The sequence below is a fragment of the Streptomyces sp. MH60 genome (assembly GCF_002939385.1).
Taxonomy (GTDB): Bacteria; Actinomycetota; Actinomycetes; order Streptomycetales; family Streptomycetaceae; genus Streptomyces.
The window spans coordinates 113,364-169,677 of record NZ_MULI01000002.1 but is presented as its reverse complement, the minus strand read 5'-3'; the positions used below and the strand labels follow the sequence as shown (position 1 = coordinate 169,677).

The following is a 56,314-nucleotide window of genomic DNA, read 5'->3' as shown; positions in this document are numbered from 1 at the left end:
CATTTTACCCGCGCGCGGTGCGGGCGACGGCGGAGCGGCGCCCCGCCGCGCCGCCGCAGGAACCCTCTGGTCCGGCGATAAGAAGGTGAGTTGAAACGTGACTGAGAGCACAGACGTAATCGTCGTCGGGGCCGGGGTCATCGGATCCTCCATCGCTCTCGAACTGGCGCGGAGCGGCCTGCGGGTGGTCGTCGTCGACAAATTCGGTGGTGCAGGCAACGGCTCCACCAGCGCCTCGAGCGCCGTGGTCCGCTTCACCTATCCAACGATCGCTGGCGTCAACGCTGCGTGGGAGTCCCTTCACTGCTGGGAAGCATGGCGCGACCATCTCCAAGCACCCGCCGGTGAACCCCTCGCAGCGTTCAACCGCTGCGGCGTCACCATGCTGGACGTGGACTTCGCACCCTGCAGCCTGTTCACACGCCATTTCGACGAGGTCGGTGTCCCGTACGAGAAATGGGATGCACAGGAGCTCTCCGAGCGATTGCCCGCTGTGGACACCGGCCGGTATTTCCCGCCCCGCCCCGTGGATGACGACGAGTTCTTCGCCGACTCGTCCGCTCGGCTCGGTGCTCTCCACACACCCGACGGAGGCTTTGTCGACGACCCGCAACTCGCCGCGCGCAACCTTGCCGCGGCCGCCCAGCGGCACGGAACCACCTTCCGCTGGAAGACCGAGGTCACCGCGGTGATGCGGCGCGAGGGACGCGTGCGCGGGGTGCGCCTTGAGGGGGGAACCGAACTGTCCGCCGGGGTGGTCGTCAACGCGGCCGGCCCATGGTCAGGACAGCTGAACCGGCTCGCCGAAGTGGGCGGCGACTTCACCATCGGTCTACGGCCGCTTCGCCAGGAGGTGCATCACGTAGCGGCCCCCGCCGACTACCACGACACCTGCGGCTACCGTCAGGCACCGGTGCTCGCCGATATGGACCTCGGCACATACATACGGCCCGAGGGCAGGGAGTTCCTGCTCGTCGGCGGCACGGAACCCGAGTGCGACCCGCTGGAATGGCTCGACGATCCGGACGACGCCAGCCCCCTTCCGACCGTGTCGCAGTTCAGAACGCAGGTGACGCGGGCGGCTCGCCGACTGCCCGGTCTGCGCGTTCCCAACAAGCCCAAAGGGGTGGCAGGCGTGTACGACGTGACCGACGACTGGACCCCCGTATACGACCGAACCGAACTTGCCGGCTTCTACGTGGCCATCGGCACCAGCGGTAATCAGTTCAAGAACGCCCCGCTGGTGGGCCGCCTCATGACCACCCTGATCCACGGTGTCGAAGGCGGGCACGACCACGACCACAGTGCGCTCACGCACACCTGCGAACACACCGGCCAGACCATCGACCTCGCTGCGTTCTCACGCCGCCGTCGACCGGCCGCATCCACAGGCACAGTCCTTGGCTGACGCCGGGCCACCGGGCCGGTCGTTCGCGGCCATGTCTGGCTGCAGGTGGCAGCAGTTGCCGTCGGCGTCGTTCGGGCCGTCGGGCGCCACGGCCCATCGACGCTTCGCCGAGGGGACGAAGAACCGGGTGTGGGACAAGCTCCATCGCCCGGCCCCGGACGAACGCGGTCACCGCGGCGAGCTCGACTGGTCCCGCTGTGCGATCGACTCGGTGAACATGCGGGCCCTCAAAAGGGGGACTTGACAGGCCCGAATCCTGTCGCCCGGGGCAAGTACGGCTCGAAGATCCACTTGATCACCGCGAGCGAGGCCCCAAGGCGGTGGATCGAGATGTCTGACGTCTCAATCACGTTGCTCCGGGGGCCTCGTTGGTCATCCATCCTGCCGCACTCGACCTACCGCACGCACTCGTGGAGTGGGTCACCATGCTGATCGTCACCCGTGAGGGCGACCGGCGCTGCAAGCTTCGTCCGTCCCAGTCCGCTCCCGCCACACCACCGCGCGGTCCGGCAGGACCCTGCCGGCCTGAAGGTCCCGGCCGCATCGAGCTCCAGCGGCCGAGCCACCAGCACCGGTCTGGACACCCTCTACCCGGCCGTGACCTCACTCCACGCGCCCGGCTCCCCCGCCCCCGGCCCCATGACAGCCAAGGCCGTCGCATGCACCGCCCTGTTGCAGTGATGCCGTCCCTACTCATCACCTAGCCAGCGAGAACACTCAGTCCTGACGTGCCGACACTGACCCCCACCAGCTGACACCAACCCGGAACATCGCATACGTGACCAGGCCGTACCCGGGCTCGCACATCATCGTTGAGCACGCGGAAAGCGGACGGCCGGGCCGTCATACCTGCCCTGCCCTTGAACGGAAGAGTTGTTCCCTTGAGCCTTTCGAGACTGCCCCGCGCAAAGACCGCCTCGGTCGAAACCCGACCGGGCGCAAGCCCGAAGTCGCGTCGGCTGGCCCGGGCTGCAGCAGCCTTGACCGTATTGGCCGGAAGTGCGATCGGCACGGCCGCGCTCGCTCCCGCCGCCCACGCCGACGACAGCGTGTTCACCGCGGCCGATCCTGGCAAGTACACGATTACGGTGCCCAAGGATGTCACCGAGGCGACCGTGGTGATCTGGGGAGCCGGAGGCCATGGCGGTAGCGGCGGTAGCGGCGGAGCCGGTGGTGACGGCACTACGAACGGCGGCGGGGGCGGCGGCGCCGGAGGCGGTGGCGGAGCCGCCGGGACTGCCGGGACCTACGTCGAATGCGAGCTGAGCGGCCTCCAGGAGGGCCAGACGTACGAGGTGGTGGTCGGCTCCTCTGCCGCATCGACGTTGGAGGGCCGGACCAGCCTGCTGCGTCCCCCGAACATGGACGGCAAGCCACAGTCCATGAGTCTGGCTGTGGCCGCGGGTGGCGCTGACGGCGGTAACGGCGGCAAGGGCGGCGCCGGTGGCAATGCCGGCAACTTCTTCGGCGGCGGTGACGGAGGCAAGGGCGGCGCCGGAGGCGAGGCCGGGACCGAGACGGGTCCCGCGGGGTGCGGACTCGCGGGCAGCAAGGTCAAGTCCGTACAGCGGGACCTGAAGCGGGGTGAGACTGCCAGCCCCGGAGCCGCCGGCGCTCTCGGTCAGGCGGGAACGGAGCGATGGGCCGGCCTGGCGGGCAAGGGGGGCGACGGCGGTGGCGGTCGGCCTGCCTTCAAGACCCCCGCCGCTGGTGTCGCCGGCGGCGGCGACGGCGGCAAGGGCGGCACCGGGGGCGACGGCGGCAGGAAGGCCGTGACGGAGACGGACGGTCACAGCCCTAAGACCAATGCGCAGACCGGCACGGCGGGCGGCAACGGCCAGGTCACCGTCACCTGGCACGCCTACGAGCTCGTGCCCATGCCCGAGCCCGTGCCCGAGAACCAGGATCAGGACCAGGAATCCTGAGAAACTACCACCCGCAATCCGGCTAACTGACCGTTTCACAATGAGGCGTCGTAGTCAGACGTTGTCTGCAGGCTCGGACGTGGTCTCCGTCGCTCTCGGTGGAAACGTGTCCGAGCCTGCCCTTTCTGAAGAGGCGGCCAGAAGCGCATCGTGGTGATGATGGCCAGAGCACCGCTGCGGTCCAACCCGCGCCCACCGTCATGCTGATGAGCTCACATGCCGATCGCCAACGCTGCCCCAATCAGGGCGATTCCCAGCCCTCCGTACAAAAGGGCTGCCACCTTGTGTGCGAACAGTGGCATGGTGTCCGGCAGATACATGCGGGCCGGCTCTCGCGGGTCGAGCTCCACCTTCACGGCCTGGCCGACTGAGATCCGCAACTTTTTCCCGTACAGCGAGCCCTTTATCACGCGTCCTTCGTGCACGACCGGCCCCAAACGGTAACGCGTCTCATCCGAGGAGAACCGGCCCTGCCCATACCCGGAACACGGGACCTCCAGAGAGATCCGCCGCTGCCGACTCCGCACGTCAGACACCAACAGCGCTACCGCCCACACGACAGCCCCGGCTGCCGGAACAAGAACCACGAGCACGTTCGCCCACCCCAGTCTCAGAAACGAGCAAGTAGAAAGAAGCCGGGCTTCAGATCACGGGTGCTGCAGAATCCCTGCTCTCCGCTCACACTCATCAAACGAGTTCGCTTTGAACAGACCCGCCGGTCGGACTTCTTCCGCCAGGATCTCGACGTGATCAGAGATCTCGTGCCCGACGACCTGTGGGCCCGCATCGCTCCAATTCTGCCACCCCTTCCGCAGCGGCGGAATCGGCCTCCGGGACGACGCCGGGCAGACGACCGCACCGCCCTGGCAGGCATCGTCTTCGTCCTGCGCACTGGTGCAGCCTGACGTGATGTGCCACGTCAGGAGACGGGTTGCTCGGGGGTCACAGCCTGGCGTCGTCTACGGGACTGGACCGAGGCCGGCGTCTGGCCACGCCTGCATGCTGCGATCCTCGCCGAGCTGAGGAAGGCCGGACTGCTGGAGATGGACGACTGTGCCATCGACGGCTCACACATCCGCAGTCTGAAAGGGGGAGCAGCTCACACCGGACCATCGCCGGTCGACAGGGGCCGCCCAGGAAGCAAACACCACATCGTCGCCGACCGGAAGGGCACACCTCTCGCCGTGTCACTCACCGGTGGCAACCGACACGATGTCACCCAGCTCATCCCGCTCATCGATGCCATCCCACGCATTCGTGGACTACGCGGACGGCCGCTTCGAAGCCGACCCTCTCAAACCCGACACATGACTTGCCCAATGAACGACCTGGCTCTCGTGGGCCGGGTCCACCGACTCGGCATGGACATCAACGTCTGGACCGTCGACGTGCCCGGCGCCAGGCGCACCATGGCCGGCCTCGGTGTCGACGGCATCATCGCCGACTCCCCCCAGTCCCTCACCCGGCGCTGAACCGCCCGACGGGTCAGAGGAACTGCCGCAGCACGAGCACCACGGCACCCGCGACCGCGAGGGCCGTGGCGGCCGTGCGGGTCCGCCGCACGTTCAGCCGGCGGGTCAGTGGCCGGGCGAGCAGTACGCCGACCACGGCGGCGGGGGCGAGCACCGCGGTGCCCCGCAGCGCGTGTGGGCCGACGGCGCCTGCCGCGGTCAGCGCGGCAAGGCTCATCAGGGAGCCGACGAGGAAGAACGCGCTCATCGTGGCGCGCAGTTCGGGACCGCTGAGCCGCTGCCAGACCATCGCCATGGGCGGGCCGCCGATGGAGGTGGCCGTGCCCATCAGACCCGAGGCCAACCCGGCCAGGACGACCGCGGAGCGCCGTTGCCGCGGTACGAAACCGGCCAGGCTCACCGTGACGCCGGTGAGGACCACCCCGGCGATGAGCAGCGCGAGGTAGCGCGCGGGGAGGGCCACCACGAGCAGCGTGCCGGCCAGTACGCCCGGCAGCCGGCCGGCCAGTGCCCAGCCGCAGCCGCGCAGGTCGGCCCGGCCGCGTTCACGCACGAGCACCGTCGCCGTCACACCGGTGGCGAGCAGCAGGACCACCGTGGGGGTGAGGGAGGGGTCCACGAGTGAGAAGACCGGCGCGGCGAGCATGCCGAGGCCGAAGCCGATGGAGACCTGGAGCAGCGCGCCGGCGCCCACCGTGACCGAGAGCAGGACGAACTCCGAGGCGGTCAGGCCCACGAGGACCCGGCCGCCAGGGGGAAGTGGCACAGCGCCGAGTGGGGTTCGGCTCCGTCCGCCGTCTCGCGCGCGACGACCGGTGGCTCCTCGCTCGCGCACCGCTCCTCGGCCCGCGGGCAGCGGGTGCGGAAGCGGCAGCCGGAGGGGATGTCGAACGGCGAGGGGATCTCGCCCTGGAGCTGGATCTCCTCGCGGCGGGAGTCGCTGCCGGGGCCGAGGACCGGGGCGGCCGACATCAGCGCGGCCGTATAGGGATGCTGGGGGTTTTCGAAGACGTCGTCCGTGTCCCCGTGTTCGACGACCTTGCCGAGGTACATGACCGTGACCCGGTCGCAGAGGTAGCGCACCACCGACAGGTCGTGGGAGATGAACACGTAGGTGACGCCGAGGCGGGCGCGCAGGTCGGAGAGGACGTTCAGGACCTGGGCCTGCACCGACAGGTCGAGGGCGGAGACGGGCTCGTCGCAGACGATGAGGTCGGGGTCCAGGGCCAGCGCGCGGGCTATGCCGATGCGCTGACGCTGTCCGCCGGAGAACTCGTTGGGGTAGCGGTCGGCGTCGCTCTCCCGCAGCCCGACCAGGTTCAGCAGTTCCCGGATCCGCTTCTCGCGGGCCCTCGCGCCCGGTACGACGTCCCGGTGGGTGCGCCAGGGTTCGCCGATCAGGTCGGCTGCCGACATGCGCGCGTTGAGCGAGGCGAAGGGGTCCTGGAAGACCATCTGTACCCGTCGGCGCCAGGCCAGCAGCTCCTTGCCGCGCAGTGCGAAGGGGTCGGTCCCGTCGAACCGTACGGTGCCCGCGTCCGGGCGCTCCAGCCCCAGCAACACCCGGGCCAGAGTGGACTTGCCGCAGCCGGACTCGCCGACGAGCCCGAGGACCCGGCCCCGGCCGATCTCCATGTCCACCCCGTCCAGGGCGGTCAGTCGGCGCCGGCCGCTGCCGAAGGTCTTGGTGACTCCCCGTACCTCCAGCAGCGGAGCGTTCTCCTGCGGACCGTCCGCCCGGGGCCCGGGGGTGGCGGTGGTGGCGGGGGACTCAGACACGGTCGAGCTCCTCGGAGAAGTGGCAGGCGGCCGAGCGGCCGTCGCCCGACGGACGCAGGGACGGCCGTTCGTTCACGCAGCGTTCGCGTACCAGCGGGCAGCGGTCCTGGAAGACGCAGCCGGAGGGCACCGCGCTCAGTTCGGGCGGGCTGCCCGGAACGGCGGTCAGCGGGCGTCCGCGCACACTGCCCTCCGGTACCGAGTCGAGCAGTCCCCTGGTGTAGGGGTGTCGGGGCGCGGCGAAGACGTCGTGCACCGGGCCGTTCTCCACGACCGTGCCGGCGTACATCACGACCACGTCGTCGGCGCGCTGGGCGACCACGGCCAGGTCGTGGGTGATCAGGACGACGGCCATGTCCCGCTCGTCCTGGAGGTCGCGCAGCAGCCGCATGATCTGCGCCTGCACGGTCACGTCGAGGGCGGTGGTGGGCTCGTCGGCGATGAGCACGTCGGGGGCGAGGGCGACGGCCATCGCGATGAGCAGCCGCTGCCGCATGCCGCCGGAGAACTGGTGGGGGTAGGACCGGGCCCGCTGCCTCGGTTCGGGAATGCCCACCCGGGTCATCAGCTCGATCGCCTTCTCCCGCGCCTGGCGCCGGGAGAGCTTGTGGTGGATGCGGAAGGGCTCGCCGATCTGCCTGCCCACCGGCTGCACCGGGTTGAGGGCGGTCAGGGCGTCCTGGAAGACGATCGAGAGCACCGGGCCGGCCAGCTTGCGGCGTTCGGCCGGGGTCATGCGCAGCGTGTCGTCGCCCCTGACCCGTACGGCGCCCCCGGTCACCGCCGCCGCGGGGTCCAGCAGTCCGACCACGGACAGCGCGGTCATCGACTTGCCGCAGCCGGATTCGCCCAGCAGGGCCAGGGTGCGGCCGCGGCGGACGCTGAAGCTGACGCCGTCGACGGCCCGTACGGTCCCCGACGGGGTGCTCAGGTCCACGCACAGGCCCTCGACGTCGAGGGCCGGGGTGTCCGTGCCGGTGGGGGCGGCACTGGTGGTGGTCGTCACGGGATCATCTCCGGAGGTACGGGGGCCGGGACGGGGCGGCGCTTCTTGGGCAGCGTCAGGCGCCAGCGCTGGGCAGGGTCGGTGGCGATGCGGGCCCAGGCGGCGAGCACCGTCGCGGAGACGGTCGTGAGCACGATGGCGAGACCGGGCAGCACGGTGATCCACCAGGCGGTCTGGAGGTACTGGCGTCCCTGGGCGACCATGAGGCCCCAACTGACGTCCGGGGGCTGGATTCCGATGCCCAGGAAGCTCAGCGACGACTCGGTGAGCATCACGAAGCAGAAGTCGAGGGTGGCGACGGTCAGCAGGGTCGGCAGGGCGATCGGCAGGATGTGCCGGTAGATGATCATGCGGCTGGGGGTGCCGAACGTCCGCGCCGCGTCGACGAACAGCCGGCTGCGCAGTTCGGCCGCCTCCGCCCGTGCGGTGCGCAGGTACACCGGGACACGGGTCACGGCCAGGATCAGTACGAGGTTCAGTGCGCTGGGTGAGAAGACGTACAGCACGACCACCGCGATCAGCAGCGAGGGGAAGCTGAGGATCACGTCGGCGACCCGCATGGCCACGCTCTCGCGGCGTCCGCCGTGGTAGCCGGCCCACAGTCCGAGGGCCGAGCCGATCGCCAGGGAGCACAGCACCGCCGGGACGGCCACGGACAGGGTCGTCGCCGCCGCCTCGATCAGCCGGGCCACCATGCTGCGTCCCAGCACGTCGGTGCCGAGCAGTCCGTACACCCCGTCGTCGAGGGATGGTGGGCGCAGGGAGGCGTCCAGGTCCTGGCGTTGGGCGCGGTCACCGATGAACAGCCGGCCGAAGAGGGCCACGAGGGCGACCACAGTGAGCACCACGGCCCCGGTGGCCGCGGCCCGGTCCCGGCCCAGCATCCGCCAGCGGCTCGGCTGCCGGTCGCGGGCGGTGGACGGCCCCTTGGCCGCCTCGGTCTCTGCTCGGGGCATGGTGTTTCCTTCGTTCACGCCGGCACCGCCTGACGTACTCGGGGGTCGGTCAGCGCGTGACAGACGTCGACGAGGATGTTCAGCGCGAAGATCGTCACGGCGGTCAGGAGGACGGCTGCCTGGAGGACCGCGAAGTCGCGCTGGAGGATGGAGTCGATCATGAGTTTGCCGATGCCTGGCCAGCCGAAGATCGTCTCGACGATCACCGCCCCGTTGACCAGACCGACCGTCAGGTCCCCGGCCACGGTCAGGACCGGTGTCACGGCGTTGCGCAGGGCGTGGCCGAAGACCACGCGCCGGGGGGTGGCGCCCTTGCCCCGGGCGATCTTGACGTAGGGCGCGGACAGGGCGGTGACCATGCTGCCGCGGACCACCTGCACCAGGACGCCGAAAGGGCGGATGAGCAGGGTCGCGATGGGCAGGACCCAGACCTCGGGGCCGCCGAGGGTGCCCGAGGTGGGCAGCAGTCCGAGGCTCACGCCGAAGACCAGGACGCCCATGATGGCGAACCAGAAGTCGGGGATGCTGGCGGCCGTCATCGACAGCAGGCTGGCGATCCGGTCGATCAGGGAGTTGGGGCGGTAGGCGGCGAGGCTGCCGACCAGCACCGCCCCGGTGATCGCCAGCAGCATGGTCACACCGGCGAGCTGAAGGGTGACCGGGAAGGCGTCGAGCACCATCGAGCCGGCCGGCTGTCCGGTCCGCAGCGAGGTGCCGAAGTCCAGGTGCGCTGCGTCGACGAGGTAGTTCCACAACTGCGCCGGGATCGAGAGGTCGAAGCCCTGCGCGGCGGAGAACTCCGCGCGTTGCTCGGGTGTGGCGCTCAGTGGAAGGTAGAGGTCGACGGGGTTGCCGGTCATCCGGGCCAGGAAGAACACGCCGAGGACGACGCAGACGAGGGGGACGGCGCTGGAGAGGATGCGCTTGCGCAGGAACGGGATCATGTCAGTGCTTCGCCCCCTTGGCCGGGTGAACCTCGGACAGCCGCAGTTCGTCGCCGGTGGCGGAGTCGGGTTGGTACCGGATCGACCGGGACAGGCCGAGCAGTCCCCTCATGTGGGCGAGATGGGCGTACTGGACGACGTTCCTGTTCTGGTCGGCGAGCAGGTCGGCGAAGGCCTGCTGCCGCTTCCTACCCGACAGCGCGCCGGCTTCGGCGACGCGCCCGTCGAGTTCCTTGGTGCCGAACGTGGACTGGGGGCCGTCGCTCAGCAGGTACTGGCTGGTGGTGAAGGCCGCGTCACCGGCCTGGTTGCCGTGCATGATCAGCAGGGCAATGGGGCCGACGTCCTCGGGCAGCGGGCGAAGCTGGTATTGGAGGTGGGTGGCGGTGTCGGCCATGCGGACCTTCACGTTCAACCCGATCTGCTGCATCTGGTACTGCAACGCCTCCGCCGTCTCCGACACGCCCGAGAACATGCCGTTGCGCGCGACCAGGGTGATCTGCCGGTCGGTGGGCACGCCGTCGGCCGCCGCCTCCTGCACCAGGGCGCGGGCCTCGTCGACGTTCTGCCGGGTCGGTCGGATCGCGTCGTTGTGTCCCACCACTCCGGGCGGGACCAGTTGGCCGGCCGGCTGGGCGAGACCGCCGAGCAGGGCGCCGACGATGCCCTCGCGGTCCACGGCCAGGTCGATGGCCCGGCGCACCCGGATGTCGTCGAGCGGGGCTTCCCGGCCGTCCAGCCGCAGGGCGGTCGTCTCGTTGTTGGGGTAGGCGGCCGTCGTGTCCTTACCGGCCTCCATCGGGTCGAGCGCCACGGCGATCTCCGCCTCAGCCTTGTCGATCATGGCTGCGCGCACGCTCGCGTCGCTGCGCCAGACGTAGCGGGCCCGGGCGAAGTCCGGGGCCTTCCCCCAGTAGTCGTCGAAGCGGCTGAGCGAGATCGCCGCCCCGGGCTGCCAGGAACGGACGGCATAGGGGCCGGTGCCGATCGGGATGCGGACCTTGGCCTCGGTGTCGGTGGTGCGGGGCACGACCTCCACGAAGCTCAGGCGCAGCGGCAGGATGGGGTCCGGTTTCTCGGTGGTGACGGTCAGCCGGGTGTCGCCGACCGCCTTGACCCGGAGGTCGTCGTTGCCGAAGACATAGCCCTCGACGTTGCAGGCGAGGTCGGAGTTGACCGCCCGGTCGATGGAGAAGGCGGCGTCCTCGGCGGTGAAGGGCGCGCCGTTCTGGAAGGTGACCCCGGTGCGGATGTCGAACGTCCAGGTGCGGGGTGCGGTCTGCTCCCAGCCGGTCGCCAGCAGGGGGTTGAGCCCGCCGGAGGTGGGATCCCGTTCGACCAGGGGTTCGGTGATGTTGGACCGGACCACGACGCCGGTGCCGGTCAGTGAGGCCTCGCAGGGTTCCAGGGTCGGTGGTTCCTGGGTGAGCACCACCCGCAGGGTGCGGCCGTCGGCGCGGCCGGTGTCGCCGCCCGCGCTGTTGGCCACGGCGCACCCGCTGGACATGAGCACGATGCCCGCCAGCAGCATCGCGCCCTTGGTGGGGGGCCGCCTCGGCGAGGCACGCCGGGTGGGTGAAACGGAGGACTTCATCGTCGCGTGTCTCCGGGGAAGTGCTGATGTGTCACGTTCCGAACTCGGGGCTGTGGGGTCACCTCCACGAGCTGTCTACACTTGCGTACTCAGTCTGCATCTGTGAACGCCGAAGCTAAACCGGCGCCGGGGCAGCGTCAAGACGTGCGGAGGATCGGACATTCCCGTGCGACGCGCGTCCCGGCACCTCCACCCGACGGGAGCGTCACCTTGCCGAACTTCTCCGCCCCTTCCAGTGCCCCGGACACCGTCCTCCAGGTGTCTCCCCTGCTCCCCGCCCTGGAGAGCGCGCTCGCCGCGCACTACCGCACCGTGCGCCTGACCGAAGTCCCGGACCCGGCCGCCTACTTGCGCGACCACGGAAGCGAGGTGGCAGCGGCCGTGACGAGCGCGCGGGTCGGGGTGAGCGACGCTCTGATGGACGCCCTGCCCCGGCTCGGGGCGATCGTGCACTTCGGCGTCGGTCACGAGACCACCGACGTGGTCCGGGCCCGCGCCCGGGGCATCGACGTCAGCAACACTCCGGACGTACTCACCGACTGCGTGGCCGATCTCGCCGTCGGCGCTCTGATCGACGTCATGCGCCGTCTGTCGGCCGCCGACCGGTATGTGCGCGACGGCGGCTGGGCGGCTGCGCCCTTCCCCCTCACCGACCGGGTGAGCGGGAAGCGGGTCGGCATCCTGGGGCTCGGCCGGATCGGTCGGGCCGTCGCACGCCGGCTCGAGGGATTCGGTGTGGACGTCGCCTACTGCACACGCAGGCCGGTGCCCGGCGTCCGCCACCGACACCTGCCCAGCGCCGAGGCCCTGGCCGAAGCGTGTGACGCGCTCGTCGTCACCGTGGCCGGAGGCCGGGGCACCCGGGGCCTGGTCTCGGGCGCGGTGCTGGACGCGCTCGGACCCCGGGGCCACCTGGTGAACGTCGCACGGGGCAGCGTCGTCGACGAAGCGGCGCTGGTGGCGGCGGTGACACAGGGCCGGATCGCCGGAGCGGCGCTCGACGTCTTCGCCGACGAACCGAACGTGCCGAAGGCCCTGTTGGAGTCGGACCGGGTCGTGCTGCTGCCGCACATCGCCAGCGCCACCCACGAGACCCGGGCGGCCATGGGCGATCTGGCCCTGCGCAACGTCCGGCGGTTCATGACCGAGGGCTCCCTGCTCACTCCGGTCCCGTAGCAGCCGGCCCATTGACACCGCCGGGCACTCCTGCCTACAACTGGTTGTCTACAAATGAGAACGCCGACTACATATGAGGACGGCATGCATGGCAGACGCCTCCGAACGCATCGTCGACGTCACCGTTACTCCTGTGGCGTTCCGGGACCCTCCCCTGCTCAACTCGGTGGGTGTGCACGAGCCCTACGCGCTGCGCACCATCGTGGAGATCACCACGGAGGGCGGGGTCGGCGGTGTCGGGGAGACCTACGGCGGCACCCTGCACCTGGAGCGGCTGCGCCGCACCGCCGCCGAACTGGTCGGCATGGACGTCTGGAGCCTCAACGACCTGATCGCCCGCACCACGCGTGCGCTGGGTGGTGACACCACGGGTGGCGACGGCATGGCCGGGATGGTCACCGGCAGCAGCACCGTGGACCGGGTGATGTCGCCCTTCGACGTCGCCTGCATGGACATCCAGGGCAAGCTCGTGGGCCGGCCGGTCTGCGACCTGCTGGGCGGAGCGGTGCGCCCCTCGGTCCCCTACAGCGCGTACCTCTTCTACAAGTGGGCCGGGCACCCCGGTCAGGAGGACGACGACTGGGGCGCCGCGCTCGATCCGGCGGGGCTGGTCGACCAGGCCCACCGCATGATCGACCGGTACGGCTTCTCCTCCATCAAGCTCAAGGGAGGCGTCCTGGCGCCGGACGAGGAGATCGCGGCGGTGCGGGCGCTGCGGGAGGCGTTTCCCGACCATCCCCTGCGGCTGGACCCCAACGCGGTCTGGAGCGTCGAGACGTCACTACGCGTCGCCCGCGAGCTGGGCGGTGTCCTGCAGTACCTGGAGGACCCGACGGAGGGCATCGAGGGCATGGCGTCCGTCGCCGCGCAGACCCCGACCCCGCTGGCCACCAACATGTGTGTGGTCTCCTTCGACGACCTTGCGCCCGCGGTGGCCCGGGGAGCGGTGGGCATCGTGCTGTCCGACCACCACTTCTGGGGCGGTCTGCGGCGCTGCGGTCAGCTCTCGGCGATCTGCGAGACCTTCCGGCTGGGGCTGTCGATGCACTCCAACTCGCACCTGGGCATCTCCCTCGCCGCGATGACCCACCTGGCGGCGGCGACGCCCCGGCTGACCTACGCCTGTGACACGCACTGGCCGTGGAAGCGCCCCGACGAGGACGTGGTCGACCCCACGCCCCTGCGGATCAGCGAGGGCTCCGTCGCCGTGCCCACGGCCCCCGGTCTGGGCGTGGAGCTCGACCGGGAGGCGCTCGCCCGACTCCACCGGCAGTACCTCGACTGCGGACTGCGCGACCGCGACGACACCGGTTACCTGCGCCGCGTCGACCCGTCCTTCTCGCTCGAAACCCACCGGTGGTGACCCGCACGTGCGCATCATGCTCAATCACCGCATCCTGAGCCGGTTCCACGAACCGCTCAGGGCGCGTACCGAGGGCAGCCACGACTGGCTGGACGCCTGCGACTGGGACGCCACCCGGATCGCCGAGGCCCTCCCCGACATCGAGGTCTACGTCGGCTCCAGGCTGAGCGCCGAGGACGCCCGGCGGGCCGCGCGGCTGCGGCTCGTCCACGTCGTCGGTGCCGGCTACGACGGCATCGCACTGGACGCACTGGCCCCCGGGGCCACCGTCGCCACCACCCACCACCACGGCCGCTCCATCGCCGAGCACGTCCTCATGTCCGTCCTGATGCTCTCCCGCGACGTGCTGGGCGCCGACCGCGCCCTGCGCGCCGGGCGGTGGCGCAACGTGGCCGTGGATCCCGGGCTCGCCTTCGGAAGGACGCTGCCGGGACGGCGCGTGGGCGTCATCGGGTTCGGCGAGACCGGCACCGAGGTCGCCCGGCTGTGTCAGGCGGTCGGCCTCAGCGTGCGCGCCGTGCGACGCGACCCGTCGGCCCCCTTCCCCGCCGCCCTGCGGCCCGACTGGGTGGGCGGGAACGACCGGCTGCCCGACCTCCTCGCCGAATCCGACATCGTGGTCGTCACGGTCCCGCTGAACCCCGCCACCCGCGGGCTGATCGGACCGGACGAACTCGCCGCCATGGGGCCGGGGACGCTGCTGGTCAACGTGGCGCGCGGGCCGGTGGTGCAGGAGGAGCCGCTCTACGAGGCCCTGCGCTCCGGCGCCATCGGCGGCGCCGCACTGGACGTGTGGTGGTCCGGGCCGCCCCAGGCACCGAGCCGGCTGCCCTTCCACGAGCTGCCCAACGTGCTCATGACCCCGCACCACTCGGGTCACACCTTCGACACCTTCGCCGCGCGTGCGGCGGAGATCGCCGACAACATCGGGCGCCTGGGACGCGGCGAGCCGCTCTCGGGCGTAGTGCACGCCGGTGACCGGGCGGCCGGGGACCACGGCCACCCGACAGGCCATTCCACCGTCTCCTCCCCCGCCGGCTCCCCGGCCTCTCCCAGAAGTTAGGAAACCAGTCGTGCTCGAAGGCGTTCTCTTCTTCCCCGTCACCCCTTTCACCGACACCGGTGAGATCGACCTCGATGCCCTGCATCAGCACGTCTCGGCAGGTGTGGACGCCGGGCCGGGCGCAGTGTTCGTCGCCTGCGGCACCGGCGAGTTCCATGCCCTGGACCGCGAGGAGTACGCCGCCGTCGTGGGTGCCGCCGTCGACGCGGCGGCGGAACGCGTCCCGGTGTACGCCGGAGTCGGGGGCGCGCTGGGCCTGGCCCGGCAGTTCGCCCGTAGCGCGGCCGAGGCCGGCGCGGACGGCCTGCTGCTGATGCCTCCCTACCTGGTCGAGTCGCCCGCCGCTGGGCTCGTCGCCTACGCCCGTGCGGTCGGGCAGGAGACGGACCTGCCACTGATCGTGTACAGCCGTGCGAACGCCCGCTTCGACGAGGCCTCGGCGGCGGAGGTGGCCCTGTTGCCGACCGTGACGGGGCTCAAGGACGGGACCGGCGACCTCGACCTCGTCGCACGGATCGTCCCCGCCGTACGCGAGGCACTGAGCGCATCCGGCAAGAACTTCCAGTTCTTCAACGGCATGCCGACGGCCGAGGCCAGCCATCCGGCCTACCGGGCTCTCGGCGTCGAGCTGTATTCCTCGGCCGCATTCGCCTTCGCGCCGGACATCTCCCTGGCCTTCCACCGGGCGGTCGAGGAGGGCGACCGGACACGGGTCGACGCACTGCAGCGGACCTTCTTCCACCCCCTGGTCCGGCTGCGCCGGCGGGTGCCGGGGTACGCGGTGTCGTTGGTGAAGGCGGGGGTGACCCTCGCCGGCATCAAGGCCGGGCCGGTCCGCCCGCCGCTGACACCGCTCACCGCGGCCGAGACCGAGGAACTGGCGGCCATCCTCGCCGAGGGCCGGGCCGTACTCGGCTAGGACGCGGCCCCGGCCCCGTCGTCCGCCCCGTCGTCGGCGCCGGAAGCCGAGGTTGCCTGACGAGGAGTCCGGGGTGTTGGAGGAGCGGGCGACGACCAGGCAGCGGTTGCAGCAGGAGGTTCTCTGACGCCGAAACTGGATCGTTTGCCATTGAGGGCAGCGCGGAAAGGGCCGGCACCTTCGCCGCCCGTGCGTGAGGCCCTCGACGAGGCCACGGTCGCCCAGTGGTCCGCCGACCCACTCGGCCGTCGCCGTGCTGCGGCGAAGTCGTCGACGACTTCGCCGCCCGGGTGATGCGCAGCAGGGGACTCAAGGCGTGTCCGGCGGATCATGGCTGCGGCTGAAACGGTGAAGCGGGTCATCTCACCACGATCGTGCGATCGTTGAGGACTCTTCGCAGTTGAGGCTGTAGCGCCGAGAATGTACGGCTTTGGGAAGGTTGGACGTGAGTCGTCAGGAGGCGCGAGAGTCGTAGTTCTCGCGGTTTGCGAGGACCTCGGCCATGTGCGTCTGCGCCCAGATTCTGAGCCCGCGCGTCATGTGGTGGAGCGAGCGGCCGAGGTCGGTCAGCTCGTAGGAGACGGTGACAGGGACGGTTGGCGTCACGGTACGGGTGAGCAGACCATCGTGCTCCAGCGACCGTAGGGTCTGGGTCAGCATCTTCTGGCTGACCCCGGCCAGAAGACGAGCGATCTCGGAGTAACGCATCGCCTTCGGAGCGTCTGCGTGTGCTGCACCGGGCTGGCCAGGGCTGTTGTCGCCGCCCAGCGCACACAGGATCAGGACGACCCACTTGTCCGAGATTCGGTCGAGCAGCTGCCGGCTGGGGCACCCTGCCAGGAACGCGTTGTACTCCACCTTGGCCTGAGCCCTCTTCTGGGCCGCCTTCATCGTCGTCACTGATCGCACCTCTCACCGCTGGGTGGGTTACGCACTTTCGAGTGCCTACTTCCCGACAGGAAGTTTCTCTCCAATGCTGATGCAGGGAGGCAGCAGGCGCCACCCCCAAGTGCATGAAGAAAGGCAACACGATGAGCACACCCGCCCTCTCTCTTCCCGGCGGCACCTGGACTCTGGGTGACCTGACCGTCACCAGGTTCGGTTACGGCGCCATGCAACTGGCCGGCCCGTGGGTCATGGGGCCGCCCGCCGATCGCGAGGGTGCCCTGGCCGTCCTGCGTGAAGCGGCCGACGCCGGAGTCACCCACATCGACACCAGCGACGCCTACGGGCCGCGCGTCACCAACGAGTTGATCCGCGAGGCGCTGCACCCTTATCCCGAGTCGCTGCACATCGTGACCAAGGTGGGCGCGAACCGCGACGAACAGGGCGGCTGGCCTACGGCCCGGCGACCCGAAGATCTGCGCCGCCAGGTCCACGACAACCTCAACTCCCTCCGGCTCGACGTACTCGACCTGGTCAACCTCCGACTCGGCAACGCCGAAGGCCCCCAGCCCGGCTCACTCGCCGAGGCGTTCGCCACGCTCGTCGAACTCCAGCAGCAGGGCCTGATCCGCCACCTCGGGGTCAGCAACGCCACCGAGGAGCAGGTCACCGAGGCACAGAGCATCGCGCCGATCGTGTGCGTGCAGAACATGTACAACCTCGCCCACCGCGACGACGACAAGCTCATCGACCGGCTCGCCACCGACGGCGTCGCGTACGTGCCCTTCTTCCCTCTGGGGGGCTTTACCCCGCTGCAGTCCTCGGCGCTCTCGGCGGTCGCCGCTCGACTGGAGGCGACACCGATGTCCGTCGCACTGGCCTGGCTGCTGCAGCGATCACCGAACATCCTGCTCATCCCCGGCACGTCATCGACGGCCCACCTGCGCGAGAACATCGCCGGCGCGGGACTCTCCCTCTCTCATGAGGACTTGACCGAGCTGGACGGCATCGGCCGCTGCATGCCCCAGAGCTGAACGGCTCACAAGCAGGAACGAAGCTACCGTTCAGCTTCCGGCCCCGGTCACCTTCGCCCGACCGGGGCCGAAGCAGGACGATTCGCCTTCACCTGGACGACTTCGGCTCATCAACCGTCAGGAACTTGTGTCACACCGGCGCTGGCAGCTCACCGACGGTGCCGGGTAGGCGTCGAGGTCTCCCGAGACGGGATTCTTACACCAAACCCGTCCGGACGACCTCGACGTCGCACGACGCCACCCCTGAGGCGGGCTTCGCCCGTGCTGACACGAATACGTTCTGCCGCCTTGACGAGCTCGGGCTCGAAGTCACCAGTCAGCAACTCGCTCCGGATCGTGCGGTTCTCGCATGCCGGGGCCGGGTCCAGCGAGGGCTTATGCCCAGGTCACGGCGGGTGTGGCCCCATGTGTTCTTGGTGCAGGCCGAGGCGTTGTCCGTCAGGACCCGTTCGATGGCAACTCCTTGTTCGGCGAGCCAACTGGTGGCGCAGGTGAGGAACGCGGCGCAGGTCGGGGCGGTCTCGTCGGGCAGGTTTCGGTGTAGGGCAGGCGGGAGTGATCGTCCAGTGCGGTGTGCAGGAAGGCGTAACCCGTGCCGGTCCGGTTGCGCCGTCTCCAACGTCCCTGGGTGCGGCGCCCGCCGCCGTCGGGGATGGGGCCGAGCTTCTCGACGTCGAGGTGCACCGGTTCACCGTGGCGTGAGCGTTCAAACCGGCGGACGGGTTCACCGGTGGCCTGGTCCAGCGCCAGCCGGAACGGTCCGATGCGGTGTTCGCGGCGCATCCGCACAACCTCGGCTTCGAGGTCTGCGGGTGTCTCCCGTCGTGAGCGGTGGGGGCGACTGGACGGTCGTGCATGCCTGCACTGCCGTGACGGCGGTAGTGGTCTGCCCAGCGGGCGGTGGTGTGGCTGACCTGGAAGCGTTCTGCGGCCCGGCGCACAGGCCAGCCGTCGTCGACGACACACCGGGCCAGGCGCAGCCTGCCTGTCGGAGTCAGTGGGGCATTACGGTGGGACAACGAGGGCCCTTGGCTGCCGGTTGTAGATGTCGCAATCCACCCCGAACCCAGAGGCCCTCACCCCTTTCAAGGACCGCTCAAGGCGTGTCGCCTGTCACCAACGTTCCGGGGCAGCACACTCAACCCATTTTGAGACGTTCAGTAACGCTGGTGCCCATGGGGCTTGCTCTTGTGTGCGGAGGTGTTGATGGTGTTGGTGATGTCGCCGACGTTGAAGTTGATCAGTCCGCCGCAGGCGAGGAGGCAGAGTCCGGGGGTCGGGTCGGGGGGTGTCGGGGCTGCGGATACCTGGACGGTTGTGGTGCTGTTTGAGGCGTCGCAGTCGGCGTTGCCGTTGTAGGCGGCGGTGATGGTGTGGGTGCCGGTGGTGGCGAAGGAGGCCGTGTAGGTGGCCTGACCGTTGGCGTTGACGGGCACGGTGTCGAGCAGGTCACTGCCGTCGAAGAATGTGACGCCGAGGCCGCCGGTGGGATCGGAAGGGCAGTCGACTGTGGCTGCCAGCTGTACAGGGGTGTTCACCTCCGTTGACTGTGGGCTGGCTGTCACCGTGGTGGTCGAGGGTACGGCCCAGGCGGGTGAGGCGAGCCCGAGTGTGGCGACCAGGGCTGCGGCGACGATCAGTCGTGCTCTGCGTGGCGTGATGTGCACCGGTTCGGTTCCTTGTTTCGGTTTCCGGTCCGCAGGGTGCGGGTGCCGTGGAGCCTCACGTTATGGCGGTCGCCTCTGCCTTCCTGGGACGCGGCGCTGATAGGTAGCCTGGTTGGATTAGCTGCCTGCGCTGCTCGCCGGACGCCGAGTGAGGGAAGGAATGGATGCTCGCGCAGGGTGTGAGGCGGCCTTCCCGCCTGTCGGTGCGTCAGATACCGGGCGTGGCGGTTCGTGTGTAGGGCAGCCCGGGGCTGGTACCGCCTGCGGTGGTGACGGATACCGTGACCGGAGCCGCGGCGCCGGCGGGTGCGACCGCGGTGACCTGCGTGTCCGAGACCACGGTGAATGAGGCGGCCGTAGTGCCGAAGGTGACAGCCGACGTAGTGGCCAGGTTTGCGCCGGTGAGGGTGACCACGGTGCCCGCTGACGCCGGACCGGTGCTGGGGACCAGTGCCGACAGTGTGGGCGGGGCGACGTAGGCGAAGGCGACAGGGTTGCTCGTGCCGCCCGACGTGACCACCGTGATCGGCGCACTGCCCGTCCCCGCAGGAGCCGAGGCCGTGATCTGTGTTGCTGACACTACGGTGAAGGAGGCGGCGTTGGTGGAGGCGAAGAGCACGGCGCTGGTGTTGAGCAGGTTGCTTCCGTTGAGCGTGACCACCGTGCCGCCGGCGGTCGGGCCCTGGGCGGGGCTGCCGTTGTGGAGTGCGGGCGGCGCTGCGTAGAAGAAGAACGCGTCCGGGGCGCTGATGCCTCCCGGTGCGGTTACTGTCACCACGGCGGCTCCGGCGCCGCCTGCGGGGGTGACGGCGGTGATCTGGGTGGCCGAGTTCACCACGAACGACGCGGCCGGGAGCCCGGCGAAGGTCACCGCCGTGGCCCCGGTGAACCCGTTTCCCGTTAATACGACGGGGGTACCGCCGGCCGTTGGGCCGCTGGCAGGCGTCACCCCCGTGACTTGGGGGACCTGCGCCACGACGTAGGTGAACGTCACCGAGTTGCTGTTCCCGGTCGGATGGATGAGCGTCACTGCCGCTGCACCCGCGGCGCGGGGAGGGCTCACAGCCGTGATCTGGGTGGCCGAATTGACGGTGAAGGAGGTGGCGTTGGTACTGCCGAAGCGTACGGAGGTGGTTCCCGTCATCCCGGTGCCGGTGAGGGTGACGACGGTGCCCCCGGTAGTGGGCCCCTGCGTGGGGTTGATGGTACTGATCGTGGGCGGCATGACGGACACTCCAATGGCAGCCTGGGCGAAGCCCGGGCCGACGAGGGCGCCGGTCCGGGCCTGGGAGTCACCGCACGGGAGAAGCGGGAGGCTGTCCGCCCGGTGCGGGTTACCCGGTCGAACGGTGGGCAGGGCTGCCGCCCGGTGCGAGCCGGGCGGCAGCGGGGTGCGGGTCAGATACCGGGACCGGCAACGTAGGTGAACGCGTCGGCGGCCGTGTCGGAGCCGGCCGCGTTGGCCACCACCACGTCGACTGCGCCGGCAGTGCCGGGCGGGGTCACTGCCGAGACCGTGGTGGCGTTCACCACGGAGAACGGCGCTGGTGTGCCGTCGAAGGTGACCGATTCGGTGGTGTCGAGGTTGGTGCCGGTGATGGTCACGCCGGTGCCGCCGGACGTCGGTCCGGAGGCGGGCGCGACGGTGGTCACGGTGGGGACGTCCACGTAGGTGTAGGACAGGCCGTTGTTCGTCCCTCCTGCGGTGGTCACGCTCACCCCCACGGGGCCGGCCGCCGCGCCTGCCGGCACGGTGACGGTGAGCTGGGTGTCGGAGACGACCGTGGGCGTGGCGGTGTTGGCGCCGAAGGACACACTCGTGGCCGTCGCCAGCCCGACACCGTTGAGGGTGACCGAGTTGCCGCCCGCCAGCGGACCGGAAGCCGGACCCAGTGAGGACTTGAAGGGTGCTCCGACGTAGAAGAACGGGACGGGGTTGCTGGTTCCGCCCGCGGTGGTCACGGTGACTCCGACGGTGCCGGTGCCCGACGGCGACACGGCCGTGACCTGGGTCGGAGAGACGTTGGTGATGCTGGTGGCCGGCCTGGTGCCGAAGGTGACGGCGGTCGTACCGGACAGGTTCGTCCCGGTTATGGTCACCAATGTACCGCCGCCGGTGGATCCCTGGTTCGGAGAGATGGGCATGGAATGACTCCTCGCTGACAGGAACAGACAGAGAGCACAGCGAAACCATGAGCTTTCAGGGCCGACCTTCGCGGAGGAATCGCACGCAAGAGCAGACGACCGAAGAGTGCCGCCGTGCCGAGGGAATGCCCTCGGCGCCGCACAGAAGAAGAACCGGCACACGCCGCCCTGTCGTGATCCCCGGCCATGGGATGGGCGGCCCACCGGTTCGCTGCTTCAAGTACTCCACAGACGGGCCACTTTGACAAGATGTCAATCACATGATTCTGCAGTAGAGGGGGTGCGAGCGGACTTGTGCGGCACCGGCGTACGCCTTGCGGACAAGAGCCAGCCGGCACCGCGTGCGGTGCCGGCTGGCCATCCAACCCCTTCGGGGTGCCCATCGCGGTCCCAGCGGAGCCACGCGCCTCCCCACGTGTGAAGGGCGACAACTCGCACCGTTGCCACGCTCCCCGAACGGAACGGGCTGCCCTGGTTGGATATGCCTAGTAACGCAGGGTTACGGCATATGCCTCAAGTCGCAGAGCTCCATGTCACCTGATCGGAGTAGCCTCCGGCTGGTCGTCGCGTGCGACTTCCGGGCCCCGATAGCCGGCACGTCGGCCGTCGGGCCGCCCTCCAAAAACCTGACCATCCCTAGCCTCGCGCTTCACGCGGCAGGGCGTTCGGTGGGTGATCTCCGCCGGGCGGCGAGACCTCGTCGTGATACCACTGCCGACCGCCGCGCCGTCGGCCGCTCTGCTGAGAGCCGCCGCGAGCGTCGGCCCCGGAAGCCATGGTCGGCCGTGGCCGCGCGGTTGACAGGGTGACGGAAAAGAAACGCCCGCCCCGGCTGCCGATCACCTGCACCGCGCCGAGCAGCGCAATTCTCCAGACGGGAAGTCTGGAGAATCACACCAGGCTCTGTTCCGGCCGCTGCGCGACCCGGACGCCGCCGGGCGCGACGACGATGACGACGGTGCAGCGGAGTGAGCGTCCCGTCCAGTGTCCGCAGCTGAGCTGACTGCGGACTTGATTCGGCGGGTGTCGCCGAAGGGTCGTCGGCCTACTCGTGATCAATGCAGAGGTGGGCAGTGAGGGCCGCGCAGGCCCACTCCTCCCAAGCTTCCGGGGGCCAGCCCCGGTCGCGGACAAAGATCAGGTACAGCTCCGGGCTGAGTAGCCCGTACAGCAGGTCGGCGGCGCGGGCGGTATCGACGCCGGGGCGGGCGTCGGGCTTGGATGTCAGTGCCTTCGCCGCGGCGTGCTGGACGGTGTAGCGCGGGTCGGGGCCCGCGGGCCACTGCGCGGCGATCTCCGGGTCCGTGGCCGCCGCAGCCGCGATCAGCGGCATGATCGGGGCGACACGGCCGAGGATGTCGCGTACGCCCCGCACGTGGGTGCGCAGTTGCCCGGACGCGGTGGGCTCGGCGCACGCGGCGCGGAACCAGTCGCGGTCCATCGTGGCGACCGGTTCGGCGTCGCCCGCAATGGACGAATCGACGACGTCCTTGAACAGCGCGCGCTTGTTGCGGAACACGAAGTACACGGTCTGAACAGCCACGTCCGCGCGATCCGCAACCTCCTGAAGGCTTGTCGCGCCATATCCCTGCGCGACGAACAGGTCCCGCGCCGCCGCGACGATCTTCTCGCGGGTGCGCCGCGAGCGCTCGGCCCGCTTGTCGAGGCGCTTGATGTTCCGTCCGTCGGATCCCTTGACTGCATCCATGCCGGGAGTCTATCTCTAGAGTCAGACACTAGAGATAGACTCTAGTTACTTGAGGGGAAGCGATGAGTGAGACTCGGACGGCTGGGGAGCTAGACCAAGAGGCGTCTGTGCGCCGCGTGTTGGAGGACTTCTACCGGGACGGCAAGCCGCCGTGGGACAGCGGCATCACGCCGCCCGAACTGGTGGCCTTGATAGAGGGGTCCGGTGCGCTGAGGACGGGCAGGGTGCTCGAACTCGGCTGCGGCACCGGGACTAACGCGGTGTACCTGGCGCAGCACGGCTGGCGGGTGACGGCCGTCGACCTGGTCGACCGCGCGGTCCAGCAGGCGAGGAAGAAGGCCGTCGCGGCCGGAGCGGACGTCACGGTGCTGTGCGGGGACGCCACCCGGCTCGACGAGGTGGGCGTGCCCGGCCCGTACGACCTGTTCTTCGACCTGAGCTGCTACTGCGGGATCCCCCCGCACCGCCGCGACGCCTACGCCGCCGGCCTCACCAAGCGTGCAGCTCCTGGTGCACGCTTGCTGATGTTCGGGTACGGGCCCGGGGCGTTTGACGACTCGTGGTCCGGCGTCACCGCGGACGAACTCAGCGCCAGGTTCGCTGGGTGGCAGCTGGCCGACGTGACGCCCGGCACGAATCCGGTCCCGACGTTCTGGTTCACGCTGCACCGAGCCGCCGAGGCGTAGCTCAGTTGTCCCGCCTTCTTGGAGCTTGCCGCCTCGCGACGGCCTGGCCTGGGGAGATGGACAGTCGGGTGAGGCGCCGAAGCCCGGTCGTCTCACTTGGCGTTGTCGGTCAGCCGCGTTTTCGGTGCTGGCGCCTACCGACGGCGATGCACTGACCTGGCATGTCTCACCTGACCTTGTCCCTGAGTCAACCGGACAAGGTCAGGTGAGACGGAGGCACGGTCTCGTGAGACGGGACATGAGCTCAGTCGCACCCGGGCAGCTTCAGGCCGCGGACGTCGCGCGCGGTCGTTCTCATAAACGTTCATCTGTGAAAGTTCTGCGAGAGCCCCCGCGGTGATCACGTTTCCGCAGGTCGCCGCTCGCAAAAGTCCTCTCGAAACCGGCATGTTGTGCGAGGTACTTCTCAGGGAATTCCCAGGTGGATCTCACGCCCAATCGGGCCGCATTGGCGGTAGAACTGCCCGAACTGTGACGCGCCCGCTGGCTCCGCCTGCCGCACCCGTGGCGGGAGGACCGCCGCGATGTACCACACCTTCCCGCTTCGTCCTCGTCCCCGCGCTCCGCGAGGAACTCGAAGTCCCCGTCCCCGCCGACCGCCACCCCTGCCGCGCCTGGAATCAGGGCCCGGCGCTCGCCGTCGTCCCCGCGCCCCGCACCGAGCGCCCTGCTGGCATCGGGTGCGCCAGGATACTGCGCGCTTACCAGCCCGACGCGGCGGTCAGCTACGGCTACCCCAGGAAACTGCCCGCCAGCGCGGTAACCGCACCGCGGCTGGGGACGGTCAACTGCCATCCCTCCGACCTGCCCGCCTACCGGGGCCCGAACCCGGTCGGCTGGGCAGTGCGCAACGGAGAACGCGAGATCGGCGTGACCTGGCACCGGCTGGACACCGGGGCCGTACCGGCCCACACCCGCATTCCCCTGGACCACTCGCTGTGGTCCTTCACCGGCGTCAACTTCCTCGTACTCGAAACGGCTACGGCGATGTTGCCGGACGTCCTCGGCCGGCTGGCCCTCGGCGAGAAGGCGAACCGCAGTCCGCGGGCACCGGCAGCTGGGCCGGCTTCTTCAAGAAGGACTACGCCACCGTCGACTGGTCGGCACCAGCCACCCACATCCACACCCAGGTACGGGCATGGAACATCGCCGGCCACCACCCCCGGTGCGAAGGACCGATCGCGGTGATCGACGGAACACGCTGGCGCCTGCGCCGTACCACACTGGATCAACCCCGGCAGGCACCGGACGCAGGATCGCCTGCGGCGCCGGCGACCTGTGGGTACTGGCCGCCGACCCCCTCGCTGAACCAGGCGGCTACCGCACCGACACCGACCCCAACCGGTCCCTGTCCGTACGGCAGGGCATGCCGGTGGCCGCTCGCGGAAATGGTCACTTCCACGAAACCGCGAGCGCCACCGAAACGGCGCCTGGTGCAACCCTGATGCCAGCGTCTCGGCTCTGTACTACCGACGGGCATCACATCCCTGCTCCTTGAGCTGGCGCCAGGAGTGCCGCGGATACGCCGCCCTGACTCCGGATCGAGGCGGTCAGGATCTCAGAACAGCGACTGGCGAGGCTGGTTGGAACGGCGCCGCTGTCAGGCGGTCGGCCCAGTGTGGAGTCGCCGCGCGTCTCGCGAGCGTGTACGAAGCGCGCTGAGGAAGATCACTGCTCCAGCGACGAGCCAAGAACTGAGGCCCCAGAGCCGTACTCACGAACGGTAAGAGCGAGCAGCATCCGCTGACAAGAACACCGAAGGCCGAGACCAGAGCGTTGATGCGGTCAGTCACATGGACATCATCAACGATGACCTCGGCCGACGGAAGTGATCCAAACGAACCGGCCTAGCCCTCCCGGTGTTCCCGCAGCAGCCGCTGGATCTCGGCCAGCGTCTCCCGGTCGGGACCGCCCCGGCCGCCGCCCGTGAGGGCGTCCAGGCGTTCGGCGGTGCGGAAGTCGTAGGCGCGCTCCTCCTCCTGCCCCGGTACGGCGGCGTACGTCTCCTGGTCCGCGAAGCCGACGACGACGTCGACGACCTTGGCGAGGATCCAGGTCAGTACGAAGGAGAACGCGGCCACGGCGAGGATGGCGACGATCTGCTTCCAGAGCAGGGTGCCGCCGCCCCCGTAGAAGAGGCCCTCCTTGCCGCTGACCGCGGAGGTGGCGAAGAGACCGACCATGATCAGGCCGACCAGGCCGCCCGCACCGTGCACGCCGACCACGTCCAGGGTGTCGTCGACGTTGAGCCGGTACTTGAGGGTGACGGCGAAGGCGCAGACCACGCCGGCGACGAGCCCGGTCACCAGCGCGCCGCTGGGGTCGATCTCCCCGCAGGCGGGGGTGATGGCCACCATGCCGGCCACCGCCGCCGAGCCCACGCCCATCATGGTGACCCGCCGGGTGCGCCAGTACTCCACCAGCGGCCAGGTGACCATCGCGCCGGCCGCGCCGAGCTGGGTGTTGATGAACGCCGTGGCGGCGGTGCCCGTGTCGCGGACGGCGGACCCGGCGTTGAAGGCCAGCCAGCCGAACCAGAGCAGAGCCACGCCGATCATGACCAGGGGGATGTTGTTGGGCGTCGGCTCCTTGCGCCGGAAGTCCGCCGGGCCCCTGATGACCACCGCGACGGCCAGCCCGGCGATGCCCGAGTTGAGTTCCACCGGCAGGCCCCCGGCGAAGTCCAGCGCGCCCAGGTGCTTGGTGATCCAGCCGTGCTCGGTGTCGAAGACCCAGTGCGCGATCGGCACGTACACGATCAGCAGCCACAGCACCGAGAAGACCAGCCAGCCACGCATCGTGACCCGGCCGGCGATCGAGCCGCTGATCAGCGCCACCGTGACGATGGCGAAGCCCATCTGGAAGGTGGTGTACACATAGGTCGGGATGGACCCGGTCAGGGTGGTCGGTCCGATACCGCGCAGAAAGGCGTGGTCGAGGTTGCCGATGAGGCCGACACCGCCGACGTCCGGGCCGAAGGCGAGCGAGTACCCGACGATGAACCAGAGGATGGTGACGAAGCACAGCGAGGCGAAGCTCATCTTGAGCATTACCAGGATGTGCTTGGTGCGGACCATGCCGCCGTAGAAGAAGGCGAGGGCGGGGGTCATCAGCAGCACCATGGCCGCCGCGGCGAGCATCCAGGCGGTGTCGCCGGAGTTGTAGGCGGGCGGCATGGGGGCGGGCGCGGTGATCACGGGCACGGTCTCCTGAGCGGGGGCGGCGGGACTACGGTTTACGCAGGTCGGGCGCGGGGTGACCGGTGAGCAGCCGGCGTACGGCGTCCCAGGCGGCGCGGACGGCCTCGGTGACCCGGGGCCCCTCGTGCCCGAGGATCCGCACCCAGGCCCCGCAGTCGTCCGGGAGCACGCTCGCCCCGTGCAGCACCTCACGGCCGGTCAGGGACTCGTGCAGGGCGTCGGCGATCTCGGCGGCGGGGCGCCGTCCGCTCACCACGAACAGGGAGGCGACGTGGTCGTGCCCGGCGAAGACGCCCGGGCCGTCCACCCCGCCCGGCCGCCGGGGGGTGAGCCGCAGCGTGTCCACCGCGAGCAGGGTCCCGTCGGGCCGACGGATCTCCAGGTCGCTGGTCAGCACGGTGTAGGCGTGCCGTTCCCCGCGGGCGATCCGGCCGGCGGTGACCGCCTCCCCGTAGACGACGGTGGCGTCTACGTCGACGGTGAGCACGACGTTCTGGTGGAAGCGCGACCCCCGGAAGGGGATGAGCGGGTCGGGCAGGTACTCGACGTACGCGCCCTCGGCGGCGGTCAGCCGGACCAGCTGCGTCGCGTAGTCCTGCTCCATCCGGTAGACCTTCGTGGCCGCCTGCGTGGTGAACAGCGCCTGGGTGTGCGGGCCGCACCGGAAGTCCTGGCGGTAGCGGTCGGCCTGGGCGACACCGCCGCCCGTCGCCATCACGTAGGTGAAGGCCATGCCGGGCAGCGCCGGGTCGACGTGGAGCGGGCGCATGATCTCCAGGGGCGTCTTCTGGTACCGCTCGACCAGTTCGGTGCGCTCCCCGCGGCGGACGAAGCCGAGGTCCAGGACGCCGACCTTGGCCGGCGAACCGGGGCCCAGCGTCTCGGGCGCGGCGGAGTACGCCGCCACCTCCGGAGGGATCCGGTCGGGCTCGTAGTACTCCGGCGCCAGCCGGTCGCGAACGGCCGGCACGTCAGATCAGGACCTTGCGCCGGGACTCCAGGAAGGCGAGGACCTCGTCGACGCCCTTGCCGGTCAGGCAGTCGGTGAGCACCACCGGGCCGTCGCCGCGCACCTTGTGGGCGTCGGACTCCATGACGCCGAGGTCGGTCCGCACATACTGGGCGATGTCGATCTTGTTGATGACCAGCAGGTCGGAGTCGGTGATGCCCGGCCCCCGCTTGCGCGGCATCTTCTCGCCCTCGGCGGTGTCCAGGACGAAGACGAACACGTCGACCAGGGCCGGGCTGAAGGTGAGCGTCAGGTTGTCGCCGCCGCTCTCGTAGAGGAGCACGTCGACGTCGGGGTGGCGTTCCAGCATCTCCGCGCCCGCCGCCAGGTTCATCGTCGGGTCGTCGCGCACGGCGGTGTGCGGGCAGGCGCCCGTCTCGACGCCGACCACGCGGTCGCCGTCGAGCACTCCGTCGAGGGTGCGGCGGACGTGCTGGGCGTCCTCCTGGGTGTAGATGTCGTTGGTGACGACGGCGGGCCGGCGGCCCCGCTCGACGAGGACCGGCACGAGGGCCTCGATGAGCGCGGTCTTCCCCGATCCGACGGGTCCGCCGATCCCCACGCGCAGTACGTTGTCCTTCACTTCTCTTCCTCTTCTCCTGGTCTGGCCCGCCGGGCGTCGCGGCCGGCGGGTGGGTCGGATGCGTGATCAGCTCGCGAACAGCCGTGCCGGAGCCCGCTCGTGACGGGCCGACATGATGTCCACCGCGAACGTGGTGGCACCGAGGTCGTCGAGCCCTCGGTCCAGGGCCGCGCGGGTGGTCTCCTCGATCACCGGTGCAGCCTGTCGCAGCAGGACCTGGGCCAGCCGGTGGTCGGTCAGCCGCAGCCGCAGCGCCGCTCCGGCGAAGCTGACGCAGAACGCGAACAGGTCGGCGGCGACGGCCTGCCGCACGGGCACCCCGGTCGCCGCGTACACCACGCCCGCGGCGACGGCCTGGGTGCCCGGTGCCCGGCGCTCGGTCACCACTCGGTGGTAGTGGGCGACGCCGGGCGCGCCGAAGACCTCGGCCGCGAGGTCCAGCAACTGACGTCCGGTCCGCGTCGCCGCTTGCCGCATCTCACGGCCCAGCTTGGTGGCGTGCAGCCGGTGATCCGTTGCCGTCACCGTGTCCCAGTCGTCGGCCGCGGCGGCCCGGTGGGCCAGGGCCAGCGCGGTGGCGTCGGCCGGGCCGACCCCGTGCCTGAGGACGTCGTGGAGCAGTACGGCCAGACCGCCGGGGCCGACCGCGCCCTGCTGCGCGAAACCCTCCAGGCCGTGGGACAGCGTGTAGAAACCGCTGGGGAACGCCGAGTCCGTCAGTTGCAGGCTGACGAGGAGGTGGTCCAGGACGGTGGCGGGGGCCACCGCCGCGTCCGCGCCACCCGTCCCGCCGTCCTCGGCCGCCTCGGCCGTCTCCGTCGTCTCGTCGCGGTACATGGGCTTCAGGCCAGGAAGAACAGCTGGTTGAGGGGCAGCTTCTGGGCCGGTTCGATGGTCGCGACCTTGCCGTCCACCGTGACCTTGTACGTCTCCGGGTCGACCTCGATCGTGGGCAGCACGTCGTTGCGGATCATGTTGTGCTTGCCGATCGTGCGGGTCTTGCGCACCGGCAGCACCCTGCGCTGCAGGCCCAGCTTCTCCGGCACCCCGGCCGCGATGCCGGCCTGGGACATGAAGGTGACGTGGGTCGACTGCATGGCCTTGCCGTACTGGGCGAACATGGGCCGGTAGTAGACGGGCTGCGGGGTCGGCAGCGAGGCGTTCGGGTCGCCCATCTGCGCCCAGGAGACGATGCCCCCCTTGATGACCATCTTGGGCTTGGCACCGAAGGAGTGCATGGGCCACAGCACGATGTCCGCGAGCTTGCCGGCCTCCAGCGACCCCATGTGGTCCGAGATGCCGCTGGCGATGGCCGGGTTGATGGTCACCTTGGCCAGGTAGCGCAGGACGCGCTGGTTGTCGTTGCGCTCGGAGTCCTCGGGCAGCGGGCCGAAGGCCTCCTTGCAGACGTGCGCGATCTGGAAGGCGCGGGTGACCGACTCCCCGACGCGGCCCATGGCCTGCGAGTCGGACGAGATCATGCTGATGATGCCCCGGTCGTGCAGGACGGTCTCGGCGGCGATGGTCTCCGCCCGCACCCGGCTGTCGGCGAAGGCGACGTCCTCGGGGATGTCGTGGCTGAGGTGGTGGCAGACCATCACCATGTCGAGCAGCTCGTCCACGGAGTTCTTGGTGTACGGCAGTGTCGGGTTCGTCGACGAGGGGAGGACGTTGGGCTCGCCGGTGACCCGCAGGATGTCGGGAGCGTGGCCGCCGCCCGCGCCCTCGCTGTGGAAGGTGTGGATCGTACGGCCGTCGATCGCCGACCGGGTGTCCTCGAAGAAGCCGCCCTCGTTGAGGGTGTCGGTGTGGATGGCGACCTGGACGTCGTGGCGGTCGGCGACGGCCAGCGCGTTGTCGATGACGGCCGGGGTGGAGCCCCAGTCCTCGTGGACCTTGAGCGCGGCGGCGCCCGCCTCGATCTGCTCGTCCAGCGCCGCGGGCAGGCTGCCGTTGCCCTTGCCCATGATGCCGAGGTTGACCGGCAGATCCTCGGCTGCCTCCAGGAAGCGGGCGATGTTGTACGGACCGGGCGTGCAGGTCGTGCCGTTGGTCCCGTCCGTTGGCCCGGTGCCGCCCCCGAAGAGGGTGGTGATGCCATTGCTGAGTGCCTGCTCGCACTGCTGGGGCGAGATCAGGTGCACGTGCGAGTCCATCGCGCCCGCGGTGGCGATCAGGTGCTCACCGGCGATGACCTCGGTGCCGGGGCCGATGACGAGCCGGGGGTCAACGGCGTCCTGGGTCTGCGGGTTGCCGGCCTTGCCGATCCCCGCGATGAACCCGTCCTTGACGCCGATGTCGCACTTGACCACACCGATCACCGGGTCCAGGACCACGGCGTTGGTGATGACCAGGTCGAGGGCGCCCTGCGCGGAGGTGGCCTGCGGGTTCGATGCCATGCCGTCACGCATGGTCTTGCCGCCGCCGTAGACCACCTCGTCGCCGTACGAGCCCTCGCGGACGTCCTTCTCGACCTCGACGACGAGGTTGGTGTCGGCCAGCCGGAACCGGTCGCCCACCGTGGGGCCGAACAGGTCGGCGTACTGCTTGCGGGAGAGGGTCGGCATGTCAGTTGGATCCCTTCTTCTTGGACTTCTTGGCGCCGCCCTTGTCCGGCCCGTCCTTCTCGCGCCGGTCTGCCTCGCCGCCCGCGCCCCGGAACCCCTGCCGCAGGGCCCTGCTCACCGCCTCCACGCGGGCGGGGTGCGACTTGACGCTGCCGTTGAGGAGGCCGCTGAAGCCGGTGAGGCGCCCGGTGCCGGCGTAGGCACACAGCTCGACCTCGCGGCTGCCGCCGGGCTCGAAGCGGACGGACGTGCCGGCGGCGATGTTGAGGTGCATGCCGAGGGCGACCTCGCGGTCGAACTCCAGGGCGGAGTTCGCCTCGAAGAAGTGGTAGTCCGAACCGACCTGGACGGCCCGGTCGCCGGTGTTGCTGACCGAAACCTTGACGGTCCGCCGGCCGGCGTTGATCTCGATGGGCTCGTCGCCGTACTGGTAGCGGGGAGGGAGTGTCATCGAAGGCTCCTGCTGGATGGGAGGACGTGGGGGACGGAGGAGGCGGCGGGTGCGGCGGGTGCGGCGGCCGGGACACCGAGCACGTCGCTGGCGGATCCACCGTCCGCCGGGCCGTGCTGGGAGTGACCGTGGTCGTGACCGCCGGGGCCGTGGCTGTGCCCGTGGCCGTCCGGACCGTGGCTGTGGGAGTGCCCGTGGCCGTGGGTCGCGGTGAGGGCCCGGGGCAGGCCGTCGTCGCCGTGCCGGTCGCGCCGGTGCCAGGCGTCGCCGACGCGCGCGTCGAGGACGCCCGCCGTCGCGGACGCCGTCAGGAGCGGACCGCCGGGCTCGCAGTGCGCGGAGTCCGGCAAGTGCGGCGTCGCCCAGGCGGCCGGGAGCAGAACGACACGCTCCGCCCCGAGGGCCCGGCAGCGCCGTACGCCCTCGGCCGGGTCCGGGTCGCCCCCGGTGAGGGCCACCTCGACCGTGCGGTGCCGGCCGTACTGCCGCACCAGGCGCGCGACGCGGAACAGGTCCGCGTCGGCGAACGGGTCGCCGGAGGGCGCGGTGACCAGGAGCGCCCGATCCTCCTGCACCCGTGTGGCCGCCGCCCTGAGCCAGCCGATCAGGTGCTCCGCGGTCCCGAACGGCTCGGCCAGCACGGTCCCCGTACGCTCCTTTGGGGTCAGGCCGAGCAGGGTGCGGGCGGCGTCGGCGACCAGCTCCGGATCGCGGCCCAGTGTCATCGGCACCACGCACACGGGCTCCCCGCGGGCCCGCGACGCACGGACGCGGCGGAACAGTTCACGGCCGCCGGACACGCAGGAGACCCCGGGGCCCAGCAGGTCCCGCAGGGCGTGTCCGCCGTCGCTCTCGTGGCCGCAGACGGCGACCACCGTGCCTGCGCGCACGGTTCAGCCGCCGACCGGGTCGTGGCAGGAGACGAGCTTGTTGCCGTCGTCGAAGGTGGCCTCCACCTGGAGCAGCGTCAGCATCTCCCGTACGCCGGGCATGGTCTGCTCCTCGCCGACCACCTGCCGGCCCAGTTCCATGCAGTCGGCGACGGTCTTGCCGTCCCGGGCGGCTTCCAGGATGGCCTCGGTGATGAGCGCCACCGACTCGCTGTAGTTGAGCTTCAGGCCGCGCTCCCGGCGTTTGCGGGCCAGGTCCGCGACGACGTAGACCAGAAGCTTGTCGATCTCTCGGGGGGCCAGGTTCATGGGACTGCCTTCCTCGGTGACGCGGGGTGCGTGACGCGGTCGTGGGCGGGACGGGGTCTCAGGAGCCGTCGGCGCGCAGGGTGATGCGGGACAGGACGGGCACGGCCGCCAGCAGCACCCAGGTGGCGATGTTGAACGGCCAGGTGAAGGTGTGGCTGCCGAAGGACTCGAACAGCACCGACAGGGAGGCCGTCAGGGCGGTGGTGGCGGCGGCGGCCAGCACCGTGTAGGCGAAGTTCCAGCCGGTGGGGCGCAGCAGGACGACGCCGAACGCGAGGCTCGTCAGGACCGCGTTGTAGCCGTAGATACCCTCGCCGATCAGTGCGGCCGGGGCGCCGAGCGCCCATGCGGTGAGGATCCCGACGACGCTGCCCAGCACGGCGAACAGCCCCACACGCCACCCGGCCAGGAAGAGTCCGGCCAGCATGATCAGGCCGACGTACCAGGTCTCGACGAAGAAGATCTGGGAGACGTTGGAGAAGAAGCCGTGCCACAGGTCCGTCCAGCTGACGTAGGGGCTCTTGGGGGTGGCGGGGGTGACGGCGGACTCGGGCGGCCCATGCCATACCCGCTCGAAGGAGGGTGCGCCCAGCACCATCACGAGAGAGACCAGGCAGAACGGCCCGGTGAACGCCTTGAGTCCGAACGGGCGCAGCAGGTTGCCGAGGGCGGCGGTGACCAGGGTGCACGTCACGGCCGCGCACACGGCCATGACGTAGGTCGAGGGGTGGTTGCCGAGATACACCACCATGGCGATGCCACCGAGCACGCCGCAGTAGGTCATCAGCCCCTGGGTCAGGGAGTCGTGCGAGACCGCCAGCAGCCGCGCCGTCAGCGTGGAGACCACTGCGCCGATGGTGGCGAACAGGCCGATCTCCCAGCCCGCCACCCACAGGGCGACGAGGATGACGAGCGAACACCACACGCTCGCCTGGAAGTCGACCTGCCCCACGCCCCGCAGGGCACCGAGCGCCGTCCCCTTCCAGTGTTCCGCAGCCGACCGCGGCGGGGGCGACCCGGCGGCGCCGTGCTCGATCGGCTGCGAGGCCACGCTGACTCCTTCGCGGAGGGCTGAAGGCCCTGACGGGTCGTCGACTGGTCGGTGACAGCTGACGTCCAATCGCACGAGGTCGCATGATCGAATGCCAGCTAGTGTGACGATATGCATTTTTTTGGCGATATGCACCTCCACCCTCACCCGGACACCACGACCGGCACGCGGTGGCCCGTGGTCGCCGCGGTGGCGGTCGGCGGCGCGGCCGGCGCCCTCCTGCGCTACGGGGCCTCCCGCCTGTGGCGCAACGGCAGCGACGCCGCGCTGCTGTGGCGGACGGGCGAGGCCGCGTTCCCCGTGACGACCCTGCTGATCAACGTGGTGGGGTGCTTCCTGATGGGCGGGCTCACCATCGCGCTCAAGGAGCGCTTCACCGGCGCCCCGCGCCTGCTGAATCCCCTGCTCGGCACCGGCGTCCTCGGCGGCTTCACCACGTTCTCCTCCTACACCGACGACACCCGTCGGCTGTTCGAGAACTCCCAGCCGGGCTACGCCGTGACGAACCTGCTGGTGACGGTGGCGGGCTGTCTGACGGCGGTGGTCCTGGGTGTGGTCGTCGCACGACTGGCCCTGGTGCGCCGCCGGTCCTCGGGGGCCGGAGAGGCGGGCGGGTCCTGATGGAGTGGCTGCTGGTGCTGGCGGGCGGCGCGGTCGGCGCGCCGGCCCGCTATCTGATCGGTGCGGCGGCGAAGGAGCACCTGCGGGGCCCCTTCCACTGGGGCACGTTCCTCGCCAACATGGCCGCCTCCCTGATCCTGGGCTTCCTGGTCCAGGCGGGTACCGAGGGGGCGCTCGGCCAGACCGGTCAGGCGCTGCTGTCCACGGGCTTCTGCGGCGCCCTGTCCACCTGGTCGACGTTCTCCAACGAGGTCCACTCCATGGCGAGTGCCCGGCGGATCGCCGGAGCCGCGGGCTATGTGTTCGTGACGGTGGCCCTGGGTCTGGGGCTGTCCTTCGCGGGCATGGCGGTCCCCCAGGCTCTGTGGTGAGCACGGCCTCCTGGTCGCCGCCCTCGCGGCCTTCCTACCGCCCGCCGGGCCCGCGCAGACGGCGGTGCGGGTGGCTGGCTGGCCGGGGCGGGGCTGTCCTGGGCCGCCGCCATGTCGGGGTGGCTGTCGAGACCGTACGCACCCGAGGAACGGGGCAGTCGCGGCCGCATTCCGCGCGGTCGCGACGTTCGCGCGGACGCAGCTCGGCGCCGGGGAACAGTCCGGGGCCGGTGGCACCGCGCGGGACACCGGGGACGGTTGCCTCGTCGCCGGGCGGAAGGCCTACGTGGCCGTGCACAGCGCGGGGCGGCGCTCGACAACGCCCGCGGGGGCGGAAGTACCGCGTCAGGGCCCGCGCCCCGGCGGATGACGCTCCACGCGCGCATGACACAGCTCGACGCCCTGCTCGACACGGCGCACAACGCGGCGGAACGGCGCGGTGCCCCGCTGCCGCTCCGCAAGAGCCTGACCTCCCGGTCGCCGTCCGGATCGGGCTCGCGTCGCGGTCGGCACCGCACTGGGCTCCGTACTCGCCCTCCTGCACCTGGCGTGGGTGGACGTGGGCGCGGACCGGGGCGCTGGAGGGCAGTCCCGGGCAGCGGCCCGCCCAGCGTGGTGTACGCGGCGGTATCGAACGCCGTGACGGCGACGGGGCGGCCGTGCGGGGGCGCCTCCCTGATGGCCACGACGATGCTGACCGCCTGTCAGGGAGAGGACACGGACGACAGTGGCACATCACCGGTGCCACAGCTCCGGTCCCGGCCGCCAAGGGGAAGTCCGACGGCGGCCAGAACGCCCACGGCGCTGTTCTCCGGCAAGCTCCGCTGCATGGCTCCGGATACTCCCTCACCGGCCGGTCGAGGACGGCGTCGCCGTCACCATCGACGAAGAGCACAACTGATCGCGGAGCGCCGCTCGCCCCTGGCCGTTCAGGGACCCGCCGCCGTCCCGGACTTCTCCGGTGTTCCTTCGCCGTCCGCCCCGTCGCCGCCGGTACCGCTCTCCAGAATGGAGACGATGGAGAACAGCGAGAAGCAGATGGCACCGAGCCCGACCAGGACGCGGGCCGCCACGATGACCGCGGCGTCGGCGGATTCGAAGAGGAAGGCCGCGAGGAAGAGGCAGAGCAGGGCGGTGCCGACCGGTATCAGCGGAACCCGGTTCGCCAGAGGAGCGGTCCGCCGCCAGACGAGGGCCAGCAGGAGCACCTTGCTGAGGATGCTCCAGCAGATGAGTCCCAGCCCGATCACGACGAATCCGGCGGAGAGTTGGGGGGACCGGGTGTGCACGGCGATGACGATCAGGCCCCACACGATGCCGACGCCTCCGAGGAACGCCGCGGTGCCGGGCCACAGGGCGCGTTCGCGGGGCGTGTACGTGTTCTGGATCTGCCGCAGGATGCTTGCCACCAGACCGATCAGGCAGGTGCACACGAGTGCGAGACCGCCCATCACGTGTCCTGCCGTGAAGCGGTCGTTCGCGGCCCCGCCGCCTCCGCCGGCCAGCAGGGTGAAGGCCCAGACCCAGGTGGCCAGGGCCGCGACGGCGGGCACCGCCAGCAGGGCCCGCACCGCCGTCGGTCCGAACGGTGCGGGCCGGCGCGCCGCTGACCCCTCGGGCAACGCCGAGTTCTCGGTGATCAGCAGGAATCGGGTGGAACTCGTGGCCACGCACGAGACGCATACGCAGATCATCGCCACGCCGAAGATCACGTGCCCGGCGATGAAGTCGGGTGGCGGGCGAGGACCGGCCGCGATCAGCCAGAGTCCGTATCCCGTGGTGAAACCGCTGACCGCGAAGCCGAAGAACGGGTACAGCCAGCGGTCCAGCGTCGTGTAACGGCCGATGAGCTGCCTGATGATCGTCGCCGCGGTGGCGAAGAGGCAGAGGCAGATGGCGGCCAGGAAGACCAGGACCAGTCCCGCGACTCGCGCACTCGGCCCCGGGGCGTGGGAGAGAACGTATCCCCCCAGCGCGGCCGACACAGCTCCCACGAGCAGCGGTATGGCACGGAACAGCACGCTGATTCGGTAGTCCATGTGAGCTCCGGGGGATGCGGCACTTCGCACCATGGTCACGCCGCACGAGCCCTCCCGCCACGTGAGCGTGCTCCGTTGGCAACGGTTCCTCAGGTCCCTTGGGGGGCGCGGTGAGGTGATCGTCGAGTGTGCCGCCGGCACGGTGCAGTCGGCATACCGGTATCCGCGTGCCGCATCGCACGTTCCGTATTGCACGCGTGGTCGTTGGCCGGTTCTCACGGGGTTGTGAGTGGCCGGATAGTATGCGCTTCAATCACCCGGGTCGCTGTGAGGCGTGGTGGGGTGGCGGTGGGGAGGGGGGCGGCGTGGCCGGTGGGCAGGTGGCGTTCGGTGCCTTGCTGCGGGAGTTGCGGCTGGCGGCGTCGTTGACGATCGAGGGTCTGGCGGAGACGTCCGGTGTGAGTGTGCGGGGTATCGGGGATCTGGAGCGGGGCCGGCGGGCGGCGCCGCAGCGGCGGACGGTGGCGGCTCTGGCGGACGGTCTGGGTCTGGGTGAGGCGGAACGCGAACGGCTGCTGGCCACCGCGCGGACCGGGCGGGCCCCGGGTCACTCCCCCACGGCGGTGCGGTCCTTTCCTCAGCGCATCGCTTGCCGTGCAGGCACGGCTGGCCGTGGTGAGCGTGGAGTACCGCCTGGCACCGGAACACCCCTCCCCCGCCGGACCCGACGACTGCGAAGCGGCCGCCCGGTGGCTGGTGGACCACGCCGCAGCCGAGTTCGGCCCCCAGCTCGCAACACAGGGGACCACGTCTGCGTCGACGGTGTGGAACTTCCGGAGACCTGAGCAGACACTGCGCAAGAGAGACCGCAGGTCCGTAAGAACCCCGCTGGATCACGACGTGGGAACCGCAGCGCTGACCGGCGCGAACGACGCGGCCTGCGTCCGCCGACTCCCGGCCTCCGCGCCGCGTCGATGCCCGACCCACTGCGTTCCGGGCCCACCGCCATGTCGACCGTCGCCGCCCCGACCCTGAATCGTCGCGGCGACGCACTGGCGCGTTGTCACTGGTCGCACCCGACGAGGGCACACCCCGTACCGCGGCCGCCGTGACGGCGCCGCGCAGGGCGAGTCCGGCGCGATCTCGCGGGCCGCGGGGCCGTGAATCACGCCTGCGCCGGGCAGCAGGCCGGCACCCGCCGGCGGGAACTCGCCGACCCGGTGCCCGGCACCAGGCAGGCCGCCCTCCGCCCGGCCCGGCCCGGCCGTGCAGCCGCCGGCGGCTCAGGGCTCGACGAACTTGTCCGCCAAACCCCGTTCCAGGTAGTCGTCCGGCAGATCCTGGATGACCAGCTCGGCTTCGGTGCGTCCGGTGTGCAGCCGCCAGTAGGCTTCGGCGATCGTCTGCGGCTGGGAGTCGTGGCCCCCTTGGCCGATGAAGGCGGCGATCGCCACGTGCGCGGCGTAGACGCCGGTGCCGGACAGCGCCGCGTGCAGGTTGAGGATCCAGTTGCGCATCCCGCCGGTGGCGATCTGGACGTTCGCCACGTGCGGGGCGATCATCGGCCCCGACCCCGCCCCGCTGCTGATCAGGATCGTCCCCGTGCCGCGCTCCAGCATGCCGGGCAGGACGTGCTGCACCGCTGCCACGCCCCCGAGCAGATAGAGGTCCAGCTGGGCCAGAACCGAGTCGACGGTGACCTTCGTGGCCTCGACCAGCGGCGCCCGGCTCAGGTCGGCCGGGGACGGCGCGGGCGAGTACTCGAGTATGTCGATCGGTCCCAGCCGCTCCTCGGCGGCGGTGAGCGCCGCGTGCAGAGCGGGACGGTCGGTCACGTCGGCGGGGAACGCCTCGGCCCGCACGCCCATGTCGGACAGGTCGTCGGCCACCGCCTGCAGCGTCGTACGGCTGCGGGCGATCAGCGCCACGTCGACCCCTTCGGCGGCGAACCGCCGGCCGATCGCGCGCCCCAGTTGCGGGCCTGCGCCCACGATGGCGAGCGTGCTCAATTCCCCACCTCGTTATCCTTGTATCGACTTCCGGACCGCGGATGTCGGATCTTCGATGCGTGCCGGAACAACGGTAGGAAGCATGTGGTCTCGGCGCCTCGGACCGGCGCGTCAGCCCGAACGGGAGATTCGCGACAACGATGAGCGGCACCTTCTCGGCGGACGTGAGCGGCGCGAACGCCTTCAGCGACTTCGCACACGAGTGGCGGAGCCGGATGGGCGAGACCTTCGCGCTGGCACCCTTCCGCCGGACGACCGTGTCCGGCTTCTCGGCGCGGTCCCGCGGGTTCCGGGTGCGGGACATGATGTTCAACCGCTTCGAGACCGCGGCCGCCCTGCGGACGGCGGGCCGACGGGTCGGGGCCGACGATCACGTACGCCTGTGGATCGTCCACCGGGGGACCTGGCGGTTCGAGGAACCAGGAGGAGCCGAGCACACGGCACCGGCCGGTCGCCTGCTGGTACAGAGGGGAAGACTGTCCCACTTCTCCGCGGCGCCGCACACCGTCGTGCAGGTACTCGTCCTGCCCGCCGCAGAGGTGCGGCCCGGACGGGGCGGGCCGGCCTCCGGTCCGGGCGACACCGCCGAGGTGCGGCTGCTGACGGCGCACGCCGCCATGGTGGGCCGGATGCTGGACCGTCTCGGGCCGGCCGGAGTCGACGCTGCCCGCGGCACCCTGGCCGAGTTGGCCCGTGCCGCCGCCGGGGGCGGCCTGGACGACGTGGAGCCCCTGTTGTCACCGGCCCTGGCCCAAGCCGCGCGGGACCTGGCCGACCGCCGGCTCACCGACCCCGCCCTGTCCCCCTCGGCTCTCGCCCGGGAGCTGAACGTCTCCCCGCGTACCCTCCAACGGGCTTTCGCCAGGGAAGGCCGGACGCTGAGCACCTACATCCGGCGCCGACGCCTCGAGGAAGCAGGCCGCGCGCTGGTCGCACCGCACCCGCGCATGACCGTCACGGAGATAGCCGCCCGCTGGCAGTTCGCCGACAGCGGCCACTTCGCCCGCGTCTTCCGCACGTACTACGGCCGGACCCCGACCGACTACGCCGCGACCGCTGCTCGTGAAACGGATGCCACGTAGCTGTGCGGGGCCGGTCCGCCACCCGCCCACGGCAGGGACGCCCGGGTCAGCCGAGGCACACCACCAGCAGACAGAGCTGCGGCGACGACGGTTCCGCCGCGGGTGGTGTCCGGGGCGCGTCCTCGTCGCTGCCGTCGCCGGGCGCGGAGGTGGCCGGCGGCTGCCGCGTCGCGGGGTCCGTGTCCTCCGGGGGCGTGTCGCCGGAGGCCGGGGCGGTGGTGTCCGGCCGGGGCCGTGCGGTCGTCGGGACCTCGGTGGTCCCGGAAGGGGTGGTGTCGTTGCTCTGCGGCGGGGCCGTCGCCGTCGAACGGTGCCGGGACTCTACGGGCTGCCGCGGCTCGGCACTGTCCGTCGACGGGCGCGCCTGCGGCTGCGCCGGGCCGGAGACGGGCGCCGGCCCCTGTGCGCGCTCCGGGGCGGTCGGTGCGGTGGTCGTCGGGGGCCCCTGCCCGGGGGTCCGCTCCGGCGAGACGGACGGGGTCCGGTTGTCCGAGGCGGTGGCGGCCTCGGCCCGGTGCTCGGAGTGCCGGTCCACCGAGGCGATGGTCAGACCGCCGCCGACGATGGCGACTGCACTCGCGACGACTGCGCGGCGCTTGTTCTTCTTCCAGCGGGCCAGTTGGCGGCGACGGGCCGCCCGCCCCGTCTGCCGCGTGGGCGGCCCGTCCGTGACGTCGATGTCCGCGGCACCCGTGCCGGCACGAGGGACGGGCGCGGATACGGGGGCGAGGGCGGGCTCGATGGCGGGCGAGGGCCAGGCGGCGCACGGCCCCGCGCCCGCGGCCTCACCGATGCCACCTATGCCACTTGTGTCACCTATGACTCCGGTGTCTCCGCCAGCGCGCGGGTCGATGTCCGGGGCGTAGGCGCCGCACCCGGGGCACACCAGGGCGCCGTTGAGGTGCCGACGACATGAGGAGCAGTAATCCATCTGCGGTCTACCGGTCTTCCTGTTCCACTGCACCGTCGGCTCACCCGGGCCACGGCCTGGCTGCAATACGCGGGATTCACATGGGGATCGAGCAGCCAGTCACGCTAACGGGACTTTCGTAAGGCTGTGCGCAGCCCGTGTGACGCTCCTGCGACGATTCCATGGGCGTGAAGAAAGGGGCCAGCTGGAGGCACCGCGGCCACTGGCCGCCCGTCAGGCGGCACTTCGGCGCCACCGTCGGCGGGGAGGGTCCGTCAGGCTGGCTTGTGGGGTGATTGGCGGGTTTTGGGGTGACGCGACCGGTGTAGTACGCCTGTGCGCCCCTATACGCCCACTCCCCGGCCTGTCCGGGCCCGGAGCACGGTCAACGTTATGGCCGATGCGCGAATGCAGGCATGTTCGGGGCGCGGGGACGGCTCGGACTGCCCCAACGGGGAGACCGAGGAGACCGGCGTACTGGTGGACGGGGTGCGGTGCGAGGAATGCCGACACCATTACGAGCTGGACCAGACGGAGCCGGCCCGGCGCCTGCCCGTGGACGAGGGGCTGACGCGACCGAACGGGGACCCCCGGGAAGCCGGGCCCGGTACAGCAGCGTAGGGATTGAAGGCGAACAGGGCGGCCCGACCGCCGATGGTACGGCCGGCCCGACGGACGCGGCTCAGCGCAGGTGCGGTCACCTCCTGGACGAAGCCGCCGTTGTCGGCACCGGTGTCGTTCCAGACCTTGTCCATCACGGGCAGCCGAGCCCAGTCGATGGGCTCCCCGTTCTCGGCGTGCGTAGGTGTAGTGGGCGTACCAGATCCCCATGCCGTCGGTGACAGCGGCCGCCAGAGCGACAAGGCCGGTACGGAACCCGGTGATGACGACGTCGTCTGCGGCCTACAGAGATCGGTGTCGCGGACGTGGGCACCGTCGAACCACCAGGGGCCGCACCAGCAGGGGAACGCGAAGGCGGCAGCGGCAAGCATGCCAGGTGTCCGGACATGGAAGGGCGGCGACTTCTTCGGTTGCTCGTCGCTCAGGGCGGCATGGTGCCCGTCGCGGTTGGGCGCGCACGGGCTGGGCGAGCGAACGGGGCAGGACCGCGACACGGTCTTCGACCTACAGGGTTTCGTGATCCAGGCCGCTCATGTCGCCGAACGGCGGTTACAGCAGGGTGACATAGGCGCCGTCGCGGACGTGGTCGGCGCGGTCGGTGGCTCCGCCGAAGAGGATGCCCACCTGGCGGGCGCCGGATCGCACTGCGACGAAGTACTCCAGCTCGCTGGTCGGTCTCCAGCTCGGGCATACCGAGAAGACTACCGTCCGTTCCATTCCTGTCAGGCATGGAACGAGAGCCGACGGGTCTTGGACAGGACCGGAAAACGCCTGTTCTCTGAAGGCATGATTCACCACACGATGATCGTAGCGTTCGACAATCCGATTCCCGCGAGTGAGCTGGACCAGTACCTCAGGGAGTTCGGGCAGCTCGTGGCGGAGTCCGGTCTGGTCGAGTCTTTCGCCGCCCGGCACCACATCCGCGTCCCGGGCGACGATCACGCCCCGGTGGCCATCGCCAGCGCCGTCCTGCAACTGCGCCTGGCCGATGTCGACGCCCTGAACGCGACCTTCGCCATGCCCGGGGCCGTCGACCTGATCAGGCGCTGGCAGAGCAGCCACCCGTACAAGGCGGTCTGGGTCAACCACGAGCCGCTGGCGTGAGCGGTTACGCCCGCCAGACCGTGGGCCTGATCGCGGAGGAGGGCGGCCGGGCAGAGGCCGTGGCCGTCGACATCGGCGATGAGCTCTCCGTGCGGCGGGCCGTGACTCAAGTCGCGGCAACGTTCGGCGGGCCCGACTTCGCGGTGAACAACGCGGGAATACCCTCGACCGGTCACATCCTCACGGAGATGCCGGTTCACGAGTGGGAACGCGTGCTGCGAGTCAACCTGACCGGCACATGGCTGCGCCTGAAATACGAACTGCCCGTGATGAAGCAGGACGGCGGCGGGGCGATCGTCAACGTCGCTTCCAACGGCGGCCTGTACGCGATCCCCGGCGCTCCCGCGTACGTGGCCAGCAAGCACGGCGTCGTCGGCCTGTCCAAGGTGGCCGCTTACGAAGGCCAGTTCAAGAAGCAGATCGCCCGCGCCGAGCTCCAGCGCCAGCTTCGCCGCCGAATCGGCGAACAAGCTGTTCAGCGCATGACCGCCGACACCGACTAGGAGCCTCGCGGACGCGGCGGTCTTCGCCCGAGCTCGGACCCTTGTCGGGGTCGGGCTCGGGTCCACGTACGTTGCCGGTCGAGGTGATCGAAGAGCCGTGCTCCTTCAGGCGAGGAGTGGCGACCGCGTGCCGTCCCGACAGCGGGGCGCGGTCGGTGGTTGCAGACCGGGGCTCCGAGTCACAGACCGCGTTCCGCCATGACCGTCTGCTCGGCCCGCTCCACGGCGAACCGGGCGGCCGGGTTGCCGCCGGCGCGCTCGACGGCGCCGCGCACCAGGGCGAGGTAGAAGAGGGCCGGGGCGCAGGGTGTCCACCGCTCCTCCGGCTCGTCCGCGATGAAACCGAGCACCGACTCCGGGCGGGCGTCCACGAACTCGAACCGGTCGTGCTCCCACTTGTCGGTGACGCCACGTGTCCAGCGCAGGCGCAGTGTCGGCTCGTCGAGCTCGGGCGTCACCGCTCGGAAGAACGCGGCCCACTGGTGGTTGATCACGTCGAGCCCGAATCCGAGCAGTTCCACTTGGGTGTTGTCGCCGTCGTGTACGGCCAGTTCCTCGAAGAGGGCACGGCGCGCCACCGCGTGCAGGCTGACCGGGCTGCCGTCCCGGGGCAGGTCGTGCTGCTGGGCCAGGCCCTCGTTGGCCGAGGAGTTCCACCGTGCGCTGTTGGGCCCGGCGACCTGGGCGCTGCGCCGGGAGAACAGCATCTTGCCGTCCTTGCCGGTTTCCAGGGCCACGTTGATGCCGAAGCTACAGTTCATCCAGGAGGGCGCGTCGGCCGGGTCGCTGCCTTCCAGGTACTGCTGGCGCAGTGTGAGGCCGTTCTTCTGGCGTCGGTCGAGGTTGAGCGAGGTGGTGAGGAAGTCGAAGTAGTCGGCGTCCCGCAGGGTGAGGGAGACGACGGGGTCCTCGGCCAGATGGGTACGGGTGACCACGACCCGCTCGACCGCGAAGCGCGCGTTGTTCCAGCGGTGGGGCAGCCCGCTGGCTTCCTTGCGTTCCTCCTCCGTTTCGATGGAGCGCCGCCAGGCGGCGATCTCCTCGGGGAACTGCACACGTTTGGGGGTGTACTTGACGTGGATGTTGTCCTCGTCGACGGGCCGGGTGCCGTCTCCTTCGAAGAGATGACAGCCTGTCGCCCGGCCAACCACGGTAAATCGGTCTCGCATCGTCAACTCCACTGGTAAATAGGCTGTGGTGGACACTTTCGGGGGGTGCTGTCGATCTCATGGTACGAAGCGGCACGGACAGCCGGCTGACGTTACTGAGGGCCGAGCGGCGTTCTTCTTCCCTGGTGGGCACGGTCGCCGTCGCGGAGTATCTCCATCCGGACGCGGCGGAGCGGCAGAGGCTGGGCCGGCCGCAGCTGGCCGAGGTCCGTGACCGCTTCACGCAGACGGTGCGGGAGAGACTGGGGTTCGGCAAGACCCTCCGGGCCGACCGGGGCGGGGCGGCCCGGCGGCAGCTGTGGGCCGGGCTGGAGGAGTTCCTGTCCGACGGCGCCCAGCGGAAGATCCTCTACTGGACGGGGCACGGCGTCCAGCGCGGCGACGAGGGCTACTTCCTCGCCTGTGCCGACTCTTGGCAGTCGGGCGAGTTCGACCCCGCCCGGGCCGTGTCCCTGCTCGAGCTGGTGGGGTTCCTGCTGCGGCCGGAGCACGAGACGGACACCCTGCTGATCATCGATGCCTGTTCCTCGCAGAGCTACAACTCCCTGGGCCAGGCGGTGCGGCACGCCGTGGAGCTGGAGCGGGATTTCGCGGTGGTCCGGGCGCGGCAGAGCCGGCGGAAGGGCTTCGCCGTCATCGGCACCTCGGGGGCGGACGCGCAGGTACCGGCGGGCCGCTGGGTGACGTGGCTGGAGGAAGCACTGGCGAAGCCGGACTTCGTGGCGGACGACCAGGCCCGCCCCTTCGAGCCGTCCGCGCTGTATCTGCCGCTGCCGTATCTGTGCCGTGCCGTGGACGCGCGGGCCGCCGACGACGGTCTGGACGAACCCGCGCAGCGGCCGGACTGCCGGGAGGTGAGGGCGCTGCCCAACAACTTCCTCGACAACCCCCACTACCATCAGTCCGACCGGCCGGTGTACACGCCGGCCGTGCTGACGCGGCGGAAGCCCTGGATCGAGGCGGAGCAGTTCGTTCTCGAGGAGAACAGCCATCTCGGCCGCCACTTCGCGGGCCGGTGGGAAGCGCTGAGCCGGATCGTGCGCTGGATGGACACCCATCCCAAGGGGCTGCTGGCGGTGACGGGCCTGGCGGGCACGGGAAAGACCACGCTCCTCGGCCGGCTGGCCCTCACCTCCCTGCCGAGCTGGCGGGAGACCCTCGGCCCGGACCTGAGCCCCGCGGCGCTGCCCCGGGCGGGGAGCATTCACGCGGCGCTGAGCTGCCGGGGGCAGTCGGCCCATTCGCTGGCCGCCCATCTGCGGGAGGTGCTGGCGGACATCGACGGGGCGCCGCCGCTGCCGGAGGAGCCGGTGACGTCGGAGAAGTTCACGGCGGCCTTCGAGGAGCTGGTCGGGCGGGCGGGTTCGGTGAACCTGCTCTTCGACGCGCTCGACGAGGCCCTCCCGGACCAGGCGCACGCGATCGCCCGGCACGTCCTGAGCCCTCTGGCGAACACGCCCGGTGTCCGGGTGGTCGTCGGTACCCGTTCGCAGCCCCGCCGGCGTGCCACCGCGCCCGCCGGGGAGGAGTCGCTCCTGGACACCCTGGAGCTCAGCATCGAACCCGTGGTCCTGGGGGACGACGAGGAGGCGCGCGCGAGTATCGCCGGCATGGTGCTGTCCGTGCTGGACACCGCGCGGTCCCCGTATCGGGGAGATGCGCGCCAGGAGGACCGCGACTGGACGGCGCAGACCGTCGCGGCACGCAGCCACGGCTCGTTCCTGGTGGCCCGGCTGGCCGCGGAGGGGCTTGCCCGGCGGGCCACGGTCGCCGCCGAGGCCGAACTGCTGGCGTGGCTGCGGGACGGCGGCGTGGACCTGCGCGCCCGTCTGGCCGAGGAGACGCGCCATCTGAGCGAGCAGCCGGGCGCGCAGCGGGCCCACGAGGCGCTGCGGGCGCTGGCGGTGGTCCAGGGCCCCGGGCTGCCGCCGGACGAGGCGTGGCTGACGCTCGCCAACGCGCTGCGCGAGGCCGGTTCCCCGGAGCTGACGCTGGAGGACCTGGGGCAGGTCTGCCGGAGCGCGGACGGCGGCATCGTCGCCACCCAGAAGGACGGCTCACGGCAGGCGGCCGGACGGATCCGTCATCAGCTGGCCCATCCGAGTTACGGCGAGTTCTTCCTCTCCGACGCCGGGCTGACCTCCTGGGAGGCACACCGCAGGGTGCTCGACGCGCTGCACGCCCGCGCCCGCGCCCGCGGCGGCTGGAGCGAAGGCGACGAGTACACCCTCGAATACCTGGGCGCGCACGCCGCCCAGGTGGGACCGGACGCGCTGCGGGAGCTGTTCGAGGACGTGGACTTCCTGCTGCGGACGAACCCCGATGTCATGCTGCCGCTCGCGGCGGGCCTGGCCCGGGACTGCGACGGGGCCGCTCTGTACGGCAGGGTCGCGGGCTCGTTCCCCCGCGCGTCCGGCCCGCTGCCGGCATCGGTCCTGCTGGAGCGCAAGGCGCTGCTCAGCGCCACCGCCTTCATCAGCCACCGCGAGGCGTCGTACCGGGCGCTGCGCCGCGACGGCGGCTTCCTGCCCTGGCAGGAGTACTGGAGCGATGTCCCGCCGGCTCCCCCGGAATGGCGGCGTGCGGCGCCCTCGGGCGGTGCGCGGGCGCTGAGCTGGCGCGCCGGGACCGGGGCGGCGGGGTCGGCCTACGCGGACACCCTGGCCGCCGGCGGCCGGGGCGAGATCCAGGTCCTGCACCCCGAGTCGGGCGCCCGGCTGCTGACCCGTCGGCTGCCCCGGGCGGGCGGGGAGCGTGGGCGCCCGCTGAGCGAGGTGCGGGAGGTGGCCGCGGGAGCCCGCCGGGTCACCGTCGCCCGGGACGATCAGGCCGTGTACTTCTGGCGGGCGGGTGCCCGGACGCCCGACCGGGAGTACCGGTGGGGCGGCAGTGTGCGCGCCCTGTCGGTGGCCGAGGTGGAGGGGCAGGGCGTGGCCCTGGCCGCCGACGGGGACCGGGTGTGGGTGTGGTCCTGGCAGGGCGGCACGCACCTGGACACCCGGCTGAAGGAGGTCCGTACGGCTGATGTGCGGCAGCTCGCGGCCCTCACCCTGGGCGGGCGGATGTTCGTCCTGACAGCGGGTGCCGAGCGGGTGGAGCTGTTCGAGGTGGACCGCACCCGCAACGGGATCGACGGTCTGCGCGCCTGCCGGACCACTCCCCGCGTGGCGCTGGCCGCGCCCGCGATGGCCGCCGCGGCGTTCGCCCTCTCGTCCCGGCAGGGGTTCCTGGCCGTGGCCGACGGGACCGCCGTGTACCTCTGGCGGTGCGAGGCCGGGCCCGGCCCCGAACCGGTGGTGAAGGAGGTGGCCGCCTACCCTTCCGACGCGCGCGGCCTGGCCTTCGGACGGTACGGCGATGAGCTGCTGCTCGCCGGATACGAGGAGGTGGCCGTCCGCATCTGGTCCGCCGGGCGGGAGGCCACGCTCGCTCTGGACGCACCCAGGGACGGCGCCATGGCGTTCGATCCGGGCGGCCAGGGACTGCTCGCGGTCGCCGACGGCCCGTACATCCGGGTGGTGGACGTGGTGCCCGCGCTGGAGGCCGGCTACGGCATCCAGCGACGGCCGAGCAACGAGCGTCCGGTCCTCGCCCTGGCCGGCGTGCCGGACGGTCCGCCGTTGCTGTGCCGGGCCTGGCACGACCGGATCAGGGTCTCCCGGCCGCGGCGGGGAGACCCTGCCGCCCTCGCTGCTACGGAACTCGCCCACGACGGGCACACGGTGACGGCGGTGGCCGCGGTGCGGGCGGCGGACGGCTGGACGGTGGCCGCCGCGGCCGGCCGGACCGTACGGCTGTGGCGTCTGGACGACAGCCTGGCACTGATCACCCACCGGGACATCCCGCTGGGCGGGGACGCCGGCCAGCCGGCCCGCGCGCTGAGCCTGGTCGCCGGACCCGACTCCGGCACGCTGCGGCTGAGCGTGGCCGACGGCCGACGGCTGGTACGCCATCAGGTGCCCGCCGATGTCTCGTCCGCCGGCATCGCGGTGCGCGAGATCCGGGCCGACCGCGGGTTCTGCGGAATCGACACGCGGGTCCTGCGGGACGGTACGCACTGGATGGCCGCTGACCTCAGTGACCAGCTGCGGGTCTGGACCGAGGGCGCGCGGGGCGTCGAGCAGCGCGTCCTGCTCCCGGCCGACCCCTCCTGCCTCGCCCTCGGGGAGCTGTACGACGACGAGGACGACGCCTCGATGCCCGTGCTGGCCTGGGCGGACCACGGCAGCGTGTACGTCAAGGACTGCTCCGGTGACGAGGGCATCCACCCTCCGGAGCGGCTGCCGGGGGACTTCCCCGACGTGAGGTCGTTGGTGTTCGCCGGGCCCGTGGAGCGGCCGGTGCTGCTGCTGTGCATGCCGGAGACGGTGTCCCGCGCATGGGACCTCTGGTCCCGGCAGTGGCTGGACGGGCCGGGGATCGCCCCGCGCGGGTACGGCGTGCACGCCGTCCGTACCGCGCTGGACCCGGAGGGTGTGGTGGTGGCGTTGCAGGGAGAGGACCGTTGCGATCTGATCCGGCTGCCGCAGGCGTTCTTCGGCACCGGGAGACGGGGAGAGGGTGCATGAGACACGATCTGGTGGTCTTCGTGCCGGGGTTCCTGGGCACACGGCTGTGCCGGCACGGCCAGGACGTCTGGGCGCGGTGCGGTGAGCAGTTGATCGGCTCGGCGGCCGCGGCGCTCACCGAGGCGGCCCTCCCCCCGGGGCTGGGAGACGCGCCGCCCGAGGGCCCCTTCCGCCTCGACGCCGACACGCTGCTGCAGGCCCCGGACTCCGTGCCAGGGCTGCTGTCCTGCATGGGCTATCCCGATATCCGTACCGCCCTCGGCGACCCGCCCGACGCGCAGTTCGTGCCGTTCACTTACGACTGGCGGCTGTCGAACCGGCTGGCGGCCCGGCAGCTGAAGACGCGGGTGGCGCGGGAACTCGACCGGTGGCGTGCCGAGGCCGACGCGTACTACCCGGACCGGCCCGACGATCCGCGCGTCATTCTGGTCTGTCATGCGACGGGCGGTCTGATCGGGCGGCACTACCTGGAGTGCGAGGGCGGCCGGGAGACCGCCCGGACCCTGGTCACCCTCGGCACCCCGCAGCAGGGGCTGGTCCAGGCCGCCCGGCTGCTGGCCGGCCACGCGGTCCCCGCAGCCGAGGGTCTCGGAACGGACGTGGCCGCACGGCTGAACGAGACACTGCGCGCCTGGGCGGTCAACCTGCCGGCGGTCGCCGAGATGCTGCCGGTGGGATACCCCGCCGTGCGGGTCGAGGGAAAGACCCGCGAGCGGCGGATCACCGACAGCCGCTACCCGGTCCCCGGACTGCCGGGCGACGCCGTCCGCCAGGCACTGGCCTTCCAGGAGGAGTTCCGCTCGGCATGCGACGAACACCGGCGCGCCGGACCCCTCCCCTACACCGTGCACTGCCTCGGCAGCGTCGGCTTCCCGAGCCCCGAAGCGCTCGTACTCTCCCACGACGGGGCGCGGATCACCGGCAGTCTGCCCGGGCCCGGCGACGGGACCGTACCGCGCCCGTCGGCCGTCGCGGGCTGGACCGGCACGGCCCCCATGCTGTGGACCGGCATGCGCAACACGGACCTGGCCGGCGGCCCGGCACTGCGGGACGCGATGCTCGCGATCCGCGCGGGACGCCCGCCCGGCGGCACACTTGCCGGTGAGGAGGGCATCGCGTTGCACCTGCCCCGGGACCCCGTCGCGGCCGGCCGCCCGTTCGTGATCGAAGTCCTGGGGCACGACCTGCTGCGGCGCAACCTGCGGACCTTCATGTGGCGTTCGGGCCGCCCCGGCAGACAGCCCCTCGTCTTCCGCCCGTACGAGACCGACCGCTACCGCGCGGAACTGGAGGCCGCCCCCGGACGCTGGGTCGTCGAGGCACTGGTCGACCGGCCCAAGGGCCGCGACCGCACAGACGTGACGGTCCTGGCGGGATGAGACGGGAGCTGGGATGACCGCGACCGACAGCCCCGCATGGCCGCAGTGCGGACACCTGGACGCCGGGGAACACTGCCGGGGACGCCGGGTGGCCCCGTACACGGCCTGCCTGGCACACCTGGACAGCACCGAACGGGCCGCCCACCTGGCCTCACTGGCACCCGGCGCCGACCTCGACCACCGCGGGACCCCCTTCACCCAGAGCCTGCTCGACGCGCTCCTCGCACCCCTCAGGGACCCGGCCAGCGGGCGGGCACGGGTGGGGAAAGCCGCCTTCGACGAGACGCGGTTCACCGGGGACGCCGAACTCGAGGACATCGACTTCGACGGCTCCTGCTCCTTCGCCTCGGCCGTCTTCGACGGGGGCGTCTACGTCCGCGAAGTGCGTACCGGAGGCGATTTCCGCCTCGCCGCAGCCCAGGTCGCCGAAGACGTGTGGCTCGATGACACCGACGTGGGCGGTGACGCCTGGTTCTACCAGGCCCGGATCACGGGCACGCTGCGGTTCTGCGTCCGCGAAGTCGGCGGCACCGCGATGTTCAGAGGCGTGACCTGCGAGTCCGCCTACTTCTCCGGAGTCCGGGTATGCGGCATCGCCTCCTTCAACGGGGCGGTCGTCAACGGAGAGGCCGCCTTCGACGGCGCGGTCTTCGAGGAAGGCGCCGACTTCGAGACGGCCCGGATCGCCGGCCGCGCCTGCTTCGACGGTACGCATTTCCACCGGAGCCGGGCCTGCTTCAACGGGGCGGACATCGGCGGGGACATGCCGTTCACCGAAGCACACTTCGCCGCCGAAGCCACGTTCGAAGGGGCGGCGATCGGTGGTGACCTGACGTTCACCGGGGCCCGGCTGGAGGCCGGCGTGGATTTCCGTCGGACGGTGTTCCGGCGCACCGCCCGGATCGGCCCGCTGGTCTGCCCGGGAACGGTGGACTTCTCCCACGCCGTGTTCGAGACCGCGCTGACGCTGGAGGCCGCCGCGCGGGAGGTCCGCTGCCGGCAGACACGGTGGGCGTCCACCGCCGCGCTGCGGCTGCGGCACGCCGCGGTGGACCTGAGCGACGCCGTGACGGAATTCCCCGTGACCGTCGCCGACCGGCCCCGCCCGTTCGTCTCCCCGCACGGCGAGGTGATCGCCGAACCCGAGCTGCTCACCGACCTCCCCGTGCGGATCACCTCCGTCAGGGGCGTGGACGCCGCGCACCTGGTACTGGCCGACACCGACCTCACCGACTGCCTCTTCGTGGGCACGGTCCACCTCGACCAGCTGCGCCTCGAAGGCCGCTGCCTCCTGCCGCAACCACCCGACGGACTGCGCTGGATACGCCGCCGAACCCTCGCCGAAGAACACCACTGGCGCGGCTGGACACCCGCGCCATCGGGCACCGACCCCCATGAACCCGCCACGCTCGCACCGGTCTACCGCCAGTTCCGCAAGGCACTCGAGGACAGTCGCAACGAGCCGGGCGCAGCCGACTTCTACTACGGCGAAATGGAGATGCGCCGCCACGACACCACAACACCCCGCGGCGAACGGACACTGCTGCGGCTGTACTGGGCCCTGTCCGGATACGGCCTGCGCGCCACGCGTGCCCTGGCCTGGCTGGTGCTGGCGATGACGGCCACCGTCCTGACGATGATGCTGTGGGGACTGCCGCAGACCGACCCCGACCCCGTCAGCACCGGCACCACCGACGGTCGGCGCATCACCCTGACCACCAGGCAACCGACACCCGCCAACCCGGAAGGACCCTACACAGAGCGCCTGTCGGCCAGCCGCTTCGAGAAGTCCCTGAGAGTGGTGGCCAACTCGGTGATCTTCCGGGCCTCCGGTCAAGACCTGACCACCACCGGAACCTACGTCGAGATGACCGCCCGCCTCGTCGAACCGGCCCTCCTCGGACTCGCCGTCCTCGCCGTACGCAGCCGCGTGAAGCGATGACCCACCCCCGCACACCGTCGCGGCGGACCAGCGTGCGATCACGCCTGCAGGTGTCGATGGGGTGCTGGTGTACAGAGCCAGGCGGCCCGTCCCGGACTCCCGTACCCCGTAGGGTGAGGCAGTCGCGGCCCCACGGTGAGAACCGCAGATGTTTCCGATGCGCATCTGACGTCGACACCGGCGGCACGGCACCACTGATGTCCCTGACGAAGAGATCGAGGGCCGGAGTTGACGGAGATGCCGAGGCGGTTCGCCGGTTGGGACGAGTCGGCATTCGACGTGTTGTTGCGTCTTGAAGGTGAACCGTCGCACGAGGTGATGCGCGAGACCCGCAAGGATCGTGAACGTCTCGTGCGGCAACCGATGGTCTCGCTGCTCCATGACCTGGCACAGGCGGATCCCGCGTTCGAGGACCATTCCGTGTGGCGGTACGGAAAGACACCGTGGTGGTGGCAGAACCAGTCCGCTGTGGTACGCATCGCCCCGAACGTCGAGATCGGGTTCCGGTTCAATCTGGAGGGCCTGCACATGCAGGGTGCGTGGTGGTACGCCGGCTCCGATCAGATCAGCCGGTTCAGAGCGGCGGTCGCCGCCGAGGCAAGTGGTTCCGTACTGGGCGATGTCGTGGCCGAACTACGCGGCAAGGGGTTCGAGATCAGCGGGGACGTGCTGAAGCGCGCGCCCCGGGAATATCCCGCGGACCATCCTCGCACGACGTTGTTGCGCCATCGATCGCTGCTCGCCGTGCGGTACCTCGGCTGCGACGAACGGCTGCGGACGCCGGAGGTCGTCGACCGTGTGCTGGCCACGCACGAGGAACTCGGACCACTGCTCACCTGGCTGACCGACCACGTCGCCCCTTGAGCCCCGTCACCGCGCGCCTGGTGTCAGGGGCGCGCGGTGGCGGTGCGGCCGCCGGTGACGCGCAGGAGGTCGAGCTTTCCCGCGTCGCTGCTGCCGGTCGCTGCCGTGTAGGTGACCATGCGCAGGTCCGCGCCCGGAACGATCAGGACGTCGCAGTCGAGCAGGATGTCGCCGACCTCTGGATGCCGGATCGTCTTGCGGTCGGTGGTGTGCTGGGCGGCCGATGTCTGCGTGGCCCAGTGATGAGCGAAGACGGCGGATTGCTCCCGGAGGTCGTGCACGAGCCGGCCGAGCCGGGCGTCGGCCGGGTAGCGGGAGGCACTGTCCTTGACGTCGGCGACGATGGACGCCTCGAAGGCGTCCTGTCCGCGCTCGGACTGAACGGGACGCAGGGCGGCGTGAGCCGCGCCGTCGCCGAAAAGGGCGCGTGCGAGGTTCCGTTCGGCCGGCGGCAGGACGGCGGGGTCGCCGTGCAGGGCGCTCCACATGGTGTTCCACCACACCAGGGTCCAGTCGGCGGTGAACACCCCGATCGGGACGTCGCCCAGGCGCGCGGCGAGCCGCTGGATGCCCGGAGGCACATGGGTGCTGACCGTGCCGTCCTGCGGTGGAAGGAGCCCGGCGCTGCGGTACAACTGGTCGCGCTCGGCGCGGGAGAGCTGCAGGGCGCGGGAGAGGGCGCCGACGACCTGGGCCGAGGGGTGCTTCGCGCGCGCCTGCTCCAGGCGCAGGACGTAGTCGACCGAGAGCCCGGCGAGCTGCGCGAGCTCCTCGCGGCGCAGTCCGGGGGCGCGGCGGCCGGCCGTCGCGGTGAGGCCGGCGTCGGCCGGTGAGAGGCGGTCGCGCCAGGCACGCAGGAGTGCACCGAAGTCGGAGCGGGAGGCAGCCATAGGTCCATTCTCGCCGCTCGGCCCCGGGTGAGCCTGGGTACTGCCAGTCCTAGTGACGGGGCGGGCACTGGTTGGCGGCGGCCCCGGCGGCGAACGTGGTGACGCGCCCCGCCGGGCGCCCATCGTCCGACCAGTTCGCACCCCGAGCAAGAAGGCAGGGTCTCCCATGCAGCACACCGTCGTGATGACGGGCGCGAGCCGCGGCATCGGCCGCATCGCCGCCGAGCACATCCTGCGCCGGTCACCAGGCGTGCACCTCCTCGTCGTCGTACGCGGGTCCCAGGGCGCACGCCTGGCCGCGGAGCTGAGCGAGGGCGGGCACACGGTCTCGCACGTTTCGGCGGACCTCGGCTCGCTCGGGAGCGTCAAGTCGGCCGCCGCCGAGATCCGTGAGCGGCTGGAGCAGGGTGAGCTGCCTCCGCTGCGCGGCTTCGTGGGCAACGCGGGCATGCAGTACACGAACGCGCTGACCGAGGGGCCCGACGGGTTCGAGTCGACCTTCGCGATCAATGTGCTCGCCAACCACCTGTTCGTCCGCCTGCTCCAGGACCGGTTCGTGACTCCCGCCCGGATCGTGATCACCGCCAGCGACACCCATTTCGGCGACTTCAAGCACAACATGGGCATGGTGCCCGGCCCGGCATGGAAGTCCCCGGATGTCCTGGCCCGTCCCGGCGCCTTCCCCAAGCCGGACACCGCGGCAGGGGGACGTACCGCGTACTCCACGAGCAAACTGGCCGCGATCCACCTGGTTCACGAGTACGCGCGCCGGCTGCCGGCCGGGATCGACGCCGTCGCCTACAACCCGGGTTTCGTCCCCGGCACCGGCCTCGCCCGGAACGCGGGGCCCGTCTCCCGGTTCGCGATGCGCCGCATCCTGCCGCTCATGACCCTCACGCCGTTCGCGACCGGCCGCGGTGCCGCCGGGCGCTACCTCGCCGACGTCGTGCTCGGCACGACCAGGGCACCGAGCGGGTCCTACGTGGACCGCGCCCGTGCGGCCCGGTCGTCCGAGGAGTCCTACGACCCCCGGCGCGAGGGCGAACTCTGGGACGCCGCCGAACGGTTCATCGCGGCGTACGCCGCCTGAACTCAGGCTTCGCGGACCAGGAAGTTCTTCGCGGATTCACGGAAGCGGGCGACGAGCGGGTTGGCGTCCGCGAAGCGGGTGGCGACCACCACCTGGCAGGGCTCGACTCCCTCGACGGGGATGGTGACGAGGTCGTCGCGGAGTGTGCAGCGCCGGTCGTCGGCCGGTACGAGGGCGATGGCCCGGCCGTCGGCGACGACTTCGAGCTTGTCCTCGAAGGTGTCGACGAGCATGGGACCGAGTGGCGCCGGACTGCCGTCCGGACGGGGGTCCAGCCGCCAGAACCCGGTCCACAGCGCGGCCATGCCGGCGCAGGCCACGAGGGGTTCGTCGGCGAAGTCGTCCGGGGTGACCGACTCCTCCCCGGCGAGGCGGTGGAGCGCGGACACGAGGAGAGCCCGGGGCTCGTCGTACAGGACGGTCACGTTCAGACCGTCGCCCGGGATCGGAAGCGGTGTGCGCACGACGAGCGCGTCGATCCGGCCTTCGGGCAGGGCACGGGCCGCGGCCCGGCCCCGACGGCCGACTCTCGGCGGTCGTCCACGGCTGGGTCTCTCGGGCGAAAGCGGGAGTCAGCGGCTCAACGTTCCGGCGTACGCGATGGGCGGCCGCTGCGCAACGCGAACCGGGCCCTGCTCGGCCGGTGTGCAGGAGGGCGGTTGTGCACAGCAGGGAATCGTGTTCAGCGGTCCTGACGGGGCGGGTCTGTGATGGCCTGCTGCCCGCCCTCGGCAGGAGTTGGGGCGGCGGGTCCCGTTTGGCGTAGGGCCGCGCGCGTGGCTCGTGGGCTCGTGGGCTCGTGGGCTCGTGGGCTCGCCATCGGATGGTTCGTTGGGTGGCGGGCTGAGGCGCCGGGACTGGGGACGATCAGGAGCAGGCGTAGCCCGTCAGGGGCGGGGTGCGCAGGGCGATGACGGCCATGTCGTCGTGGCCGTCTCCAGGGCGGTTGGTGAGCAGTGCCCGGCACAGTTCGTCCGGCGACAGACCGGCGAACCGGGAGGCGGCGACGGCAAGGGCGTCCAGCCCTCGGTCCAGCGGCTGGCCGGGGACCTCTACGAGCCCGTCGGTGAACAGCACGACGGTGCTGTCCACCGGCACGGCCTCGCAGTGGTCGGGGCGGGGCAGGTCGGGCGCCACCCCGAGAGGGATCCCCGGCTCGCTGTCCAGGTAGCGGACCCGCCCGTCGGGCAGCAGCACCAGTGGCGGCGGGTGCCCGGCGCTGGACCAGCGCAGTTGCCAGGCGGAGCCGGAGGGTTCGAGCCGGGCGAGCAGCGCCGTGGCGATGGGCGTCTGGTCCAGGGCGGTGTTCATGATGCGGTCGAGCCGGGTGAGGGAGGAGCTGGGCGGGGCGCTCTGGTCGTAGTACAGGGCCCGCAGCATGTTCCGGATCTGGGACATGGTGGCGGCGGCTCGCAGGTCGTG

Annotated in this window: 51 protein-coding genes and 5 pseudogenes (1 of these 56 running past the window's edge); 26 read left to right on the top strand and 30 right to left on the bottom strand. The window is 71.0% G+C overall.

The features are described from left to right. The first annotated feature begins 97 nt into the window (after positions 1-97). The 4 genes and pseudogenes from BZZ08_RS02745 to BZZ08_RS38540 all read left to right on the top strand — a co-directional run bounded on the left by BZZ08_RS02745 (position 98) and on the right by BZZ08_RS38540 (position 3,333). The gene (locus tag BZZ08_RS02745; RefSeq protein ID WP_104630492.1) at positions 98-1,408 is read left to right on the top strand and encodes an NAD(P)/FAD-dependent oxidoreductase; all 1,311 of its coding nucleotides are present in this window, start codon (positions 98-100) and stop codon (positions 1,406-1,408) included. 22 nt (positions 1,409-1,430) lie between these two features. Then, positions 1,431-1,705, top strand: a pseudogene (locus BZZ08_RS39285) (IS5/IS1182 family transposase); the annotation flags it as partial. Between the two features lie 71 nt (positions 1,706-1,776). Further along, positions 1,777-1,893: pseudogene (locus BZZ08_RS02735) on the top strand (IS5/IS1182 family transposase); the annotation flags it as partial. Between the two features lie 396 nt (positions 1,894-2,289). Next, positions 2,290-3,333: a hypothetical protein gene (locus BZZ08_RS38540; protein ID WP_133169139.1), complete on the top strand. Its 1,044-nt coding sequence runs from the start codon at positions 2,290-2,292 to the stop codon at positions 3,331-3,333. 212 nt (positions 3,334-3,545) lie between these two features. Here BZZ08_RS38540 and BZZ08_RS02720 read toward each other — a convergent pair whose 3' ends face one another. Then, complete coding sequence (locus tag BZZ08_RS02720) at positions 3,546-3,758, bottom strand: hypothetical protein (protein WP_133169138.1); 213 nt, start codon at positions 3,756-3,758, stop codon at positions 3,546-3,548. A gap of 321 nt (positions 3,759-4,079) precedes the next feature. On the opposite strand from BZZ08_RS02720, the pseudogene BZZ08_RS02715 reads away from it, so the two are divergent. Together BZZ08_RS02715 and BZZ08_RS02710 are read left to right on the top strand one after the other, a co-directional pair. Further along, a pseudogene (locus BZZ08_RS02715) lies at positions 4,080-4,631 on the top strand (IS5 family transposase); the annotation flags it as partial. A 21-nt stretch (positions 4,632-4,652) separates the two neighbouring features. After that, positions 4,653-4,805 (top strand): glycerophosphodiester phosphodiesterase family protein, encoded by a 153-nt coding sequence (locus tag BZZ08_RS02710; protein ID WP_241965356.1) that lies wholly within the window; start codon positions 4,653-4,655, stop codon positions 4,803-4,805. 13 nt (positions 4,806-4,818) lie between these two features. Here the strand turns inward: BZZ08_RS02710 and BZZ08_RS02705 are convergent, their stop codons facing one another. Genes BZZ08_RS02705 through BZZ08_RS02680 form a run of 6 tightly spaced genes read right to left on the bottom strand, consistent with a single transcriptional unit; the run spans position 4,819 to position 11,084 of the window. Further along, positions 4,819-5,571: a sulfite exporter TauE/SafE family protein gene (locus tag BZZ08_RS02705; RefSeq protein ID WP_241965342.1), complete on the bottom strand. Its 753-nt coding sequence runs from the start codon at positions 5,569-5,571 to the stop codon at positions 4,819-4,821. Next, positions 5,532-6,584 carry an ABC transporter ATP-binding protein gene (locus tag BZZ08_RS02700; RefSeq protein ID WP_104630488.1) on the bottom strand — a complete coding sequence of 351 codons (1,053 nt, stop codon included), beginning with the start codon at positions 6,582-6,584 and terminating at the stop codon, positions 5,532-5,534. Before BZZ08_RS02700 ends, BZZ08_RS02705 begins: the two co-directional genes overlap by 40 nt. Next, a complete protein-coding gene (locus BZZ08_RS02695; protein ID WP_104630487.1) occupies positions 6,577-7,590 on the bottom strand; it encodes an ABC transporter ATP-binding protein in 1,014 nt (337 codons plus the stop codon). The genes BZZ08_RS02700 and BZZ08_RS02695 overlap by 8 nt, the downstream gene beginning before the upstream one ends. Beyond that, a complete protein-coding gene (locus BZZ08_RS02690; protein WP_104630486.1) occupies positions 7,587-8,546 on the bottom strand; it encodes an ABC transporter permease in 960 nt (319 codons plus the stop codon). Before BZZ08_RS02690 ends, BZZ08_RS02695 begins: the two co-directional genes overlap by 4 nt. A 14-nt stretch (positions 8,547-8,560) precedes the next feature. Next, complete coding sequence (locus tag BZZ08_RS02685) at positions 8,561-9,490, bottom strand: ABC transporter permease (protein WP_104630485.1); 930 nt, start codon at positions 9,488-9,490, stop codon at positions 8,561-8,563. Between the two features lies 1 nt (position 9,491). Further along, positions 9,492-11,084, bottom strand: coding sequence for an ABC transporter substrate-binding protein (locus BZZ08_RS02680; protein WP_104630484.1), 1,593 nt, complete (start codon positions 11,082-11,084; stop codon positions 9,492-9,494). Positions 11,085-11,294: 210 nt separating this feature from the next. Between BZZ08_RS02680 and BZZ08_RS02675 the strand changes: the two genes are divergently transcribed. The 4 genes from BZZ08_RS02675 (at position 11,295) to BZZ08_RS02660 (ending at position 15,605) form a co-directional block, all read left to right on the top strand. After that, positions 11,295-12,260, top strand: coding sequence for a 2-hydroxyacid dehydrogenase (locus BZZ08_RS02675; protein WP_157953308.1), 966 nt, complete (start codon positions 11,295-11,297; stop codon positions 12,258-12,260). A gap of 88 nt (positions 12,261-12,348) precedes the next feature. Next, positions 12,349-13,623, top strand: coding sequence for a glucarate dehydratase family protein (locus BZZ08_RS02670; RefSeq protein WP_104630483.1), 1,275 nt, complete (start codon positions 12,349-12,351; stop codon positions 13,621-13,623). 16 nt (positions 13,624-13,639) lie between these two features. Continuing rightward, positions 13,640-14,686 (top strand): 2-hydroxyacid dehydrogenase, encoded by a 1,047-nt coding sequence (locus tag BZZ08_RS02665; RefSeq protein ID WP_241965355.1) that lies wholly within the window; start codon positions 13,640-13,642, stop codon positions 14,684-14,686. Positions 14,687-14,696: 10 nt separating this feature from the next. Beyond that, positions 14,697-15,605: a 5-dehydro-4-deoxyglucarate dehydratase gene (locus BZZ08_RS02660; protein WP_104630481.1), complete on the top strand. Its 909-nt coding sequence runs from the start codon at positions 14,697-14,699 to the stop codon at positions 15,603-15,605. 453 nt (positions 15,606-16,058) lie between these two features. Here BZZ08_RS02660 and BZZ08_RS02655 read toward each other — a convergent pair whose 3' ends face one another. After that, positions 16,059-16,496, bottom strand: a complete 438-nt coding sequence (locus tag BZZ08_RS02655; protein ID WP_446750228.1) for a winged helix-turn-helix transcriptional regulator — start codon at positions 16,494-16,496, stop codon at positions 16,059-16,061. 140 nt (positions 16,497-16,636) lie between these two features. Here BZZ08_RS02655 and BZZ08_RS02650 point away from each other — a divergent pair, with 140 nt between their 5' ends. Continuing rightward, positions 16,637-17,524: an aldo/keto reductase family oxidoreductase gene (locus tag BZZ08_RS02650; protein WP_104630604.1), complete on the top strand. Its 888-nt coding sequence runs from the start codon at positions 16,637-16,639 to the stop codon at positions 17,522-17,524. A gap of 618 nt (positions 17,525-18,142) precedes the next feature. Here BZZ08_RS02650 and BZZ08_RS40025 read toward each other — a convergent pair. The 5 genes and pseudogenes from BZZ08_RS40025 to BZZ08_RS02625 form a co-directional block, all read right to left on the bottom strand. Beyond that, positions 18,143-18,543 (bottom strand): annotated as a pseudogene (locus tag BZZ08_RS40025) (leucine zipper domain-containing protein); the annotation flags it as partial. Positions 18,544-18,681: 138 nt separating this feature from the next. After that, the gene (locus tag BZZ08_RS02640; protein WP_104630603.1) at positions 18,682-19,089 is read right to left on the bottom strand and encodes an Ig-like domain repeat protein; all 408 of its coding nucleotides are present in this window, start codon (positions 19,087-19,089) and stop codon (positions 18,682-18,684) included. 310 nt (positions 19,090-19,399) lie between these two features. After that, positions 19,400-20,416 carry an IPT/TIG domain-containing protein gene (locus tag BZZ08_RS02635; protein WP_104630479.1) on the bottom strand — a complete coding sequence of 339 codons (1,017 nt, stop codon included), beginning with the start codon at positions 20,414-20,416 and terminating at the stop codon, positions 19,400-19,402. A 173-nt stretch (positions 20,417-20,589) separates the two neighbouring features. Next, a complete protein-coding gene (locus tag BZZ08_RS02630; RefSeq protein ID WP_104630478.1) occupies positions 20,590-21,336 on the bottom strand; it encodes an IPT/TIG domain-containing protein in 747 nt (248 codons plus the stop codon). Positions 21,337-22,381: 1,045 nt separating this feature from the next. Then, a complete protein-coding gene (locus tag BZZ08_RS02625; protein WP_104630477.1) occupies positions 22,382-23,044 on the bottom strand; it encodes a TetR/AcrR family transcriptional regulator in 663 nt (220 codons plus the stop codon). A 107-nt stretch (positions 23,045-23,151) separates the two neighbouring features. Between BZZ08_RS02625 and BZZ08_RS02620 the strand changes: the two genes are divergently transcribed. Beyond that, positions 23,152-23,730 carry a class I SAM-dependent methyltransferase gene (locus BZZ08_RS02620; RefSeq protein ID WP_198601238.1) on the top strand — a complete coding sequence of 193 codons (579 nt, stop codon included), beginning with the start codon at positions 23,152-23,154 and terminating at the stop codon, positions 23,728-23,730. Between the two features lie 387 nt (positions 23,731-24,117). After that, positions 24,118-24,918, top strand: a complete 801-nt coding sequence (locus tag BZZ08_RS39280; protein ID WP_104630475.1) for a formyltransferase family protein — start codon at positions 24,118-24,120, stop codon at positions 24,916-24,918. Between the two features lie 659 nt (positions 24,919-25,577). Here the strand turns inward: BZZ08_RS39280 and BZZ08_RS02610 are convergent. From BZZ08_RS02610 to BZZ08_RS02570, 9 genes are all read right to left on the bottom strand, one after another. Further along, entirely contained in the window at positions 25,578-26,927 is a 1,350-nt protein-coding gene (locus tag BZZ08_RS02610; RefSeq protein ID WP_104630474.1) for an ammonium transporter, read from the bottom strand. 31 nt (positions 26,928-26,958) lie between these two features. Next, a complete protein-coding gene (locus BZZ08_RS02605) occupies positions 26,959-27,900 on the bottom strand; it encodes an urease accessory protein UreD (RefSeq protein WP_104630473.1) in 942 nt (313 codons plus the stop codon). A 1-nt stretch (position 27,901) separates the two neighbouring features. Next, entirely contained in the window at positions 27,902-28,522 is a 621-nt protein-coding gene (gene ureG, locus BZZ08_RS02600; RefSeq protein WP_104630472.1) for an urease accessory protein UreG, read from the bottom strand. A gap of 66 nt (positions 28,523-28,588) precedes the next feature. Next, positions 28,589-29,359: an urease accessory protein UreF gene (locus tag BZZ08_RS02595; RefSeq protein ID WP_104630471.1), complete on the bottom strand. Its 771-nt coding sequence runs from the start codon at positions 29,357-29,359 to the stop codon at positions 28,589-28,591. A gap of 5 nt (positions 29,360-29,364) precedes the next feature. Beyond that, entirely contained in the window at positions 29,365-31,089 is a 1,725-nt protein-coding gene (ureC, locus tag BZZ08_RS02590; RefSeq protein ID WP_104630470.1) for an urease subunit alpha, read from the bottom strand. A 1-nt stretch (position 31,090) separates the two neighbouring features. After that, positions 31,091-31,540, bottom strand: coding sequence for an urease subunit beta (locus tag BZZ08_RS02585; RefSeq protein WP_104630469.1), 450 nt, complete (start codon positions 31,538-31,540; stop codon positions 31,091-31,093). Next, positions 31,537-32,430, bottom strand: coding sequence for a sirohydrochlorin chelatase (locus BZZ08_RS02580; RefSeq protein WP_241965340.1), 894 nt, complete (start codon positions 32,428-32,430; stop codon positions 31,537-31,539). Before BZZ08_RS02580 ends, BZZ08_RS02585 begins: the two co-directional genes overlap by 4 nt. A gap of 3 nt (positions 32,431-32,433) precedes the next feature. Further along, positions 32,434-32,739, bottom strand: coding sequence for an urease subunit gamma (locus BZZ08_RS02575; RefSeq protein ID WP_104630468.1), 306 nt, complete (start codon positions 32,737-32,739; stop codon positions 32,434-32,436). Positions 32,740-32,797: 58 nt separating this feature from the next. Then, positions 32,798-33,790, bottom strand: coding sequence for an urea transporter (locus tag BZZ08_RS02570; protein WP_241965339.1), 993 nt, complete (start codon positions 33,788-33,790; stop codon positions 32,798-32,800). Positions 33,791-33,919: 129 nt separating this feature from the next. On the opposite strand from BZZ08_RS02570, the gene BZZ08_RS02565 reads away from it, so the two are divergent. Together BZZ08_RS02565 and BZZ08_RS02560 are read left to right on the top strand one after the other, a co-directional pair. Next, complete coding sequence (locus BZZ08_RS02565; RefSeq protein ID WP_104630467.1) at positions 33,920-34,411, top strand: fluoride efflux transporter FluC; 492 nt, start codon at positions 33,920-33,922, stop codon at positions 34,409-34,411. Then, positions 34,408-34,782, top strand: a complete 375-nt coding sequence (locus BZZ08_RS02560) for a fluoride efflux transporter FluC (RefSeq protein WP_104630601.1) — start codon at positions 34,408-34,410, stop codon at positions 34,780-34,782. Before BZZ08_RS02565 ends, BZZ08_RS02560 begins: the two co-directional genes overlap by 4 nt. A 929-nt stretch (positions 34,783-35,711) precedes the next feature. Here BZZ08_RS02560 and BZZ08_RS02555 read toward each other — a convergent pair. Beyond that, on the bottom strand, positions 35,712-36,821 hold the full coding sequence (locus tag BZZ08_RS02555) for a DUF2776 family protein (protein WP_104630466.1): 1,110 nt from the start codon (positions 36,819-36,821) through the stop codon (positions 35,712-35,714). 242 nt (positions 36,822-37,063) lie between these two features. Between BZZ08_RS02555 and BZZ08_RS02550 the strand changes: the two are divergent. Next, positions 37,064-37,276, top strand: a pseudogene (locus BZZ08_RS02550) (helix-turn-helix domain-containing protein); the annotation flags it as partial. Next, positions 37,224-37,796: an alpha/beta hydrolase fold domain-containing protein gene (locus BZZ08_RS40020; protein WP_446750227.1), complete on the top strand. Its 573-nt coding sequence runs from the start codon at positions 37,224-37,226 to the stop codon at positions 37,794-37,796. The pseudogene BZZ08_RS02550 and the gene BZZ08_RS40020, both read left to right, overlap by 53 nt. Before the next feature lie 248 nt (positions 37,797-38,044). Here BZZ08_RS40020 and BZZ08_RS02535 read toward each other — a convergent pair whose 3' ends face one another. Next, the gene (locus tag BZZ08_RS02535; RefSeq protein WP_104630465.1) at positions 38,045-38,770 is read right to left on the bottom strand and encodes an SDR family NAD(P)-dependent oxidoreductase; all 726 of its coding nucleotides are present in this window, start codon (positions 38,768-38,770) and stop codon (positions 38,045-38,047) included. Positions 38,771-38,910: 140 nt separating this feature from the next. On the opposite strand from BZZ08_RS02535, the gene BZZ08_RS02530 reads away from it, so the two are divergent. Beyond that, on the top strand, positions 38,911-39,852 hold the full coding sequence (locus tag BZZ08_RS02530) for a helix-turn-helix domain-containing protein (RefSeq protein ID WP_104630464.1): 942 nt from the start codon (positions 38,911-38,913) through the stop codon (positions 39,850-39,852). A 46-nt stretch (positions 39,853-39,898) separates the two neighbouring features. Here the strand turns inward: BZZ08_RS02530 and BZZ08_RS38720 are convergent, their stop codons facing one another. Then, complete coding sequence (locus tag BZZ08_RS38720; RefSeq protein ID WP_157953306.1) at positions 39,899-40,783, bottom strand: SCO2400 family protein; 885 nt, start codon at positions 40,781-40,783, stop codon at positions 39,899-39,901. 372 nt (positions 40,784-41,155) lie between these two features. Between BZZ08_RS38720 and BZZ08_RS02515 the strand changes: the two genes are divergently transcribed. Then, positions 41,156-41,383: a hypothetical protein gene (locus tag BZZ08_RS02515; RefSeq protein ID WP_104630461.1), complete on the top strand. Its 228-nt coding sequence runs from the start codon at positions 41,156-41,158 to the stop codon at positions 41,381-41,383. Positions 41,384-41,932: 549 nt separating this feature from the next. Here BZZ08_RS02515 and BZZ08_RS39275 read toward each other — a convergent pair. Continuing rightward, positions 41,933-42,100, bottom strand: a complete 168-nt coding sequence (locus BZZ08_RS39275; RefSeq protein ID WP_241965338.1) for a hypothetical protein — start codon at positions 42,098-42,100, stop codon at positions 41,933-41,935. A gap of 84 nt (positions 42,101-42,184) precedes the next feature. On the opposite strand from BZZ08_RS39275, the gene BZZ08_RS02505 reads away from it, so the two are divergent. After that, positions 42,185-42,487, top strand: coding sequence for a hypothetical protein (locus tag BZZ08_RS02505; RefSeq protein ID WP_342210953.1), 303 nt, complete (start codon positions 42,185-42,187; stop codon positions 42,485-42,487). Further along, the gene (locus tag BZZ08_RS02500; protein ID WP_342210952.1) at positions 42,484-42,990 is read left to right on the top strand and encodes an SDR family NAD(P)-dependent oxidoreductase; all 507 of its coding nucleotides are present in this window, start codon (positions 42,484-42,486) and stop codon (positions 42,988-42,990) included. Before BZZ08_RS02505 ends, BZZ08_RS02500 begins: the two co-directional genes overlap by 4 nt. Positions 42,991-43,169: 179 nt before the next feature. On the opposite strand, the gene BZZ08_RS02495 is transcribed toward BZZ08_RS02500, so the two are convergent. Then, positions 43,170-44,159 carry a translation initiation factor 2 gene (locus tag BZZ08_RS02495; RefSeq protein ID WP_104630458.1) on the bottom strand — a complete coding sequence of 330 codons (990 nt, stop codon included), beginning with the start codon at positions 44,157-44,159 and terminating at the stop codon, positions 43,170-43,172. 59 nt (positions 44,160-44,218) lie between these two features. On the opposite strand from BZZ08_RS02495, the gene BZZ08_RS02490 reads away from it, so the two are divergent. The 4 genes from BZZ08_RS02490 (at position 44,219) to BZZ08_RS02475 (ending at position 52,912) form a co-directional block, all read left to right on the top strand. Beyond that, positions 44,219-48,727, top strand: coding sequence for a peptidase C14 caspase catalytic subunit p20 (locus BZZ08_RS02490; RefSeq protein ID WP_104630457.1), 4,509 nt, complete (start codon positions 44,219-44,221; stop codon positions 48,725-48,727). Further along, positions 48,724-50,106 (top strand): esterase/lipase family protein, encoded by a 1,383-nt coding sequence (locus BZZ08_RS02485; protein WP_104630456.1) that lies wholly within the window; start codon positions 48,724-48,726, stop codon positions 50,104-50,106. Before BZZ08_RS02490 ends, BZZ08_RS02485 begins: the two co-directional genes overlap by 4 nt. A gap of 13 nt (positions 50,107-50,119) precedes the next feature. Then, positions 50,120-52,048, top strand: a complete 1,929-nt coding sequence (locus tag BZZ08_RS02480; protein WP_104630455.1) for a pentapeptide repeat-containing protein — start codon at positions 50,120-50,122, stop codon at positions 52,046-52,048. 237 nt (positions 52,049-52,285) lie between these two features. Further along, positions 52,286-52,912 (top strand): DUF2461 family protein, encoded by a 627-nt coding sequence (locus BZZ08_RS02475; protein ID WP_104630454.1) that lies wholly within the window; start codon positions 52,286-52,288, stop codon positions 52,910-52,912. A 23-nt stretch (positions 52,913-52,935) separates the two neighbouring features. Here the strand turns inward: BZZ08_RS02475 and BZZ08_RS02470 are convergent, their stop codons facing one another. After that, positions 52,936-53,802: a helix-turn-helix transcriptional regulator gene (locus BZZ08_RS02470; protein WP_104630453.1), complete on the bottom strand. Its 867-nt coding sequence runs from the start codon at positions 53,800-53,802 to the stop codon at positions 52,936-52,938. 166 nt (positions 53,803-53,968) lie between these two features. On the opposite strand from BZZ08_RS02470, the gene BZZ08_RS02465 reads away from it, so the two are divergent. Then, positions 53,969-54,892, top strand: coding sequence for an SDR family NAD(P)-dependent oxidoreductase (locus BZZ08_RS02465; protein ID WP_104630452.1), 924 nt, complete (start codon positions 53,969-53,971; stop codon positions 54,890-54,892). Between the two features lie 2 nt (positions 54,893-54,894). Here BZZ08_RS02465 and BZZ08_RS02460 read toward each other — a convergent pair whose 3' ends face one another. After that, a complete protein-coding gene (locus tag BZZ08_RS02460; protein WP_274543247.1) occupies positions 54,895-55,386 on the bottom strand; it encodes a LysR family transcriptional regulator substrate-binding protein in 492 nt (163 codons plus the stop codon). A 373-nt stretch (positions 55,387-55,759) separates the two neighbouring features. Next, on the bottom strand, positions 55,760-56,314 hold the 3' end of the coding sequence (locus BZZ08_RS02455) for a PP2C family protein-serine/threonine phosphatase (RefSeq protein WP_104630451.1). Its footprint extends 825 nt past the window's final position; only the last 555 of its 1,380 coding nucleotides appear in the window; its start codon lies beyond the right edge, outside the window — the gene reads right to left on this strand; it ends in the stop codon at positions 55,760-55,762.

What these genes read in the sequence shown, in the direction of transcription:
- BZZ08_RS02710 (WP_241965356.1), top strand. Translation starts at nt 4,653, where the DNA reads ATGAACGACCTGGCTCTCGTGGGCCGGGTCCACCGACTCGGCATGGAC.
- BZZ08_RS02690 (WP_104630486.1), bottom strand. Translation starts at nt 8,546, where the DNA reads ATGCCCCGAGCAGAGACCGAGGCGGCCAAGGGGCCGTCCACCGCCCGC.
- BZZ08_RS02685 (WP_104630485.1), bottom strand. Translation starts at nt 9,490, where the DNA reads ATGATCCCGTTCCTGCGCAAGCGCATCCTCTCCAGCGCCGTCCCCCTC.
- BZZ08_RS02680 (WP_104630484.1), bottom strand. Translation starts at nt 11,084, where the DNA reads ATGAAGTCCTCCGTTTCACCCACCCGGCGTGCCTCGCCGAGGCGGCCC.
- BZZ08_RS02670 (WP_104630483.1), top strand. Translation starts at nt 12,349, where the DNA reads ATGGCAGACGCCTCCGAACGCATCGTCGACGTCACCGTTACTCCTGTG.
- BZZ08_RS02665 (WP_241965355.1), top strand. Translation starts at nt 13,640, where the DNA reads ATGCTCAATCACCGCATCCTGAGCCGGTTCCACGAACCGCTCAGGGCG.
- BZZ08_RS02655 (WP_446750228.1), bottom strand. Translation starts at nt 16,496, where the DNA reads ATGAAGGCGGCCCAGAAGAGGGCTCAGGCCAAGGTGGAGTACAACGCG.
- BZZ08_RS02650 (WP_104630604.1), top strand. Translation starts at nt 16,637, where the DNA reads ATGAGCACACCCGCCCTCTCTCTTCCCGGCGGCACCTGGACTCTGGGT.
- BZZ08_RS02635 (WP_104630479.1), bottom strand. Translation starts at nt 20,416, where the DNA reads ATGCCGCCCACGATCAGTACCATCAACCCCACGCAGGGGCCCACTACC.
- BZZ08_RS02630 (WP_104630478.1), bottom strand. Translation starts at nt 21,336, where the DNA reads ATGCCCATCTCTCCGAACCAGGGATCCACCGGCGGCGGTACATTGGTG.
- BZZ08_RS02625 (WP_104630477.1), bottom strand. Translation starts at nt 23,044, where the DNA reads ATGGATGCAGTCAAGGGATCCGACGGACGGAACATCAAGCGCCTCGAC.
- BZZ08_RS39280 (WP_104630475.1), top strand. Translation starts at nt 24,118, where the DNA reads ATGTTGTGCGAGGTACTTCTCAGGGAATTCCCAGGTGGATCTCACGCC.
- BZZ08_RS02595 (WP_104630471.1), bottom strand. Translation starts at nt 29,359, where the DNA reads ATGTACCGCGACGAGACGACGGAGACGGCCGAGGCGGCCGAGGACGGC.
- ureC (WP_104630470.1), bottom strand. Translation starts at nt 31,089, where the DNA reads ATGCCGACCCTCTCCCGCAAGCAGTACGCCGACCTGTTCGGCCCCACG.
- BZZ08_RS02585 (WP_104630469.1), bottom strand. Translation starts at nt 31,540, where the DNA reads ATGACACTCCCTCCCCGCTACCAGTACGGCGACGAGCCCATCGAGATC.
- BZZ08_RS02575 (WP_104630468.1), bottom strand. Translation starts at nt 32,739, where the DNA reads ATGAACCTGGCCCCCCGAGAGATCGACAAGCTTCTGGTCTACGTCGTC.
- BZZ08_RS02565 (WP_104630467.1), top strand. Translation starts at nt 33,920, where the DNA reads ATGCACCTCCACCCTCACCCGGACACCACGACCGGCACGCGGTGGCCC.
- BZZ08_RS02555 (WP_104630466.1), bottom strand. Translation starts at nt 36,821, where the DNA reads ATGGACTACCGAATCAGCGTGCTGTTCCGTGCCATACCGCTGCTCGTG.
- BZZ08_RS02530 (WP_104630464.1), top strand. Translation starts at nt 38,911, where the DNA reads ATGAGCGGCACCTTCTCGGCGGACGTGAGCGGCGCGAACGCCTTCAGC.
- BZZ08_RS38720 (WP_157953306.1), bottom strand. Translation starts at nt 40,783, where the DNA reads ATGGATTACTGCTCCTCATGTCGTCGGCACCTCAACGGCGCCCTGGTG.
- BZZ08_RS02515 (WP_104630461.1), top strand. Translation starts at nt 41,156, where the DNA reads ATGGCCGATGCGCGAATGCAGGCATGTTCGGGGCGCGGGGACGGCTCG.
- BZZ08_RS39275 (WP_241965338.1), bottom strand. Translation starts at nt 42,100, where the DNA reads ATGGAACGGACGGTAGTCTTCTCGGTATGCCCGAGCTGGAGACCGACC.
- BZZ08_RS02505 (WP_342210953.1), top strand. Translation starts at nt 42,185, where the DNA reads ATGATCGTAGCGTTCGACAATCCGATTCCCGCGAGTGAGCTGGACCAG.
- BZZ08_RS02495 (WP_104630458.1), bottom strand. Translation starts at nt 44,159, where the DNA reads ATGCGAGACCGATTTACCGTGGTTGGCCGGGCGACAGGCTGTCATCTC.
- BZZ08_RS02490 (WP_104630457.1), top strand. Translation starts at nt 44,219, where the DNA reads ATGGTACGAAGCGGCACGGACAGCCGGCTGACGTTACTGAGGGCCGAG.
- BZZ08_RS02485 (WP_104630456.1), top strand. Translation starts at nt 48,724, where the DNA reads ATGAGACACGATCTGGTGGTCTTCGTGCCGGGGTTCCTGGGCACACGG.
- BZZ08_RS02480 (WP_104630455.1), top strand. Translation starts at nt 50,120, where the DNA reads ATGACCGCGACCGACAGCCCCGCATGGCCGCAGTGCGGACACCTGGAC.
- BZZ08_RS02475 (WP_104630454.1), top strand. Translation starts at nt 52,286, where the DNA reads ATGCCGAGGCGGTTCGCCGGTTGGGACGAGTCGGCATTCGACGTGTTG.
- BZZ08_RS02470 (WP_104630453.1), bottom strand. Translation starts at nt 53,802, where the DNA reads ATGGCTGCCTCCCGCTCCGACTTCGGTGCACTCCTGCGTGCCTGGCGC.
- BZZ08_RS02465 (WP_104630452.1), top strand. Translation starts at nt 53,969, where the DNA reads ATGCAGCACACCGTCGTGATGACGGGCGCGAGCCGCGGCATCGGCCGC.